At 69.6% G+C, this 57671-nt stretch carries 52 protein-coding genes (1 of these 52 running past the window's edge); 17 read left to right on the top strand and 35 right to left on the bottom strand.

The features are described from left to right. The 6 genes in view from ABZ382_RS25590 to ABZ382_RS25565 are tightly spaced (at most 41 nt apart) and all read right to left on the bottom strand, a layout consistent with a single transcriptional unit that may run on beyond the window. Nucleotides 1-1089 carry the 5' portion of a cytochrome P450 gene (locus ABZ382_RS25590; protein WP_357093524.1) on the bottom strand. The gene continues 129 nt to the left of window position 1, outside the view, so only the first 1089 of its 1218 coding nucleotides appear in the window; the start codon lies at nt 1087-1089; its stop codon lies beyond the left edge, outside the window. Further along, entirely contained in the window at nt 1086-2711 is a 1626-nt protein-coding gene (locus ABZ382_RS25585) for an AMP-binding protein (RefSeq protein ID WP_357093521.1), read from the bottom strand. Before ABZ382_RS25585 ends, ABZ382_RS25590 begins: the two co-directional genes overlap by 4 nt. Further along, nucleotides 2708-3121: an OB-fold domain-containing protein gene (locus ABZ382_RS25580; RefSeq protein ID WP_357093518.1), complete on the bottom strand. Its 414-nt coding sequence runs from the start codon at nt 3119-3121 to the stop codon at nt 2708-2710. The genes ABZ382_RS25585 and ABZ382_RS25580 overlap by 4 nt, the downstream gene beginning before the upstream one ends. Beyond that, entirely contained in the window at nt 3118-4278 is a 1161-nt protein-coding gene (locus tag ABZ382_RS25575; protein ID WP_357093516.1) for a thiolase family protein, read from the bottom strand. The genes ABZ382_RS25580 and ABZ382_RS25575 overlap by 4 nt, the downstream gene beginning before the upstream one ends. After that, on the bottom strand, nt 4278-5072 hold the full coding sequence (locus tag ABZ382_RS25570; RefSeq protein WP_357093513.1) for a crotonase/enoyl-CoA hydratase family protein: 795 nt from the start codon (nt 5070-5072) through the stop codon (nt 4278-4280). The genes ABZ382_RS25575 and ABZ382_RS25570 overlap by 1 nt, the downstream gene beginning before the upstream one ends. 41 nt (nt 5073-5113) lie before the next feature. Next, nucleotides 5114-5851 carry a glucose 1-dehydrogenase gene (locus tag ABZ382_RS25565; RefSeq protein WP_357094084.1) on the bottom strand — a complete coding sequence of 246 codons (738 nt, stop codon included), beginning with the start codon at nt 5849-5851 and terminating at the stop codon, nt 5114-5116. A gap of 124 nt (nt 5852-5975) precedes the next feature. On the opposite strand from ABZ382_RS25565, the gene ABZ382_RS25560 reads away from it, so the two are divergent. Then, nucleotides 5976-7580, top strand: a complete 1605-nt coding sequence (locus ABZ382_RS25560; protein ID WP_357093510.1) for a 4Fe-4S binding protein — start codon at nt 5976-5978, stop codon at nt 7578-7580. Nucleotides 7581-7655: 75 nt separating this feature from the next. On the opposite strand, the gene ABZ382_RS25555 is transcribed toward ABZ382_RS25560, so the two are convergent. The 3 genes from ABZ382_RS25555 to ABZ382_RS25545 all read right to left on the bottom strand — a co-directional run bounded on the left by ABZ382_RS25555 (nt 7656) and on the right by ABZ382_RS25545 (nt 11939). Further along, nucleotides 7656-8645 carry a phosphotransferase family protein gene (locus tag ABZ382_RS25555; RefSeq protein WP_357094082.1) on the bottom strand — a complete coding sequence of 330 codons (990 nt, stop codon included), beginning with the start codon at nt 8643-8645 and terminating at the stop codon, nt 7656-7658. A 74-nt stretch (nt 8646-8719) separates the two neighbouring features. Further along, on the bottom strand, nt 8720-10366 hold the full coding sequence (locus ABZ382_RS25550) for an AMP-dependent synthetase/ligase (protein ID WP_357093507.1): 1647 nt from the start codon (nt 10364-10366) through the stop codon (nt 8720-8722). A 40-nt stretch (nt 10367-10406) separates the two neighbouring features. Next, nucleotides 10407-11939: an aldehyde dehydrogenase family protein gene (locus tag ABZ382_RS25545; RefSeq protein ID WP_357093504.1), complete on the bottom strand. Its 1533-nt coding sequence runs from the start codon at nt 11937-11939 to the stop codon at nt 10407-10409. Between the two features lie 185 nt (nt 11940-12124). Between ABZ382_RS25545 and ABZ382_RS25540 the strand changes: the two genes are divergently transcribed. Next, nucleotides 12125-12913 carry an enoyl-CoA hydratase-related protein gene (locus tag ABZ382_RS25540; RefSeq protein WP_357093501.1) on the top strand — a complete coding sequence of 263 codons (789 nt, stop codon included), beginning with the start codon at nt 12125-12127 and terminating at the stop codon, nt 12911-12913. A gap of 44 nt (nt 12914-12957) precedes the next feature. Here ABZ382_RS25540 and ABZ382_RS25535 read toward each other — a convergent pair whose 3' ends face one another. From ABZ382_RS25535 to ABZ382_RS25495, 9 genes are all read right to left on the bottom strand, one after another. Next, on the bottom strand, nt 12958-13614 hold the full coding sequence (locus ABZ382_RS25535; RefSeq protein WP_357093499.1) for a TetR/AcrR family transcriptional regulator: 657 nt from the start codon (nt 13612-13614) through the stop codon (nt 12958-12960). Nucleotides 13615-13657: 43 nt separating this feature from the next. Beyond that, nucleotides 13658-15106 carry an aldehyde dehydrogenase gene (locus ABZ382_RS25530; RefSeq protein ID WP_357093496.1) on the bottom strand — a complete coding sequence of 483 codons (1449 nt, stop codon included), beginning with the start codon at nt 15104-15106 and terminating at the stop codon, nt 13658-13660. Next, nucleotides 15103-16209, bottom strand: coding sequence for an NAD(P)-dependent alcohol dehydrogenase (locus ABZ382_RS25525; protein WP_357093493.1), 1107 nt, complete (start codon nt 16207-16209; stop codon nt 15103-15105). Before ABZ382_RS25525 ends, ABZ382_RS25530 begins: the two co-directional genes overlap by 4 nt. Then, nucleotides 16206-16607 (bottom strand): hypothetical protein, encoded by a 402-nt coding sequence (locus tag ABZ382_RS25520; protein WP_357094080.1) that lies wholly within the window; start codon nt 16605-16607, stop codon nt 16206-16208. The genes ABZ382_RS25525 and ABZ382_RS25520 overlap by 4 nt, the downstream gene beginning before the upstream one ends. An 88-nt stretch (nt 16608-16695) precedes the next feature. Further along, nucleotides 16696-17730 (bottom strand): TIGR03857 family LLM class F420-dependent oxidoreductase, encoded by a 1035-nt coding sequence (locus ABZ382_RS25515; RefSeq protein WP_357093490.1) that lies wholly within the window; start codon nt 17728-17730, stop codon nt 16696-16698. Then, nucleotides 17727-18785 (bottom strand): phosphotransferase, encoded by a 1059-nt coding sequence (locus tag ABZ382_RS25510; protein ID WP_357093488.1) that lies wholly within the window; start codon nt 18783-18785, stop codon nt 17727-17729. Before ABZ382_RS25510 ends, ABZ382_RS25515 begins: the two co-directional genes overlap by 4 nt. Further along, complete coding sequence (locus ABZ382_RS25505; RefSeq protein WP_357093485.1) at nt 18779-20002, bottom strand: lipase family protein; 1224 nt, start codon at nt 20000-20002, stop codon at nt 18779-18781. The genes ABZ382_RS25510 and ABZ382_RS25505 overlap by 7 nt, the downstream gene beginning before the upstream one ends. A gap of 47 nt (nt 20003-20049) precedes the next feature. After that, nucleotides 20050-21051 carry a porin PorA family protein gene (locus ABZ382_RS25500; RefSeq protein WP_357093482.1) on the bottom strand — a complete coding sequence of 334 codons (1002 nt, stop codon included), beginning with the start codon at nt 21049-21051 and terminating at the stop codon, nt 20050-20052. Nucleotides 21052-21327: 276 nt separating this feature from the next. After that, nucleotides 21328-23043, bottom strand: a complete 1716-nt coding sequence (locus tag ABZ382_RS25495; RefSeq protein WP_357093480.1) for a GMC family oxidoreductase — start codon at nt 23041-23043, stop codon at nt 21328-21330. 180 nt (nt 23044-23223) lie between these two features. Here ABZ382_RS25495 and ABZ382_RS25490 point away from each other — a divergent pair, with 180 nt between their 5' ends. Further along, the gene (locus ABZ382_RS25490) at nt 23224-23691 is read left to right on the top strand and encodes a DUF3099 domain-containing protein (RefSeq protein ID WP_357093477.1); all 468 of its coding nucleotides are present in this window, start codon (nt 23224-23226) and stop codon (nt 23689-23691) included. On the opposite strand, the gene ABZ382_RS25485 is transcribed toward ABZ382_RS25490, so the two are convergent. Then, complete coding sequence (locus ABZ382_RS25485) at nt 23688-24983, bottom strand: MFS transporter (protein ID WP_357094077.1); 1296 nt, start codon at nt 24981-24983, stop codon at nt 23688-23690. The two genes, ABZ382_RS25490 and ABZ382_RS25485, sit on opposite strands and share 4 nt — an antisense overlap. Nucleotides 24984-25126: 143 nt before the next feature. Between ABZ382_RS25485 and ABZ382_RS25480 the strand changes: the two genes are divergently transcribed. Both ABZ382_RS25480 and ABZ382_RS25475 read left to right on the top strand, forming a co-directional pair. Next, nucleotides 25127-26110, top strand: a complete 984-nt coding sequence (locus ABZ382_RS25480; RefSeq protein WP_357093474.1) for a helix-turn-helix domain-containing protein — start codon at nt 25127-25129, stop codon at nt 26108-26110. Further along, nucleotides 26107-26850: a VOC family protein gene (locus tag ABZ382_RS25475; protein ID WP_357093471.1), complete on the top strand. Its 744-nt coding sequence runs from the start codon at nt 26107-26109 to the stop codon at nt 26848-26850. Before ABZ382_RS25480 ends, ABZ382_RS25475 begins: the two co-directional genes overlap by 4 nt. Before the next feature lie 90 nt (nt 26851-26940). On the opposite strand, the gene ABZ382_RS25470 is transcribed toward ABZ382_RS25475, so the two are convergent. The 7 genes from ABZ382_RS25470 to ABZ382_RS25440 form a co-directional block, all read right to left on the bottom strand. Next, nucleotides 26941-27513 (bottom strand): hypothetical protein, encoded by a 573-nt coding sequence (locus ABZ382_RS25470; RefSeq protein WP_357093468.1) that lies wholly within the window; start codon nt 27511-27513, stop codon nt 26941-26943. Continuing rightward, on the bottom strand, nt 27510-28016 hold the full coding sequence (locus tag ABZ382_RS25465; protein WP_357093465.1) for a F0F1 ATP synthase subunit B: 507 nt from the start codon (nt 28014-28016) through the stop codon (nt 27510-27512). Before ABZ382_RS25465 ends, ABZ382_RS25470 begins: the two co-directional genes overlap by 4 nt. Nucleotides 28017-28024: 8 nt before the next feature. Then, complete coding sequence (locus tag ABZ382_RS25460) at nt 28025-28282, bottom strand: F0F1 ATP synthase subunit C (RefSeq protein WP_040810042.1); 258 nt, start codon at nt 28280-28282, stop codon at nt 28025-28027. Between the two features lie 68 nt (nt 28283-28350). Beyond that, on the bottom strand, nt 28351-29115 hold the full coding sequence (gene atpB, locus ABZ382_RS25455) for a F0F1 ATP synthase subunit A (RefSeq protein ID WP_357093462.1): 765 nt from the start codon (nt 29113-29115) through the stop codon (nt 28351-28353). After that, nucleotides 29112-29381, bottom strand: a complete 270-nt coding sequence (locus tag ABZ382_RS25450) for a hypothetical protein (protein WP_357093459.1) — start codon at nt 29379-29381, stop codon at nt 29112-29114. The genes atpB and ABZ382_RS25450 overlap by 4 nt, the downstream gene beginning before the upstream one ends. Before the next feature lie 274 nt (nt 29382-29655). After that, entirely contained in the window at nt 29656-31284 is a 1629-nt protein-coding gene (locus tag ABZ382_RS25445) for a cation acetate symporter (RefSeq protein WP_357093456.1), read from the bottom strand. Then, on the bottom strand, nt 31281-31619 hold the full coding sequence (locus ABZ382_RS25440; protein ID WP_357093453.1) for a DUF485 domain-containing protein: 339 nt from the start codon (nt 31617-31619) through the stop codon (nt 31281-31283). The genes ABZ382_RS25445 and ABZ382_RS25440 overlap by 4 nt, the downstream gene beginning before the upstream one ends. Nucleotides 31620-31853: 234 nt before the next feature. On the opposite strand from ABZ382_RS25440, the gene ABZ382_RS25435 reads away from it, so the two are divergent. The 3 genes from ABZ382_RS25435 (at nt 31854) to ABZ382_RS25425 (ending at nt 35376) form a co-directional block, all read left to right on the top strand. After that, nucleotides 31854-33371 (top strand): methyltransferase, encoded by a 1518-nt coding sequence (locus ABZ382_RS25435; protein ID WP_357093450.1) that lies wholly within the window; start codon nt 31854-31856, stop codon nt 33369-33371. A gap of 437 nt (nt 33372-33808) precedes the next feature. Then, on the top strand, nt 33809-34777 hold the full coding sequence (locus ABZ382_RS25430; protein ID WP_357093448.1) for a sigma-70 family RNA polymerase sigma factor: 969 nt from the start codon (nt 33809-33811) through the stop codon (nt 34775-34777). Between the two features lie 224 nt (nt 34778-35001). Continuing rightward, complete coding sequence (locus ABZ382_RS25425) at nt 35002-35376, top strand: hypothetical protein (RefSeq protein WP_357093445.1); 375 nt, start codon at nt 35002-35004, stop codon at nt 35374-35376. 1 nt (nt 35377) lies between these two features. Here the strand turns inward: ABZ382_RS25425 and ABZ382_RS25420 are convergent, their stop codons facing one another. Next, nucleotides 35378-36190, bottom strand: a complete 813-nt coding sequence (locus tag ABZ382_RS25420; RefSeq protein WP_357093442.1) for a helix-turn-helix domain-containing protein — start codon at nt 36188-36190, stop codon at nt 35378-35380. A gap of 86 nt (nt 36191-36276) precedes the next feature. On the opposite strand from ABZ382_RS25420, the gene ABZ382_RS25415 reads away from it, so the two are divergent. Next, nucleotides 36277-37128, top strand: coding sequence for an NAD(P)H-binding protein (locus ABZ382_RS25415; RefSeq protein WP_357093439.1), 852 nt, complete (start codon nt 36277-36279; stop codon nt 37126-37128). A 7-nt stretch (nt 37129-37135) separates the two neighbouring features. Here the strand turns inward: ABZ382_RS25415 and ABZ382_RS25410 are convergent, their stop codons facing one another. The 5 genes from ABZ382_RS25410 to ABZ382_RS25390 all read right to left on the bottom strand — a co-directional run bounded on the left by ABZ382_RS25410 (nt 37136) and on the right by ABZ382_RS25390 (nt 45030). Then, entirely contained in the window at nt 37136-37579 is a 444-nt protein-coding gene (locus ABZ382_RS25410; protein ID WP_357093436.1) for an SRPBCC domain-containing protein, read from the bottom strand. Then, complete coding sequence (locus tag ABZ382_RS25405; RefSeq protein WP_357093433.1) at nt 37576-37944, bottom strand: metalloregulator ArsR/SmtB family transcription factor; 369 nt, start codon at nt 37942-37944, stop codon at nt 37576-37578. The genes ABZ382_RS25410 and ABZ382_RS25405 overlap by 4 nt, the downstream gene beginning before the upstream one ends. Nucleotides 37945-38231: 287 nt before the next feature. Continuing rightward, entirely contained in the window at nt 38232-40994 is a 2763-nt protein-coding gene (gene ppc, locus ABZ382_RS25400; RefSeq protein ID WP_357093430.1) for a phosphoenolpyruvate carboxylase, read from the bottom strand. A gap of 30 nt (nt 40995-41024) precedes the next feature. Further along, entirely contained in the window at nt 41025-43676 is a 2652-nt protein-coding gene (locus tag ABZ382_RS25395; protein WP_357094074.1) for a GNAT family N-acetyltransferase, read from the bottom strand. Between the two features lie 97 nt (nt 43677-43773). Beyond that, entirely contained in the window at nt 43774-45030 is a 1257-nt protein-coding gene (locus ABZ382_RS25390) for an acetoin utilization protein AcuC (protein ID WP_357093426.1), read from the bottom strand. Between the two features lie 213 nt (nt 45031-45243). On the opposite strand from ABZ382_RS25390, the gene ABZ382_RS25385 reads away from it, so the two are divergent. Next, nucleotides 45244-45930 (top strand): iron dependent repressor, metal binding and dimerization domain protein, encoded by a 687-nt coding sequence (locus ABZ382_RS25385; RefSeq protein ID WP_357093423.1) that lies wholly within the window; start codon nt 45244-45246, stop codon nt 45928-45930. 3 nt (nt 45931-45933) lie between these two features. Next, complete coding sequence (gene galE / locus ABZ382_RS25380; protein WP_357093421.1) at nt 45934-46914, top strand: UDP-glucose 4-epimerase GalE; 981 nt, start codon at nt 45934-45936, stop codon at nt 46912-46914. Between the two features lie 34 nt (nt 46915-46948). Here galE and ABZ382_RS25375 read toward each other — a convergent pair whose 3' ends face one another. Further along, entirely contained in the window at nt 46949-48202 is a 1254-nt protein-coding gene (locus ABZ382_RS25375; RefSeq protein ID WP_357093418.1) for a DUF4192 domain-containing protein, read from the bottom strand. A gap of 327 nt (nt 48203-48529) precedes the next feature. Continuing rightward, nucleotides 48530-48937: a VOC family protein gene (locus tag ABZ382_RS25370; protein ID WP_357093415.1), complete on the bottom strand. Its 408-nt coding sequence runs from the start codon at nt 48935-48937 to the stop codon at nt 48530-48532. A gap of 94 nt (nt 48938-49031) precedes the next feature. Between ABZ382_RS25370 and ABZ382_RS25365 the strand changes: the two genes are divergently transcribed. Beyond that, nucleotides 49032-49979, top strand: coding sequence for a YafY family protein (locus ABZ382_RS25365; RefSeq protein ID WP_357094072.1), 948 nt, complete (start codon nt 49032-49034; stop codon nt 49977-49979). A gap of 123 nt (nt 49980-50102) precedes the next feature. Then, on the top strand, nt 50103-50672 hold the full coding sequence (locus ABZ382_RS25360) for a hypothetical protein (RefSeq protein ID WP_357093412.1): 570 nt from the start codon (nt 50103-50105) through the stop codon (nt 50670-50672). Between the two features lie 67 nt (nt 50673-50739). Here ABZ382_RS25360 and ABZ382_RS25355 read toward each other — a convergent pair whose 3' ends face one another. Continuing rightward, nucleotides 50740-51411 (bottom strand): sensor domain-containing protein, encoded by a 672-nt coding sequence (locus ABZ382_RS25355; RefSeq protein ID WP_357093410.1) that lies wholly within the window; start codon nt 51409-51411, stop codon nt 50740-50742. A gap of 235 nt (nt 51412-51646) precedes the next feature. Here ABZ382_RS25355 and ABZ382_RS25350 point away from each other — a divergent pair, with 235 nt between their 5' ends. From ABZ382_RS25350 to speD, 4 genes are all read left to right on the top strand, one after another. After that, nucleotides 51647-52600, top strand: a complete 954-nt coding sequence (locus tag ABZ382_RS25350; protein WP_357093407.1) for a PAC2 family protein — start codon at nt 51647-51649, stop codon at nt 52598-52600. A gap of 46 nt (nt 52601-52646) precedes the next feature. After that, entirely contained in the window at nt 52647-55157 is a 2511-nt protein-coding gene (locus ABZ382_RS25345) for a DUF3516 domain-containing protein (RefSeq protein WP_357093404.1), read from the top strand. Nucleotides 55158-55280: 123 nt separating this feature from the next. After that, nucleotides 55281-56381, top strand: coding sequence for a type III PLP-dependent enzyme (locus ABZ382_RS25340; protein ID WP_357094069.1), 1101 nt, complete (start codon nt 55281-55283; stop codon nt 56379-56381). Between the two features lie 12 nt (nt 56382-56393). Beyond that, on the top strand, nt 56394-57608 hold the full coding sequence (gene speD, locus ABZ382_RS25335; protein WP_357094067.1) for an adenosylmethionine decarboxylase: 1215 nt from the start codon (nt 56394-56396) through the stop codon (nt 57606-57608). Nucleotides 57609-57671 lie beyond the last annotated feature (63 nt).

Raw genomic sequence — 57671 nt, 5'->3', positions numbered from 1 at the left:
CAGCCGGGCGACGCCGCTGCCGAGGCAGAAATGGGTGCCGAACCCGAAGGACACGTGCGGATTGTTCTTGCGGGTGATGTCGAAGACATCCGGGTTCTCGAAGACGTCCTCGTCGCGATTGGCGGCGGCGTAGGACAGCACCACCTTGTCCCCGGCCTTGATCCGCTGCCCACCGACTTCGGTGTCCTGCACGCAGGTGCGTCGGAATTGCAGGATCGGCGGGAACATGCGCAGGATCTCCTCGACGGCCTGCGGCATCAGGCTCGAATCCGCACGCAGCAGCCGGAATTGGCCGGGATTCTCCGACAGCAGCAGGATCGCGCCGTTGAGCATATTGCGGGTGGTCTCGTTGCCCGCGATGACCAGCAGCTGGAAGAAGCGGTCGAGTTCGTCGTCGGTGAGGCGGCGGCCGTCGACCTCGGCATTGACCACCAGGCTCCACACGTCGTCGGTCGGTTCGGCGCGCTTGGCGGCGGTCTGGGCGCGGGCGTAGGCGAACAACTCCAGGAACGCGGAGACATAGGACTTCTTGTCCACGGCCTCCGGATCGTCGAAGCCGATCATCCGATTGGTCCAGTCGAACAGCAGGTGCCGTTCCTCGGTGGGCACGCCGAGGATGTCGGCCAGCACCAGCACCGGCATCTCGGAGGACACCTGCTGGACCCAGTCGATGTCGCCGCCGTCGCCGAGCCGCTCCACGATCGAATCGGCGTGCACGCCGATGGATTCCATCATGCCGTTGACCACGCGCGGCGTGAACGCCTTGCTGATGATCTTGCGCATCTGGGTGTGCATGGGCGGGTCGATGTTCAGCATCGCCTGACGCTGGATCTCCAGTTCGGCCGGGGTCACCTCGCGCACCCAGGTGCCGCCCGCGTAGGAGCTGAACACCTCGGGGCGCTTGCCCGCCGCCATCACGTCGGCGTGCTTGGTGAAGTACCAGAACCCGGGCCCGCCCGGGAAGTCGCCCGCGGCGGGTTCGGGCACCCACACCACCGGCGACTCGCGGCGCAGCGCGGCGACCTCGGCGTAGGGGAACCCGGATAGATAGGTGTCGGGATTGCCGAGATCGGGGACGGTGGTGATCATGCGTGCTCCTGTGGGGTGGCTGAGTTCTCTTCACGAACGGCGGCGGCCTTGGCCCACGCGTAGTCGGCTTTGCCGTTGGCGTGCCGGCCGACCCGGTCGACGCGAAGGAACAGCTTGGGAATCTTGTAGCCCGCCAGGGCTTCCCGGCAGCCGTCGCGCAACTGCTCGACGGTGACGGTCGGGTCGGCGAGCTGGTAGAGCGCGACCACCTCCTGCCCCCAACGCTCGCTGGGGCGACCGACCACCACGGCGTCGGCGACGCCGGGCAGGGCCCGCACCACCTGTTCGACCTCTTCGGCGAAGACCTTCTCGCCGCCGGTATTGATGGTGGTGGCCTCGCGGCCGAGGAACTCGAATTCGCCGCTCGCGGTGAGGCGGGCGCGGTCGCCGGGCACCGAGTAGCGGCGACCGGCGACGGTGACGAAGGTGGCGGCGGTCTTGTCCGGATCGCCGAGGTAGCCCATGGGGATGCAGCCGCCCTGAGCCAGCCAGCCGATCTCGTCGCTGCCGGGTTCGATGGTGCGGGTGCGGATTTCGTCGATCAGCGCGGTATTGCCGCGGGCGGCGAAGGTACTGGAGCCGGAGCCGCGTTTGGCGTGCAGACCCGTCTCCGACGAGCCGAGCATATCGCTGACGCGCAGGCCTGGAATCAGCTCGCGCAGCCGGTCCTTCAGGGCGTCACGCAGCGCGGCGCCGCTGTTCACGATGAGCCGCAGCGCGGGCAGTGCGCGGGGGCGGGCCTCCAGCTCGGCGACCAGCGGCGCGCCGAACGCGTCGCCGACGATGGCCATGGAGGTGACGCCGTGCTGCTCGCAGGTATCGAGCAGGGTGGCGGCGTCGAACCGGTGCGGGTGCGGCTGGAACACGACGGTCGCGCCGGACAGCCAGCCGCCCAAGGCGATTCCGGTGCCCGCGCCGTGCATGAGCGGCGGTGCGGGCAGCACCCGACCGCGAATCCGCAGGGCGCGCTGGACCACGTCGTCCACGGATTCGGCCTTGCGGACGCCCATCGGCCCGGCCACCAGATCCCCGACCCGCCAGATGACGCCCTTGGGCATGCCGGTCGTGCCGCCGGTGTAGAGCAGATGCCGGTCGTCGGGGTCGGATGCGGGCGCACCCTGTGCGGGATCGGCTGCGGCCAGCGCGGTTTCGTAGTCCAGCGCACCGTCGAGCAGCGGCGCACCACTGCCGTCGTCCACCTGGATCAGCAGGGGACGCCGGTCGAGTTCCGCGAGCGCCGCCGCCAGGGTGGCGGCGAAGTGGCCGCCGAACAGCACCGCCGCGGCATCCGCGTCGCGCAGCAGGTACGCCAGCTCGCCCGGCGTGTATCGGTAGTTGATATTGAACGGTGCGACCGACGCCTTGTGCGCGCCGAGTACGCCTTCGAGGTATTCCGCCCCGTTGTGCAGGTAGATGCCGAGGTGGTCCTGCCCTGTCTCCCAGGCATGGCCGACGGGTTCGCGCCCGCCGAGGCCGTGGGCCCGCAGCAACGCGGCGAGCCGGCGAGTGCGGTCGGTGGTCTCGTGCCAGCTGAAAGTGCGGTCCGCCGTGATCACGCACGGCTCCTCGGCCAGCGCCGCGGCGATCGCCTCGTGCAGGGTGGCCAGATCGAATTCGGTCATGCTGGATCTCCGTTCTCCACGACCCACACCGGGTAGCTCTCGCCCTCGGGCGGGTGGACGAATTCGACGCGCAGCGCGGCTCCCGCACCGGGCTCGCCGAGGATTCCGGCGTACAGCCAAGGCCCCTCGGCCAATTCGACGATGCCGACGGTGTAGGGCACCAGGTCGGTGAAGGCGCGGTTGGGGGCCTTGTGCACCGTCGTCCAGGTGACGAGGGCGCCCGCGCCGGACGCGCTCGCCCAGACGGGATCGCTGCCGCCGCAGTCGGTGCACACCATCGCCTCGGGCGCCAGCGACAGCCCGCAGCCGGTGCACTTCTTGATGGCCAGTTCGCCGCGCCGGGCGGCGTCGAAGAATTCCGCGCTCTTGGCGTCGCGGGTCATGGGCGGCCACGCTGCGTTCTCGCTCATCGTCCGGCCCCGCTCAACACCAGGGTGGCATGGTGTTCGAGGACACCGCCGCTGCCGCTCACCATGATCACGTCCTTCCTGTCGACCTGCCGCGCGCCGGCCTGCCCGCGCGCCTGCACGACCGCCTCCACGATCGGCGTGAACCCGGTGAGGTAGTAGCTCGACAGCTGGCCGCCGCCGGTATTGCAGGGCAGGCTCCCGCCGGGTCCGAGCTTGCCGTCGGAGACGAACGCGCCGCCTTCGCCTTTCGCGCAGAAGCCATAGTCCTCGAGGGTGACCAGCACGGTGAAGGTGTAGCTGTCGTAGAGCTCGAGCAGATCTACGTCGGCGACCGTGACCCCGGCCATGCGCAGCGCGGCCGGTCCGGCGACCGCCGCGCCCGTGCGCAGCCCGAAGTCCGAACCGTGCCGCATCACCTGTCCGGGGTGCGCCTGGGCCCAGCCGAGCACCTCGACGGGCGGTTGGGCCAGCTCACGCGCCCGTTCGGCGGAGGTGACGATCACCGCCGCCCCGCCGTTGGAGACCAGGCAGCAGTCCAGCAGGTGCAGCGGATCGGCGATCAGCGGCGAGGACCGGTGATCCTCGAGCGTGATCGGCGTGGTGAACTGCGCGGCGGGATTGTGCGCCGCCCAGGCCCGCTGGCCGACCGCGATCGCACCGAGCTGCTCGCTGGTGGTGCCGTAGGTCTCGAAGTGGCGTCGAGCGGCCATGGCGTAGAACAGATTCGGGGTGATCGCGCCGATACCGAGGTGGTAGGAGGCGAATCCGCTGGGCAGGCCGCGCTGCGCGCCGAAAGCGTCACGCGCGGAGCCCTTCTCCCGCAGCGGCGCGTCCGCGAACACGCACGCGACCGCGGTCGCCTCGCCACTGGCGATGGCCTGCGCCGCCGCGGCGATCATGGCCGCCGGGCTCGCGCCGAGGGCGTGGATCTCGGCGAGCAGCCGCAGATCCCGCAGCCCCAGCACCTTCTGCAGGGACAACCGCGGCGAGCCCTGGGTGCCGGGGCTGACCAGCAGCCCGTCCAGATCGGTGATCGACAGTCCGGCATCGGCCGCCGCCAGCCGCACCGCTTCGGCGGCGAAATCCGTTGCGCTGCGCCCGTATACCTTGCCGACGTCGGTGAGCCCGAGTCCGGCGATCGCCGCCGTGGCCGCCATTACCGGCCCGCCCAGTTCGGCTTGCGCTTCTCGGCGAAGGCGCGCGGCCCTTCCTTGGCGTCGGCGGTGCGCATGATCACCCGCGCGGCGTCGTCGCTGAGCTTCCACGCCTCGTCCGCCCAATCCGGCAGCGTCGCGGCCTGATACAGCACACGCTTGCTGGCCTGCACGGCCAGCGGCGCGTTACGGGCGATCCGGTTCGCCAGGTCGAGCGCGGTGCCGAGCACCTGTTCGGCGGGGACCACCCGGTTCACCAGACCCCACCGCAGGGCTTCCTCGGGCGGAATCGGCGCACCGGTCATGGCCGCCTCGAGCGCGATCGACAGGGGGATGCGCCGCGACAGCCGCAGCAGCCCGCCCCCGGCGGCGATGATGCCGTGCCGTACCTCGGGCAGCCCGAGGGTGGCGTCGGCGCTCATGACCGCCAGATCGCAGGCGAGCACGAATTCGGTGCCGCCCCCCAGGGCGTACCCGTTGACCGCGGCGATGAGCGGCTTGTCGATGAGGCGCTTCATGATGCCGCCGAACCCGCGCTCGTGCTGATCCGGACCGATCAGCGAGCGCTTGGCGGCTACTTCCTTCAGGTCCGCGCCCGCACAGAACGCCTTGCCCGCGCCCGTGAGAATGCCGACCCGCAGTTCGGGGTCGGCGAGGAATTCGTCCACCGCATCCTGCAGCGCGATCGACATGGCGGCGTTCACCGCGTTCATCGCGTGCGGGCGGTTCATCGTGATGACCGCGACATGTCCGTCCCTGCGGAGGTATGCCGGTCGCTCTTCGTCGGGCTGAACCATGCCATTCAGGCTATGACCGTACGGGCGGTCAGTCAAGCGGTTCAACGAATGCCGCCGTCGAGGCGCAGGATCGAGCCCGTGCAGAACGAGGACGCGTCGGAGGCCAGATACAGGGCCGCGCCGACGATCTCGTCCGGTCGGCCGGGACGGCCCAGCGCGACCGCGGTGGCGAACTGGGCCCGGAACCCCTCCGGCCAAGCCTTGGCGATATCGGTTTCGAACGGTCCGCACTGGATCGCATTGACCCGCACGGTGGGCCCGAAGGCCTGCGCGAAGCCCTCGGTCAGATTGTTGAGCCCGGCCTTGGCCGCCGAATACGGCAGGGCGATGACGTCGGAGCGGGTGGCCGCCACCGAGCTGATATTGATGATGGACCCGCCGCCGGCCGCGGCCATCCGGGTGCCGATCTCGGCACACAGCCGGAACGGTCCCCGGAGATTGACCCCGACCACCTTGTCGAACAGCGACTCCCCCACCGCGTCCAGGCTCGGATACAGCGGCGAGATGCCGGCATTGTTGACCAGAACGTCGACCCGCCCGAACTCGCCGTAGGCGGCCTCGATCAGGGCGTCGCAGTCGGCCCAGTCGCCGACATTGGCCGCGACCGGCAGGGCCCGCACGCCGTATTCGGCCCGCACCTTCTCCGCCACCGCCGTACAGCCGTCGAGCTTGCGCCCGGCGATCACGACGTCCGCGCCCGCCGCCGCGAACCCTTCGACCATCTCCTTACCCAGCCCCCGGCTGCCGCCGGTCACCAAGGCCACCCGGCCCGCCAGCAGGTCGTTCGTCTGCACCGCCACGTCATTTCCTCGTTTCCACTGAGTGCTCGGGTCAATTATGCTGACCGTACGCGCGGTCAGTCAATGGCCGATGCTCACTCCAACCACCCGAGGGAACCCCGTCATGGCCTATGTCATCACGCAGCGCTGCTGCAACGACGCGACCTGCATCGCCGAGTGCCCGGTGGACTGCATCCGGCCCACCCCGGACGACCCGGACTTCGCCGCCGCGGAAATGCTCTACATCGACCCGGACACCTGCATCGACTGCGGGGCCTGCGCGGACTCCTGCCCGGTGCAGGCGATCTTCCCCGAGGACGAGCTGACCGCCCCGCTGGCCCGCTATCGCGACATCAATGCCGAGTACTTCGAGCTCCATCCACTCGAGCCCGACGTGAACCCGCTCGCCGCGGATCTGCGGCCGCCGCGTGGATCGGGAACGCTGCGGGTGGCGATCGTCGGTGCCGGCCCGTCCGCCTGCTACGCCGCGCAGGATCTGTTGGGGCGCGGTGACGTCCACGTGGACATGTTCGACCGGCTGCCCACGCCGTGGGGTCTGGTCCGCGCGGGCGTCGCACCCGACCACGCGGACACGAAGGCCGTCACCGACTCCTTCGCCGCCGCCTTCCGCCGCGACAACTTCCGGTTCCACCTCAATGTCGAAGTGGGCGAGCATATTTCCCACGAGGAACTGCTGGCCCACCATCACGCGGTGATCTACGCCGTCGGCGCGGCCACCGACCGGCGGCTCGGGATTCCCGGCGAGGACCTGCCCGGCAGCCATTCCGCCACCGAGTTCGTCGCCTGGTACAACGGGCACCCGGAGTACGCCGACCGCGAGTTCGACCTGTCCGGCGAGCGCGCCGTGATCATCGGCAACGGCAATGTGGCGCTGGACGTCGCGCGGATCCTCACCGCCGATCCCGAGCGGCTCGCGACCACCGACATCGCCGATCACGCGCTGGAGGCGCTGCGCCACAGCGCCGTTCGCGAGGTCGTCCTGCTCGGCCGCCGGGGTCCGGCCCAGGCCGCGTACACGTCGCCGGAGTTCCTGGCGCTCGGGCACCTGCCGGGTGTGGACGTGGTGATCGACCCCGCGGACCTGGAACCGTCCGTGGCGCTGAAGGTCCGGCTCGCGCACGAGTACGCGCAGCGCCCCGCCACCCCCGGCAACAGGCGCATCGTCTTCCGTTACCTCGCTTCCCCGGTCGCGCTCACCGGCGCCGACCGCGTCGAGGCGCTCGAGGTCACCCGTAATCGGCTGGTTCCCTCCGAAGCCGGTACGGTCGCCGAGCCCACCGGTGCGACCGAGACCCTCGCCACCGGATTCGTGTTGCGTTCCATCGGCTACCGCGGTGAACCGGTCCCGGCCCTGCCCTTCGACGACGAGCGCGGGATCGTCCCCAACGACCGCGGCGGCGTCGCGCCCCGCGTCTACGTGACCGGTTGGATCAAGCGCGGCGCGCGGGGCGTCATCGGCACCAACAAGATCGACGCCAAGGAGACCGTGGATCAGCTCGTCGCCGACTTCATCAGCGGCGCGCTGCCCACGCCACTCCATGACCGCAACGCCCTCACGGAGCTGGTGCGGCAGCGCCGGCCCGAGGTGGTCGATCGCGACGGCTGGACCGCGATCGATACGGCCGAACGTGGTGCGGGCCGGGCCGCGGGACGCCCCCGGGTCAAGTTCACCAGCACCGCCGAGCTGATCCGCACCGCCGAACGCTGAGCGGGACAGCGGAATACCGAGACCGGCCGGTGCGGGGCGCACCGGCCGGTCTGGTTCGCGTCAGGCTCTCGTCGTTCAGTCGATGAGCGCCGCGGCCTCGGTGAACAGCTGCAGGGTGATCGCGTGCAGGTGGTCGCCGACGGACTTCGGGGCCTTGCCCGCGACGGCGCGAGCGTGCGTGCCCTCGAGGATGATGCCGAGCTTGAACCCGGCCAGCACCGTGTACCAGGTGATGGCGCCCAGGTCGCGGTCGGAGAAGCGGGCGTAGTGCTCGATCATCTCCGCCGGAGTCGGAAGACCGCCCGCCGCGGCCAGTTCCGGGGTGACGGCGGCCCCGGCCGCGCCGGCCGGGCTGGTGGCGATCTGCCAGCCCAGATCCAGCAGCGGGTCGCCGATGGTGGACATCTCCCAGTCCACCATGGCGGCCAGCTCGGGGCCGTCGAACCGGAACATCATGTTCGCCAGGTGGCAGTCGCCGTGCATGATGCCGGGCCGCCAGGTCGCGGGACGGTGGGCCTCGAGCCAGGCCGAGACCTGGTCCAGCTCGGGGATTTCCGGCCCGGCGTAGCCGGGGTTGGCCCGATACCCGTCGAGTTCGCGCAGCCAGCGCGGCACCTGGCGCTCCAGGAAGCCTTCGGGTTTGCCGTAATCGGCCAACCCGAGCGCGGTGTGGTCGAGCGCGCCGAGCCGGGCGATGCCCTCGACCGCGGACAGCGCCATGGCGTGCCGGATCCCGGCGTCCCCGGCGTGCAGGTCGGGCAGGTCGGTGCCCGGATTGAAGCCTTCGACAGGTTCCATCAGGTAGAACACCAGGCCGGGCAGCACCGTTTCGCCCACGGACGCCGCGATCACGCGGGGCACTCGAACATCGGTGTCGCGCAGGGCACGCAACAGCCTGGCCTCGCGGCGCAGGACGTCGTTGCTGACCGCGCGGGGATGCCGGGGCGGTCGGCGCAGCACGTAGTCACGCCCGCCGCGGGTGAAGCGCAGCATGATGTTCTGGGTGCCGCCGCCGAGCCGCCGGATATCGGTGATCTCACCCGGCGGCAGGCCCTCGGCGTCCATCCAGGCGCCCACGGCCTCGGGGTCGATGGCCTGCCATGCCTCGGCAGAGGATTCGGTTTCTTTGCTGGACAGTGTCATTCGGAGTACAGCGCTTCGATCTCGGCGGCGTATTTGGCGTTGATGGGCTTGCGCCGCAACTTGCCGGTCGGGGTCAGCTCGTCGCCGCCCTCGGACCAGACGGTCGGCAGCAGCGCGAACTTCTTGACCTGTTCCACCCGGGCCAGCTTCGCATTGCCCGCGTCCACGCCGTGCTGGACGGCCGCGATCACCCGCTCGTCCTTGACCAGCACCGCCGGATCCGGATCCAGCCCGTACTTCTCCGCGAAGGCGGGCACCGCGGCGGCGTCCAGCGTCACCAGCGCGACGTTGTAGGGCCGGCCGTCGCCGATCGCGACCACCGCACCGATGAGCATCGACTCGGTGGAGATGGCGTTCTCGATATTGCTGGGCGACATGTTCTTTCCGCCCGCGTTGATGATGAGTTCCTTCTTGCGGTCGACGATGGTGTAGTAGCCCTCGTCGTCCACGGTCACCACGTCGCCGGTGTGCACCCAGCCGTCGGCGTCCTTGGTCGCGGCCGTCTGCGCCGGGTCGTTGCGATAGCCGCGCATGGTGAAGGGCGCGCGGATCAGCAGTTCCCCGTCGTCGAGCAGCGTGGCTTCGTAGCCGGGCACCAGGGTTCCGATGGTCCCGGGCTTGGCCCGATCCGGCGGTGCCGCGGTGGCCATGCCGATCTCGGACATGCCCCAGATGTCGGTCACCGGAATCCGCAGCTTGCGCAGGAAGGTGAAGACGCCCAGCGGGCAGGGCGCGGCACCGGTCATCGCCCAGTTCACCTGGTCCAGGCCGAGTTTCGCACGCAGTACGTCGATCACGGCGGGATTGTCGGCCGCGAAGCCGGCGGCCACCGCGGGATTCGCCTCGAGCTGGAGTTCGACGGCCGCCTTCAGCTTCTCCCACACCCGCGGCACCGCCTGGAACACGGTGGGCCGCACCGCGGTCAATGCCGCGGGCAGCTGCTTGATATCGCCGACGGTGACGATCTCGGCGCCGTTGGCGATGCCGAAGTAGTACACGATGCACCGGTCGGCCGCGTGCGCCGAGGGCAGGTAGGACAGCACCCGGTCGGTCTTGCCGATCGGGAACGACGAGGTCAATGCCGCTCCCATGGCGAGCACACCGCCGTGGGTGTGCTCGACGCCCTTGGGCGGGCCGGTGGTGCCGGAGGTGTAGATCATGCACAGCACGTCGTCGGGCAGCACGGCGTTCCAGGCCGCCTCGAAGTCGAAGCCGGGCGCGGGCTCGAGCCGGTCCAGGTCGCCGTCCTCGACCACCAGCACGTGCTCGACCGCGGCGCCGGACTCCTCGACCTTGGCCAGATACTGCCGCTCGGTGACGAGCACCTTCGCGCCGGAGTGCTCCAGCAGATAGCGCACCTGCTCGGGTGAGGAAGTGTTGTAGATCGAGAAGGTGGTCGCCCCGAGATGATTGGCGGCCATCTCGCTGAGATTGAACTCGGGCCGGTTGGTGAGCAGCGAGGCGAAGACGTCGCCGCGGCTCAGCCCGAGACCGGCCAGCCCGCCCGCCAGGCGGCGCACCTGCGCGTCGTACTGCGCCCAGGTGTAGCTGAGATCGCCTGCCGCGGAACGCAGAGCGATGATGTCGGGATGGTCGGCCACCTGGCGCTGGAACGCCTGGGGCAGGGTCTGTGGTTCGGCCATGGGTACTCCTGTGTGAATCCTTGCGTGGGGCGCGGGCGGGTCAGCTGGCGGGGGTGCTCAGCAACAGCCCGTAGGGCTTGCCGTCCAGACCGCCCGAGAGGTCGAACGAGACGAACTTCGGTTCGGTGTATTCGTCGAGGGCGTTCGGCCCGGCCTCCCGGCCCAGACCGCTCTGCTTGACGCCGCCGAACGGGTATTCCGGCGGGGCCAGATGCCAGTCGTTGATCCAGACCATGCCCGCCTCGAGCTGTTCGGCGACCTCGAAGGCCAACGCCGGATCGGCGGACCAGACGCCGGCCGAGAGCCCGTAGTCGCTGTCGTTGGCGATGGCCACGGCCTCGGGAATGCTGCGGTAGCGGATCACCGAGACCACCGGCCCGAAAATCTCCTCGCGCGCGATGCGCATGTCATTGGTGACGTCGGTGAAGATGGTCGGCTCCACCCAGAAGCCTTTGTCCAGACCAGGTCCGGTGGGTATGCCGCCGCCGTAGGCCAGGGTCGCGCCCTCCTGCTGCCCGATGCGGATGTAGTCGAGAATCCGATCACGCTGGGCCGCGGAGAAGACCGGTCCCAGATCGGTGTCGTAGTCCATGGGGTCGCCGAAGCGCAGCGTCTTGATCCGCTCGATCATGCGGGCCACGAACTCGTCGTGCAGGGTGTCCGGCAACAGCAGCCGGGTGCCGGACTCACAGCCCTGACCGGAGTGCATGAGGAAGGCGAACAGTGAACCGTCCACGGCCTCTTCGAGATTCGCGTCGGGCAGCACGATGTTCGCGCCCTTGCCGCCCAATTCGAGGGTGAGGCGTTTGACGTTGGAGGCGGCCCTGCGCATGATCTCCTTGCCCACGGCGGTGGACCCGGTGAAACCGATCTTGCGCACATCCGGGTGGTCGGCCAGGCGCGCCCCGACGATCTCTCCCTCTCCCGTTACGACATTGAAGACGCCGGCGGGCAGCCCCGCGGCCTCGAATTCGCGGGCCAGCTCCAACAGGATCAGCGGCGCGTGCTCGTCCGGCTTGAGCACCACGGTGTTACCCGCGCCCAGCGCCGGGAAGACCTTCCACACCGACAGCGGCAGCGGAATGTTCCAGGGCACGATGGCGGCACACACGCCGATCGGCTCCCGCCGGATCTTCCCGGCGGCGAGCACGGGATGCACGGTGGGACCGCCACTTTCGAACTCGTAGCGGGCGGTGAGGTCGGCCAGGTAGTGCATGTGCGGCAGGGCCGCGCCGAAATGGAACGGCTCGGCGACGCGCAGGGTGGCGCCGATCTCCTCGGCGTGCAGGGCGGCCAATTCGTAGGTGCGCTCGGCGAACCGGTCGGCGACGGTGCGCAGCAGCTGGGCGCGCTGGGCCGGCGGGGTCGAGCGCCAGCCGCCGTCCTCGTGCGCGGCCTTGGCCGCCGCCACCGCCCGATCGGCGAACGACAGGTCGCCGCGGGCGACGGTGGCGATCAGGCGTTCGGTGGCCGGGCTGCGGATCTCGTACCGCTCGTCCGTATCGACCCATTCCCCGCCGATGTACATCGCGTAGTGCGGTGCCTCGGGCCGGTCGGCAGTATCGGTACTCATCGTTGGGATCGATCCTTCCCTCGGTGTTGCCTGTATCACTATCTCAACTGACCGTTCGTACAGTCAATGAGTCAGCCGGAATTTCTTTCCGAGCTCGCATGGCAGAGATTTCGGCGCTTGACGTGAGCGCGATCACCTGGCAACACTAAAACTAACCGCACGTACAGTCAATGATGGAGAGAGCGATGTCCGACGGGGTACAGACGCAGGAGAACGTGGTTCGAATCGAGCGGCCCGCGGCTGGGGTCGCGGTGGTGGTGCTGGACCGCCCCTCGCGGCTCAATGCCATGAGCCCTTCGCGCATTCCGCTGGTGACCGAGGCGGTACGCCCGCTCGCCGCCGATCCCCAGACCCGGGTCGTCATCCTGACCGGCGCAGGGCGCGGCTTCTGCACCGGCATGGACCTGAGCAGCCTGGACGAGATGGCGCCGCGCGAGGTGGACGCCACCATCGCCTGGATGCGTGAATTGCACAGCTTCTCACTGGAATTGGCGCGACTCCCCCAGCCCACCATCGCCGCCGTCAACGGCCCGGCCATCGGCGGCGGCCTCGGCATGGCGCTGGGCTGCGATCTGCGCATCGCGGGCCCCGAGGCGAAATTCGGCGCGACCTTCGCCCGGATGGCGCTCGGGCCCGACGCCGGGGTCTCACACAGTCTGCCCGCCGCCATCGGTCACGCTCGCGCGCTGGACCTGCTGCTGAGCTGCGAGCCCATCGGACCCGAGGAAGCGCTACGGGTGGGCCTGGTCAGCCGCGTCACCCATGATGCCCTCGCCGCCGCCGTCGAGCTCGCCGAGCGCTGGGCCCGCATCCCCGCGCACGCCTCACGCGCGATCAAGGCCACCCTGCGGCGCGCCGCCGCGGCCGATATCGACACGACACTGCTCGACATCGAACCCGCCGTACAGGCCGAATTGATCTGCCACCCGGACTTCTTCGCCAACGCTCAGGCGTGGCTCGACAATCACAACTGAACGAACCCGGGCCGGGAAGGACGAGTCCCTCCCGGCCCGGCGAATCAGTCCGCGGCGTAGGCGGCGCGGACGACCTCGACGATGTGGCCCGCCGGATCGGTGAGGGCCGCGAGGCCGAAGCGATCCACCAGCAGGCCGCCGAGGAAGACGTCGGCGAAGGTCGCGGCGATCTCCTCCGGCTTGCGCTGCCCCTCCGGGCGGAACCAGACCCACATCCACTGCATGGAACCCCACAGCTGCAGGGCGACCACCTCGACATCGACCGGGCGGAACACCCCCGCGTCGATGCCGCGCTGGAGCTCGTCCATCGTCATGCGCTGCAGCTCGGCGCGCAGCTTGCGCACCTCCTGCATGGCCGGATCGTCGGAGAGCTGCACCACCTCGCGCTGGCTGGCGATGGTGGCGGCGCGATCGGTCACCTGCAACAGCGTCGAGGCGTAGAAGATCGACGCGATGCGCTCCTGCGGCTTGTCGAGCTGCGCCCACATCCGCCGGACGGCGTCGAGCTGGCGGGTCATGTAGTTCTCTTCGAGCTCGCGCAGCATCTGCGCCTTGGTCCCGAAGTGATGGACGATGGTGCCCTTGGACATCCCGAGCTCGCCCGCGATATCGCCGAGATTGGTCTTCTCGTAGCCCTGTTCAGCGACATGGCGGATGAAGGTGTCGAGAATCTCGGTGCGGCGGCCGGCCGGTCTGGCCACTGGTTCCTCCCGGAGTCGAAATTAACCGTACGAACGGTCCATTCTAACGGGGCAGGTAGATGGATTTGTACTGCTGGTAGGCGGCGAGCCCCTCGGGGCCCAGTTCCCGGCCCAGGCCGCTGTCCTTCACGCCGCCGAAGGGCGCGCCGTGGTCCATGGTGTAGCCGTTCACGCCGATGCTGCCGGTCTGCACGCGGCGGGCCAGGGCGGTGCCGCGGTCCAGGTCAGCGGTCCATACCGTGCCGCCCAGGCCGTAGTCGGAGTCGTTGGCCAGGCGCAGCGCGTCGGCGTCGTCCTCGAACGGGATCACCGCCAGCACCGGGCCGAAGATCTCCTCGCGGGCGATGGTGGCGTTGTTGTCGACGTCGGCGAAGACCGTCGGTTCCAGGTACCAGCCCCGGTCGAACCCGTCCGGCCGCCCGCCGCCGGTGGTGATCCGCCCGCCCTCGGCCCGGCCCTTGGCGATGTAGCCCTCGATGATTTCGCGCTGCCGCGCGCTGGCCACCGGCCCGATGACGGTCGAACGGTCCAGCGGGTCACCGATTTTCAGGCCGCGCACCAGGTCGGTGATGCCGTCCACGATCTCGCCGTAGCGGCTGCGCGGGGCCAGGATGCGGGTGCAGATGTAGCAGCTCTGCCCCTGGTTCATCAGGCTGACCGCGAACAGGCCCGGCAGCGTCGCGGCCAGGTCGGCGTCGTCGAGAATGATGGCGGCCGACTTGCCGCCGAGCTCGAGGGTGACCGGCTTGAGCAGGCGGCCACAGGTTTCGGCGATGGCCCGCCCGGCGTCGGTGGACCCGGTGAAGGCGATCTTGTCCACGCCTGGATGCGACACCAGGTGCGCGCCGGCGGTGCGCCCGGAACCGGGCACGATATTGAGCACGCCCGGCGGAATCTGCGCCGCCGCGGCGGCTTCGGCGACCACCATGGCGTCCAGCACCGTCTCCGAGGACGGCTTGACCACGACGGTGCAGCCCGCGGCCAGCGCGGGCGCGAGCTTGAAGAAGGTGAGCGTCTGCGGGAAGTTCCACGGCACGATCGCGCCGACCACGCCGACCGGTTCCCGGCGCACCTCCGTCGAGCCCGCGACCAGCGACGGCCGCACCTCGAACTCCGCCTGCCGCTGCACCAGATCCGCGTAGTAGCGCAGGATCACGCCCGGCACGGTGCCCTCGACGGCCTTGCCGAAACGCACCGGCATGCCGTTCTGGCTACTGACGTAGCGCACGATATCCGCACTGCGCGATGCCAATTCGACGGCGAAGCGTTCCAGCACGGCGGCGCGGCGCGCCGGTTCCCAGCGCGACCAGCCCTGCGGGTCGTCGAACGCGGCCCGCGCGGCGGCGACCGCGGCGTCGACGTCGGCGGCCTCCCCGGCGGGCACGCTGCCCAGCAGTTCCTCGGTGGCCGCCGAATACGCCTCGATGCGACGCGAACCCGACGGCGCGCGCCACTCGCCTCCGATGTAGAGCGCGTTGAAGTCTGCCGTCATGGCGTGTCCTCTCCGGGAATCAGCACGGGTTTGACGACCGCGCCGGATTTCATGGCCCGCTCGGCCTCGTTGATCGCGTCGAGCGGGAAGGTCTGCACGAGTTCGTCGAACGGGAAGCGGCCCTGCCGCCACAGTTCGATCAGCCTGGGGATCAACAGCTTCGGGACGCTGTCGCCTTCGAGAATGCCCTTGATGGTGCGCCCGAAGGCGAGTTGGTCAGGGCGTACGGTGAGGGGCTTCAACTGCACACCGACGCAGCCGCAGACCCCGCGCAGGCGCAGCACGTCGATGGCGGTCGAGACCACTTCGGGGACGCCGGTGGTGTCGAGGGAGTAGTCCAGCCCACCCGGGACCAGGGCCTTGACGGCGTCACCCAGGTTCTCGGTCGAACCGAGGAAAGTGTGGGTGGCGCCGAGCTTCTCGGCCAGCCGCAAGCGCTCGGGATTGACGTCCACCGCGACGATGACCGCCGCGCCCGCGACCCGGGCCGCCATCACGGCCGAGAGCCCGACGGTGCCCGCGCCGAACACCGCCAGGCTCGACCCGGCTTCCACGCCCAGTGCGGTGAACACCGAACCGGCGCCGGTCAGTACGCCGCACGACAGCGGCCCGAGCAGCTCCAGTGGCAATGCCGGATCGACTTTGACGGCATTGCGCGCCGCTACCACGCTGTAGGCGGCGAAGGAGGACTGACCGAACCAGTTGCCCTTGACCGGATCACCCTGCGCGTCACGCACAGTGGTGGCCCGGCCCGGCCGGAAGCCCGACATATTGCGCGGCCAGAAGGTCTCGCAGTAGGCGGGCTGGGCGTCGAGGCAGTTGCGGCAGGTCCCGCACGAGTCGAAGGACAGCACGACATGGTCGCCGACCGACAGCGCGTCCACCCCCGCGCCGAGCTCCACCACCACGCCCGCGCCTTCGTGCCCGGTGATGATCGGCGGTTTGGCCATGGGCGTGCGCGGCAGGAAATCGCTGTGGCAGACGCCCACACCCGCGATCCGCACCACGATCTGCCCAGGTCCGGGGGCGTCGATTTCGACGTTCTCGATACCGAAGGGACCGTCGGCGGCGCGCAGGACCGCGGCCCGGGTGCGCACTGTCATCGGGCGTCCTTCTGCGCGACCAACTCCTTGTAGAGCGGGAAGACCGGCTTGGCCGCGGGCAGCAGCCGGAGGATCTTGCTGACCGGTCCGCGCGCCTTGGCCTCACCCTTGGCCAGCCCGACCGCCGCGTTGTACTCGCCCCGCCAGAAGCGGTTGCCATTGTCCGCGGACATGCTCATGCGGATATCGGGCACGACGTCGGTGTCCGCGCCCTCGATCACCTCGATGGCCGGTTCGGCGAGCTTGATGGTGAGCGTGGCCTTGGGGTCGGTGTAGTCGATGCGCAGCGTCACCGCCGCCGAGCGCAGTTTGGGCCCGGCCTGCGGGTGCGTGTCGGCGAGGCGGAAGGCGCCGCCGATGTACTGGTAGACCTCTTCGGCACTGGAGAAATAGCCCACGATGCCCACGCCCTTCCCGAGAAAATTCGTTGTGGTGTATCCATCTTAATAGACTGACCGCCCGTACAGTCAACAGTGAGTTGGCGGCCTACCGTGAGGCGGGCTGCCGATAGGCGGCCACCACCGGTGCGAGCTCGGCCGGGGTGGCGCCGTGCAGGATGACGGCGTCCGCGCCCAGATCCAGCTGGCCGCGCACACTGTTCGCGCACTGCGCGGCGCTGCCTCGCGCGGCCGCGCCCAGCCATTCGGGCGGCAGCAGTTCCGACAGGTGCTCGAGTTGGGCATCGGTCGCGACGGCGTCGATCGCTCCACGCATCCCGGCGACCACCGGGTCGGCTCGAAAACGCTCGAGCGCCTCGGGATCCCATCGATTGGTGGCGACCAGGAGGTCACCGTAGACCTGGAGGTAGGTGGCCAGTCGGCCGACGGTGGCGCGCAAGCGGCGGGATTCGGGCAGGTGATCGCCGATGGTCGCGTGACAGGACCACACGCGCACCGAGGCCGGATCCCGCCCGGCGCGTTCGGCCGCCTCCTTGACGATGCGGACCGAACGCACCAGCGTCTCGTCGGTGAAATAGGTGTGCAGGATGACCTCGTCGAACACTCGGCCGCCGAGGGCCAGGGTCTGCGGTCCGAAGGCGACCAGGCCAAGCGGGATCGGCTCGGCGAACTCGGGATCCAGCCGCAGGCGCGGATACCGCCCGGCCGGGCCGTCGTGATCGCGGACGGTCTCACCACGCCACAGGCGGCGCAGGAGTCCGGCGACATCCTCGAGCTGCGCGGTCGTGACCGGCGGCAGCCCCCAGGCGGCGAAGGCCCGCGCGCCGCCGCGCCCCAGCCCGAGCAGGAAGCGGCCCCGGGTGAGCCGGTGCATGGTGGTCGCGTACGCAGCGGTCACCAGAGGATGGCGGGTGTTGTGATTGGTTGCCGCCGTGGCGATCCGGATGTGCTGCGAGACCGCGCCCGCGGCCCCGGAGAGCGTGGCCGCCTCCTTGACATCGAAGCGTTCGGAGAGGAATGCGGTGCCGAGGCCGAGTTGCTCGGCCAGCCGCACCTCGTCGATGATCCGCCGCGGGTCGTCGGCCGCGCCCGCGAGCAGATAGCAGCCCAGTTCCGGATTCATCCGAGCACCTGCGCCGAGTCGAGCTCGAGCACTTGGCGGGCATGGCGTTCGGCCATCGTGAGGAACATGCGATCCCCGCGTTCGGTGCGGCGGGCCAGCATCGACGCGTTGATCACCATGAGCATTCCGTGCCACGCGCCGCGGCGATAGTCGCGCCAGCACTCGGCCCACGAATAGTCCCGAACGCCTTGTTCGAGCAGGCGTCCGTGGTAGCGCCGCACCAGATCTCGTTCCGCGGCGGGGCGCAGTTCCGCGGGCAGGCCGCTGCCCAGGAAGTAGGCCACATCCTCGGGACCGGAACCGATGGCACAGGTCTGCCAGTCGACGACGGTCATCGCGCCCTGCGGGCCGATCAGCACATTGTCGAGCCGGAAATCGCGATGCACCACGGTACGATGCTCGGACTCCCAAGACAGCCAGGCATCGAGGTGGGCGACGAAACGTCCGCCCGCGCATAGGATCTCAGCGCTCAGCAGCCCGTTGTACCGTTCCTGGAAGCCCGCCCACAGGCGGGGGGTCACCGCCGCGATGCCGGGGCGGTCGCGGCGCAGCCACGACACCTCCCCCAGCCGGTGACGCCCCCAGCACGGCGCGTGCAGTCCGGCGATCTCGTCCATCGCCGTGGCGGCCGACGCCACCGTGCATCCCGCCAGCTGATCACCCTGCACGGCCGGAGCCAGGTCCTCGAGCACCAGGACGAATGACCCGGTGCCGGAATCGAACTCCGCCGCGAATGCCTTCGGAGTACGCACCCGGACCCGGGGCGCGAGCTCCCGGTAGAAGCGCACCTCCCGCTCGTACGCGCCGTCCCGACGCACCCGTCGACGATGGTCGGGATCCGGATCCGCGAACTTCACGATGACGCTGCGCGGCGCGGTGGTCGGCCGGTCGTACTCGAGGCGCACTCGTGCGCTCATCGCCACCTGCCCGGTTCCGACCGCCGAACTCGACACCGCCACCACCCGCGCATCGCCCCGCGCCTCGGCCAGCGCGGCGTCCAGCCAATCCGGGGTGAGGCCGTGCGCGGGATCGACTTCCGTCAGGGGCGTCAGCACGTGCTCGGCGCGTCTCGACCGGCGAAGCGGTCGGCGAGGAAGTCGACCGCGCCGTCCGCGCCGAGGGCGCCCTCCACCAGATGCTCACCACCGGGGTCGGCCCGGTGCTCCACGGTGACCCCCGCGGCGCAGAGCCGCTCCACCAGCGCCTTGGCTGGCGGGTAGACGACCAGCTCGTCACCGACCGCGTGGTAGAGGTACATCGGCGACTCCGGCACGCCGGGCTGCGCCAGCGGACTGTTCGACCACAGCAGCGACATCAGCTTCTCGACGCCTTCGGCGTTGAGGCTGTCGCCGAAATCGAGGCCGGGGTTACGCGCCCCGGCGTCGGGAAGGCAGTCGGTCTGGCTCTCGGCGACGATACGACGACCGGTGTCGTTGAGGTAGGACTCGAGCCGGGCCTCGGGAAATCCCCGGGATATCCCGACGAACAGGACCGGCACCGCGCCGCCGAACGGACCACCGTTCGCGGCGTGGTAGACCGCCCGCTCGTCGCCCGGCGCGCCGCCGGCCGCGATTCCCGCGAACGACAGCTCCGGTGCGTAACTCGGTTGGAACTGGGCCGCGACGATGGACGCGAACCCGCCGCCGGAGTAGCCCCACAGCCCGATCGGCGTGTCGGCCGCGAATCCGGCGGGCTCGAAGGCGCGCGCCGCCCGGATGCCGTCGAGGACGCCGTGCGCGGCCATGGGCGCCGATCCGAACGCCGAATCGGGACCTTCCCAATCGGGAACGACTACGCCCCAACCACGTTCGATCAGCTTCGGCAGCTGGACGACGATGTCGGTCAGCGAGCCACCGAGCAGACCGCCGCCGCGCAGGGTGAGCGAGGGAGCGCACCGCAGGCCGACACCGTCCTCGGCCGATTGCAGGGAGACCAGCGGGCGCGGTCCCGGCCCGGTCCAGGGCGCGGTGGGCACGAGCACGGTCGCCACCGTCGCGGTCGGGCGGTCGTGGGTGTCGAGCGTCTTGTACTTCACCTGCCAGGCCCGGGTGGACAACGGGACGGGTCCGGCCGAGGCGCTGATCGGGCGGGAGTCGAGGATCGCGCCGTTGGCCAGCCCGGCCAAGTCGCCGGGCACGGCGTAGAAGGGATCGGCGTCGGGCGCCACGACCCCCGGATTATCCAGCGGCTGTGCGGCGGCGGGCGGGGCGAACGCCACCGACATCGCGGCGCAGGTGATGCCGACCACGGCGCCGATTGTCTTGGGGTACATCAGATTCTCCTCTCGATGGGCGAGCGTGCCGAGGCGTCGACGCCGGTTCACGCGGCGGCCACCGGGCGGCGGCGCACAATGCCGGCCACGATCGCGGCGACGCCGAGGAGCGCGGCGGCCAGCGGGAGGTAGTCGGCCACCAGACGCAGCTTCGAGCTCGCGGACTTCACCTGATCGGCGCTGGCCCGGCTGGACGCGTCGGTGGTCTTGATGTCGAGGGCCATGACCGGCAGCAGATCGATGTGCTGCCCGCCCGCCTCCAGACCGGCCACCACCTGCTGCTGCTGCGTGGCGGTGATGGGCAGGCCGAGTTCGCTGTCCACGGCCACGTTCAGCTGGTTGGACGAGGCGTAGGTCAGCGGCACCGCATCCGGCAGCGTGGGCAACGCGGTCCGCAGGGCGTCCTGGGTGCCGGCGGGCAGCGTCGGGAGCAGTTGTTCGACCAGGGCTTTCGGCAGCTGGGCGGGCAGGGTGCGCAGCGTCGACGGGGACTTCAGCGGACCGTGCGCCGACGCCTCGTAGCGGTGGACGTCGCGACCGTGGACCTTGTCGGACCCCTTGTAGGTCAGCGGAACCGTCGCCTGGATGCCCGAATCCCAGTACCGCTGCGAATCGTCGGCGGGCGGGTTCATCGCCAGCGCGACGGTCAGTCCGGTGTGCGGTTCCACCTCGGCGCCGCCGGGGGCGGGCGCGTCGGTGAGGGTCACCCGGTCGAGCGCGTACACGTGGTTCTGCTCGACCTTGGTGCCGCCCGGCGCGTTGATGGTCGCGTCGTCGTGGACCACGGCGGCGTCGTCGCTGGTGGCGGACACGTAGATGTGCCGGTCGACGGTGATCGGCAGGCCGGTCAGCAGCGCGTGCGCGGTGTCGCCGCTCTGCAGCGCCTTGGCGTTCAGCAGCGTGGCGGTGCCCTCGTAGTGCGCGGTGGTGTCGGTGTCGCCCGGCAGTTTCGACAGCGCGGGCACCACGGCGAAGCGGAGAACACCCGCGACCGCGATCAACACCACTCCGGCGACGATGAGGGCGAGGGAAGAACGGCGAATTGTCATCATTCGGTCCTGGGATCGGGATGGCGACGCATGAGGAGTCCGCGACCGATTCGGGGTCATGCGGAATATGCATCGTTGTGAGTCACGACTCAGAAAGAGCCGGCGACAAGCAGTAAAACATACTGACCGTACGGATGGCCAGTGATTGACGGCCGAATTCAGCAGGGAGCATTCCGGAGGTCAAGAATCCTGAAATATGAACGGGTGCAGCATCTTTCGATGCAGCACCCGTAGCCGGCCACCAGGGCCGGCATGAACACACACTGAGCTATCGGGTCAGATCGGAGTGATGGGTAGACGCAGAGCCGCCGGAGCCTCCACCGGCACCGCCGGGGCGCGAGGCGCGACCGGGCGCACCGGGCGATAGGCGGCGCCGACCGGCGGCCGCGGATCGGCCTCCCCCTTGTTCGGCCACAACGCCACCGCGCGTTCGGCCTGGGCGGCGATGGTCAGCGAGGGATTGGCCCCGAGGTTGGCGGTGATCGCCGAACCGTCGATCACGTGCGCACCCGGGTAGCCGTACAGCCGCTGGTAGGGGTCGATCACACCGGTATCCGCGGAATCCCCGATCGGGCAACCGCCCAGGAAGTGGCCGGTACTGGGGATATTGAACAGGTCGAAGGTCGTCCCCTTGGGCACGCCGTCGATCTTCTCCGCGATCCGGCGATCGACCTCGTGCGCCACCGGGATCCACACCGGCGGAGTGGGACCGGGGCCGGGCCGCGTCGTCATGCGGCGACCGAACAGCCCTCGCCTGGTGTAGGTGATCAGGGAGTTCCCGCCGGTCTGCATGATCAGCAGGCCGACGGTCTGCTGGGACCAGCGGCGCGGATCGTGCATTTTGCCCAGCTTGCGCCAATTGCGTAGCGCGACACCGAGTCCGGAGACGACGCGGGGCCGTCCCGGCTGCGGATCGACCAGCACGGTGGTGGTGAGCCCGAGGAGATTGCTGCCCTTCCCGCCCAGCCGGCCGACCTCGACATGCGTCTCGTCGTCGGGATGGAACGAGGAGGTGATCGCGACGCCCCGGCTGTAGTCCGCGTCCGCGCGCAGCGAGCGCGGATAGAGCACCGCTTCGGAATTGGTGCGCGTCAAGGTCCCGAGGCTGTCGGAGATCTGCGGCATCATGCCGGAGTCCTTGAGCCGGTGCAGCAGTCGCTGCGTGCCCAGCGCAGCGGCCGCGAAGACGACCTGTTCGGCGGTGAACACCCGGCGGGCCTTGCGGATCCAGCGCCCGGTCCGCACGGTCTCGATCCGGAAGCCGCCGCCCGCCAGGGGGCGCACGCCGGTGACGGTGGTCAGTGGATACACCTCGGCGCCGGCCTGCTCGGCCAGATACAGGTAGTTCTTGACGGTCGTGTTCTTCGCATTGTGGCGACAGCCGACGACACATTCCCCGCAGTTCAGACAGGTATTGCGGTCCGGACCGGCCCCGCCGAAGAAGGGGTCCGGCACGGACGCGCCAGGGGCCGCGCCCGGCTCGCCGAAAAACACTCCGACCCGGGTGCGATGGAAAGTGTCGCCCCGGCCCATGTCCTCGGCGACTTCCCGCAACAGTTCGTCCGAGGCGGTGTCGCGTGGCACCTCGGCGACGCCGAGCATGCGCTCGGCCTGGTCGAAGTACGGCGCCAGTTCGGATTTCCAATCGGCGATATGCTCCCACTGCTGATCCCGATAGAAGGCGTCCTGGGGCCGGTAGAGGGTGTTCGCATACACCAGTGATCCCCCACCGACACCCGCGCCCGCCGTCAGGAATGTGTTCCGCAGCAGCGTCATTCGCGTGATCCCGTAGCAGCCGAGCCGCGGCGCCCATACGTATTTGCGCAACCGCCACGAGGTCTCGGCGAACTCGTGATCCGCGAACCGGCGACCGGCCTCCAGAACCGCTACGCGGTAACCCTTTTCCGTGAGACGCAGCGCGCTGACACTGCCCCCGAACCCGGAACCGATGACGATCACGTCGTAGTCGAAGGCCTTACCGTCCGCCGTCATTGCATCTCCTTCGGGCCAACCGGTGTGACCTGAGCAACAACATTGACACTGACCGCTCGTACAGTCAATACCGATTGGGTGAGTCGCACACCGACCGCGCCGACAGCGCGACCAACCACTCGCCCTGCGACGGGCCGGGCGGCGTGTGCATCCGACGCGCTGTAGTGGAAGACTCGGGGTATGCAGCGTGACGGCGAATCCCAGGCCGACGGCAGTAGCGGCGCGGGTCGCCCGGACGTCGAGTTCCACCCCGCCGGTTCGATCCCTAAACCGCCCCCGCCCTCCCAGGGGTACTTCCCGGGTGAGGGGAAGCAGCATCCTGCGCTGATCACCGAGGCGCAGACCTCGCTCGAACAGCAGCATCGGGACCGGGTGCGGCGGTACATCACCATCATGGCGTTCCGCATCCCCTGCCTGATCGGCGCGGCGGCCGCCTACGGGCTGTGGCACAGCTGGTGGGTGTCGCTGCTGATCATCGGCGTCTCGGTGCCGCTGCCGTGGATCGCGGTCCTCATCGCCAACGACCGCCCGCCCCGCACCAGCGACGAACCGAGCCGCTGGGACGGGCGACGGAATCAGACCGCGTTGGAATCGGGAACGCACAAGTCCGTCGAAGGCTGGCCCAACTCCCAGGGCTCGCAGGGTTAGCTCCCCGCGATCGCTCCGGCCTTCCGGTCGGCGGGGATAGCCGCGGACAACAGGGCCGCGAGACCGCACAGGGCGCCGGCGACGAACCAGGCCGTCGTGTAGCTGCCCTGCACGTCGCGGATCACGCCCGCCCCGAAAGCGGCCAGCGCCGAACCGATCTGGTGTGAGGCGAACACCCAGCCGAACGCGACCGGACCGTCCTCGCCGAAGTGCTTGCGGCACAGCGCGACCGTCGGCGGCACGGTGGCGATCCAGTCCAGGCCGTAGAAGATGATGAACGCCCACATGCTCGGTTGCACGTCCGGACCGAACAGCACCGGCAGGAACAGCAGCGACACCCCGCGCAGCGTGTAGTAGGCGACCAGCAGGTAGCGCGAGTCCAGGCGGTCGGTGAGCCAGCCCGAGGCGATGGTGCCCGCGACATCGAACGCGCCCACCACTGCCAGCAGCCCGGCGGCGGTGGTCGCGGGCATGCCGTGATCGTGGGCGGCGCTCACGAAATGCGTGCCGATCAGGCCGTTGGTCGAGGCCCCGCAAATGGCGAACCCGCCCGCCAGCATCCAGAACACGGGCTTGCGGACGATGGCCGCCAGCACCGTGAGCGCCCGCGCCGCGCCACCGGGAGCCGTGGTCCGCACCCCGACATCGCTGCCCGGCTCGGCGCCGTAGGCGCGCACCCCGACATCGCTGGGGAAGTCGCGAATGAACAGCAGCACCAGCGGAACCACCGCCAAGGCCGCCACCGACACCACGATCGACGGCGTGCGCCAGCCGTGATCACGGGCCAGGCTCGCGATCAAGGGCAGGAAGATCAGCTGCCCGGTCGCTCCCGCCGCGGTCAGCACACCGGTGACCAGGCCGCGCTGCTTGACGAACCAGCGGCCGGTGATGGTGGCCACGAACGGCATGGACATCGACCCGACCCCGACGCCCACCAGCAGACCCCAGGTCGCCATGAGCTGCCACGGGCGGGTCATGAACACCGTCAGCCCCGCCCCGGCCGCGATCAGCACCAGCGCGCACGCCACCACCCGGCGGATGCCGAACCGGTCCATGAGCGCCGCCGCGAACGGCGAGATCAGGCCGTACAGCAGCACATTCACCGAGACCGCGGCCCCGATCGTGCCGTGCGACCAGCCGAATTCCTGATGCAGCGGATCCATGAGCACGCCGGGCACCGAGCGGAAACCGGCCGCGCCCAGCAACGCCACGAACCCGACCGCGGCCACGATCCACGCCGGATGCGGGCCCCGCCGGGCCCGCCCCCGCAGAGCTGCCGACACGCCGTTCAACGAGCTTGTGCCCGACGGCGATTCCACGTCGAAGCGGTCCCTGAGTTCACTCACCGATCGAGCGTGACCGAAATCCCCTACCGGCACGAGTGGCCTGAATGCCACAATGCGTCAAGATCAAGCCAACCGTGAGGGGAGACACCGTGCAGGCACCCCAGCTCGTCGCCGTCCTGGTCCTGGAACCCACCGTCGGCTTCGACATGACCATTCCGTCCACGGTGCTCGGCGCGGCCACCGGCGAGGACGGCGAACCGCTCTACGACGTGCGCATCTGCGGCCTCGGCGACGGCGGCGTCGCGGCGGTCGGCGGGTACACGGTCATCCCGGAGCACGGCCCGGAACTGCTCGCGTCGGCCGACACCGTGATCGTGCCCGGCACCCGCATCCCCGGGCCTCGCCAGGACGGCACGCTGCCGCCCGCGCTCGCCGACGCCCTCGCCACCATCCGCCCCGACGCGCGCATCGTGTCCATCTGCACGGGAGCGTTCGTGCTGGGCGCGGCCGGACTGCTCGACGGCCACCGCGCCACCACGCACTGGCGCTTCGCCGACCAGTTCCGCGCCCTGTATCCGCGCGTCGTCCTCGACGAGAACCAGTTGTTCGTGCAGGACGGAAACCTCTGGTCCTCCGCCGGACTGGCGGCCGGAATCGACCTGTGCCTGCACCTGATCCGCACCGACCACGGCACCGCCGCCGCCAATCGCGCGGCCCGCTACTGCGTGGTGCCGCCGTGGCGTGAAGGCGGCCAATCGCAGTTCATCGAGCGGCAGGTTCCCGACGCCGGCAGCGACGGCACCGCGCCCACCCGCCGCTGGGCGCTGCACCACCTCGACGACGAACTGGACCTGAACGCCCTTGCCGCGCACGCGCATATGAGCGTGCGCACCTTCACCCGCCGCTTCAAGGCCGAGACCGGCATGGCGCCGGGCGCGTGGATCCTGCAGCAGCGCGTCCGCCACGCCCGGCACCTGCTAGAGACCACCGACCTGCCCGTCGATGAGGTGGCGCGCGGCGCGGGCCTGGGCACCTCCGCCTCACTGCGCCATCACATGCGTTCCGAGCTGGGCGTGCCGCCGTTGACCTACCGTAAGACCTTCCGCAAGCGCGAAACTCTGGAGACAGCATGACCATTCGCTGGGTATGGGCCTTTCTCGACCGGCCCGCCGCGGAATTCGACGACTGCGCCGAATTCTGGACCCGAGTCACCGCCACCACCCGGTCGGCGCCGCGCGGTGAACACGACGAATTCCTCACGCTGCTCCCGGATGCCGGCGCGCCCACGCTCAAGATGCAGTCCACCGGCGGGCCCGGCCGCATCCACCTCGACCTCGACGTCGACAATGTCGTGGCCGCCACCGAACGCGCCGAACAGCTCGGCGCCACCCTCGACGGCGACTACATCCTCACCGAACGCATCGGCTACGCCGTGCTGCGCTCCCCCGCCGGAATGCCGTTCTGCTTCACGCCGTTCCGCGACACCACCGGCCCGCTCACGCCCACCGTCACCGGGCCGTCCGGAGACCGCAGCCGACTCGATCAGATCTGCCTCGACATCGGGGCGAGCGACTACGACACCGAATCCCGCTTCTGGACCGAACTGACCGGATGGGCCTGGAAACCGGCCAGCCTGCCCGAGTTCTCCCGCCTCTCGGCCCGCCCCGGCCTCCCCCTCGACTTCCTGCTGCAGCGTCTCGGCGAGGACCGCCCCACCTCCGCGCACCCCGATATTGCCTGCACCGATATCGAAGCCACCGCCACCTGGCACGAGGAACTCGGCGCGCGCCGCGTCGAGCAGGGCAAGCACTGGCTGGTCATGGCTGACCCGTCGGGCTCGGCGTACTGCCTGACCAGTCGCCACCCGGCATGAACGAGCCCGGCACCCCGGATCTGATCCGGGGTGCCGGGCTCGAGCTCGGGCAGGGTTCGGGAATCCCCGAGAGCCCCACCGAGAGTTGGGTTACTTCCGCTCGGTCTGCGGCTGACGCCGCGCCTCACCGGAATTGGCCAGCGCCTCCAGATCCTCGAGGAACCTCTCGATGCTGTCGGCACGGGACTGCGGTGATCCGATCTGCTCGCGCACCTTCTCCTCGGTGAGCGCGAGCATGGCGGCCGCCAGATCCTGTTCCAGATCCCGGATCATCTGCCTGCGGTACTGCAGGATCTGATCGCGGCCCTGCTTGCGGACCCGTTCCACCTCGGCCGCCGCGGCCTCGCGCATCTGGAGAATGATGCGGTCGGCGTCGGCGCGGGCCTCCTCGCGCATGCGCTCGAGTTCGGCCTGGGCCTCGGCGACGGCATTGTCGTAGGCGGCTTTGGCGGTGGCCAGCCGATCGGCCGCCGCCTCGCTCTCCTCGAGTTGCCGGCGGATCTGGTCCTGAGCGTTGTTCATGATCTTTTTCACCGGTGGCACAACGTATTTCATGATGAACCACACGATGACGGCGAAGCCGAACAGCTGGCTGAGGAAGACGGGCCAATCGAAGGTGATGTTGTAAATACCCTCGGCGAGATGGGTATCGGTGAGGATCATGCAGACCCCCGTCCTCTCTGCTGGCCCGCACTGGTCCGGGCACGATCGTTCCCGCCCAGGACCCGGCCGGCCAGGTCCTGAGCGAGTGGTTCGACGGCTTCGCGTAGTTCGGCGGCGACCTGGTCGGCCTCGGCGCGCAGGTGCGCCGTGGACTCGGCCACGATCTGGTCGGCCTCTTTCTGGGCCTCGCCGCGCATTCCCTCGAGGATTGCCCGCCCCTCGGCCCGGGCCTGGTTGCGGATGTCGGCCGCTTCCAGTCGGGCCTTCTCGAGGGCTGCCTCGTAGCGCGCTTCGGCTTCGGCGAAGGTTTCGCTGGCTTCCTTGGCGGTCGCCGTCGTGACCTCGACACGTGCCTCCCGTTCCGCCAGTACCTTTCGGATCGGCGGAACCACGAAGAACCAGATGACTGCGAGCACGATCAGGAAGATCAATAACTCGGCCACGAAGGTGCCGTTGGGAACCAGGAAGTTCCCCGCGGCCTCCACATCCGTTCTGGGAGACATGATGACGTCTACTTACCGGGAGTAGCGAATACGAACAGTGCCATGAACGCTAGATTGATGAAGTAGGCCGCTTCGACCAGACCGACGGTCAGGAAGAAGTTCACGCGCAGGCGGCCTTCCGCCTCCGGCTGCCGGGTGACGCCGTTGATCAACGCCGCGCCGGCCAGACCGTCACCGATGCCCGCACCGATGGCACCGCCCGCCAGAATGATGCCGCCGCCGATGAGGGCGCCTTGAACGATACTCGCGGTTGCTGGGTCTGCCATTGTTCACTTCCTTGTTTTGAAAAATAGCTGCAGCCCAAATGGGTGCAACGCCGAACAGCCGAAGCCGCTCAGTGGTTTTCACTCTCCAGCGACATCGACTGGCTGAAGTAGAGAATGGTCAGCAGGGCGAAAATGAACGCCTGAATCGCCCCGACGAACAGGTCGAAGAGTTTCCAGACGGCATTCGGTCCCCAGCTGATCCAGAACGGGAACAACGTGATCACCGAAACCATGACGCCGCCCGCGAACATGTTGCCGAAAAGTCGCAAGGACAGCGACAACGGCTTCGCGATTTCCTCGACCACATTGATGAAAACCATGGGACCCCAGCCGGTGTGGCCCTTCAGCAACTGTTTCGCGTGCCCGCCCGGCCCACGCCGCCACGCGCCCGCCGCGTGGTAGAGCAGGAACACGAACAGCGCGAGCGCCAGCGTGAAGTTGAAGTCCGACGCCGGCGGCGCGATCAATTCACCCGAACCGTACTGAACGGGCAAAACCGACAACCAGTTCGACAGCAGGATGAACGTGAACAGCGTGACCGCCAGCGGCAGCACGAACGGCGCGACCTTCATCCCGATGGCGGTCTCCACCTGGGAGCGCATCTGGACGGTGATGGTCTCGAAGAACAGCTGCACCCCGTTGGGCACGCCCGAGGTGATCTTCACCCGCAGGTAGAAGGCCAGCCCCAGCACGATCAGCGCGGCCACCGCGGTGGACACGATGGTGTCGACATTGAAGGTCATGCCCAGCAGGTGCGCCTGGGCGTGATCGCCGACGTGGATCTTGGCCTCCCCCGAGGATTCCTCGGCGGCCAGTATCGCGTAGATGCTCATGACTGCTGTCGAAGTCCTTTCACCTCGGGCAGAGCCGTATGGAGAACCAGAATCAACTGAAAGACCGCCAGCCCGAAGAAGATTCCGACGCCGTAGGGACGGGTCAGGAATGCCACCAGAATCGACAGCCCGGTCAGGATGATCAATCGAGACGCCGAGGACAGCGCCAATTTCTGTTTGCTGGGAGTTTCCGCATCAGTGATGCGCACGATGGACATCCACGTGAGCCGGGCATTAACCCAGCCGAGCGTCAGACCGGTAGCCATGAAAACACCCAGCAACAATCGATCCAACGCACCTGTGACCATCAATGCCAGTACACCGAAAGCGATTGCAATTGCAGTCGCTCTCCGCATCCGGAGCCTGTTGAGGTCCAATACGACACCGCCTCGCCGTCATCCCACCTCGTAGTGGGGCCGTGCATGATCAATAGCATACACAGCCCAACCTCGTTGCGGGGCAGTATTTTTGATCTTCAAATTGTTGATCTTGAAATTCTGAAACGCTTTTCAGCGAACTTTCCGCCAATTAATTCGGACATCAGTGTTGCACAGCCTTTTCCGCTCCGACGCCGGTCAGCGACCGCACCTGCATCTCGGCGTACTTGCCGTCGTCGTGTTCCTTGGACAGCACGGTTCCCAGCCAGCCCAGAGCGAACGAAACCGGGATGGACACCAGGCCCGGGTTGGCGAGCGGGAACCAGTGGAAGTCATGGGATTTGATCATGGCGGTGGGCGCTCCGGAGACCGCCGGGGAGAACACGATCAACACGATGGTGACGGCCAGTCCGCCGTAGATGCTCCACAGCGCGCCGGCGGTATTGAAGCGCCGCCAGAACAGTGAATACAAAATGGTCGGTAGGTTTGCTGAGGCGGCCACCGCGAAGGCCAGCGCCACCAGGAACGCCACATTCTGATTCTTGGCCAGAATGCCGCCCACGATCGCCAGCGCGCCGATCACCACCGCGGTGATCCGGGCAACCCGCACCTCGATGTTCCTGTCCTCCCCCGCATCGCCGTCACCACGGCCCCGCCTGATCACATTGGCGTACACGTCGTGCGCGAACGACGCCGACGCGGTGATGGTCAGCCCCGCGACCACCGCCAGGATCGTCGCGAACGCCACGGCCGCAACGAATCCCAGCAGCACCGGCCCGCCCAGCTCCAACGCCAGCAGCGGCGCGGCGGCATTCTCCTTGCCCGGCGCCTTGGCGATCTTCTCCGGCCCCACCAGCGCGCCCGCACCGTAGCCGAGCACCAGCGTGAACAGATAGAAGACACCGATCAGCCCGATCGCCCACACCACCGAGCGGCGCGCCTCCTTGGCCGTCGGCACCGTGTAGAACCGCATCAGCACATGCGGCAGCCCGGCGGTGCCCAGCACCAGAGCCAGTGCGAGGGAGAGGAAGTCGAGCTTGCTGGTGCCGGTCTTGCCGTACTTCGCGCCCGGCTCCAGCAGCTTCGCGCCGGTCTTGCCACCGTGGTTCACCGCGTCCTGCAACAAGCCGGAGAAGTTGAAGTCGTAGCGGCCCAGCACCCACACGGTCATGGCTGCGGCCGCGCCGATGAGCAGCACCGCCTTCACGATCTGCACCCAGGTGGTGCCCTTCATACCGCCGACGAGCACGTAGACGATCATGATCGCGCCGACCACGGCGATCACGAGATTCTGTCCCGCCGAACCGGATACGCCCAGCAGCAGCGAGATCAGCACACCCGCGCCCGCCATCTGCGCGAGCAGATAGAACAGACTCACCGCCAGCGTCGAAGTGGCCGCGGCGGCCCGCACCGGGCGCTGCCGCATCCGGAAGGCCAGCACGTCACCGAGCGTGAATTTGCCTGTGTTGCGCAGCAACTCGGCCACCAGCAGCAACGCCACCAGCCAGGCCACCAGGAAGCCGATGGAATAGAGGAACCCGTCGTAGCCGTACAGCGCGATCGCCCCGGCGATGCCGAGGAAGCTGGCGGCCGACAGGTAGTCGCCGGAGATGGCGATGCCGTTCTGCGGACCGGAGAAGGCGCGCCCCGCGGCGTAATAGTCTGCGGCCGTGCGGTTGTCGCGGCTGGCCCACACCACGATGCCCAGGGTGATGGCCACGAAGATCGCGAAGATGGTGATGTTGAGGCCGGGACGGCTGCCCTCGACGGCGGCGGCCAGATAGGTGGTCATCGGGTCGGCCCTTCCAGTTCGGCGCGGATCCCCTCGGCGATCGGGTCGAGGGTGCGGTCGGCGTAGCGGACGTAGAGGCCGGTGATGACGAAGGTCGAGACGAACTGCAGCAGGCCGAAGATGAGGCCGACGGTGATATTGCCGCCCACCTTGTGCGACATGAAGCCGTGCGCGTAGTCGGCGAGCAGCACGTAGAGCGCGTACCAGGCCAGGAACAGGGCGGTCATGGGGAAGACGAAGCGGCGGAAGCGACGCCGCAGGCTCTGGAACTCGGGGCTGTCGAAGACCTGGGGCCAGTCGGGATCCGGTCCGCCGGTCTGGGTTTCAGTTGTCAACTGCGATACCTCCTGGTGATGCCGGTCACAGTAGCAACGAAAGTGGTTGTAACAAGGGCGAATAACCGCAGGTGAGATCATGAATTCATCGGCAAGTGAGCCGGGATTCGGCAGGTTCGGCAGCCAGCAACCAACCGGTTTCCTTGGGTCCGAGCGACCCGATCCCCCGGCCCGCATGCCCACAACCGGCCCCACTGCCGGATGCCCACAGGTAGCGGTGGCAGAGTTCCGGTCATGCCGACGAACCAGACGACCACATCGTCCCTGCTCGCCGACCTCGCGCCCGATCTACGCGCGGCGCTGACCCGCGTCCGCTACAACGCGGACACCCTGCTCGAGGCGCTGGGCGACACCGCCCACGCCGCCCTCGGCCGCGGCGAACCCGTCCCGGTCCGCCGGGCCGCCGCCGACCTCGGCGAGCTCGGCACCCTGGTGCGGCTGCTGCTGCTCGGCGATCCGGTCCCCGAACGCGAAGCGGCAGCGGCCCTTTCGCCGGTCGACCTGGACCGCGCCGTCGCCGCCGGGCTGATCGAGCGCGACGGCGGCGAGATCCGCGCCGCCCTGGACCTGCGTCCCCTCGACCTCGGCCACGGCACCCGCTGGGTGCTGTCGGACCTCGACGACTCCATGCGGCGGCGGGCCCTCGACGCCGACCACGTGCTCGGCGTGGGCCAGGCCTCGCTGTCGCTGCTGCGCGCCACCCCGACCGCCGCCACCGGCACCGTCCTCGACCTCGGCACCGGCTGCGGCGTCCAGGCCGTGCACGCCGCCTCCTACGGCCGCCGAGTCACCGGCACCGACGTGAACAAGCGGGCCATCTGGCTGGCCGAGGCCACCGCCGCGCTCAACGACCTCGATATCGAGCTGCTGGAAGGCTCCTGGTTCGAGCCGGTCGCGGGCCGCCGCTTCGACCAGGTGGTGGCCAATCCCCCGTTCGTGGTGGGCCCGGCCCGGGTCGAGCACACCTACCGCGACTCCGGCCTCGCCCTCGACGGCGCCAGCGAACTCGTCATCTCCGGCATCCCGGAGCTGCTCAACCCCGGCGGCACCGCCGCACTGCTGGCGTCCTGGGTCCATCGGGAAGGCCAGGACTGGCGCGGCCGGGTCGCGAGCTGGCTGCCCGACCAGGGCATCGACGCCTGGATCGTGCAGCGCGATATCGCCGACCCCGCCCTCTATGTCGGGACCTGGCTGCGCGATGCCGGACTGGACCCGCGCGAGCCCGCCGCCCAGGCCCGCGCCGAGCGCTGGCTCGACGCCTTCCGGGAATCGGAGGTGGAGGGTATCGGCTTCGGCTTCGTCTATCTCCGCGCCATCGACGGTCCCACCGAACTGCTCGCCGAGGACCTCACCCACGGCTTCGACGACCCGCTCGGGCCCGAGTCGCTGGCCTACTTCGAGCGCTCGGCCTGGCTGCGCGCCGCGGCCGCCGACCCGGACCTGATCCTCGACGCGCGCTACCGGGTCGATCCGGCCACCGCGCTCGAACGCGTCTATCTCCCCGGCGACGAGGGCTGGGCGCAGGCCGTGGCCCGGCTGCACCGCGGCGACGGGCCGCGCTGGCAGCACGAGGTCGACGACACCACGGCCGCCCTGCTGGCCGGGATGCGGCCCGACGGGCTCCCGCTGCGGGAACTGATCGACCTGCTGGCCTTCGGCGAGACCGGCGACGCGGCGATCCCGGAATTCGAGACCGCCGCCATGACCGTGGTCGCCGGGCTGGTCCGGCACGGGCTCGTGCATCCGAGCTGAACCCTGCGATCCACCCCCGCGACGGCCGCCGGACTCCCCGGCGGCCGTCGGCGTTTCCGCAGGAAACCCGCGCTGACCGGCGGTGAGGTCGGTCACGATCGAATGTCGCGCGGATACCGATCCGGTCGGGGCGGGGAATGCGCTCGAACCCCGTTTCGTTCTAACGCGTACTCGCTTCACGACGTCCCCGGCAAGGGCCGTTCACACGTATTCGATTGCGGCATCGCGAAGTTCGGGTCCGGCGGCGGCAACCACCCGGTCACCGAGGGCCTGTCCGCCGGCGGGCCGGTTCCCGGCGATCCTCGCTTCTCAGGAACTTCTCAGCCGTGCACCGTAAAAACCGCAGCTCAGGTGCGGTTTACACGGGCTCCGGCGGGGAACTTTCCTGAAGTCGGGCCCGTTGTACGGAGCGAGACACCACCGACAGGAGGCAAGTCATGACAAGCCCCGCCACCACTGACGTGCGCACCAGCGAACAAGACCTCGACGCCGCCAGCCCCGCCGCCGACCTGGTACGTGTGTACCTGAATGGGATCGGCAAGACGGCGCTGCTCACGGCGGCCGACGAGGTCGAGCTGGCCAAGCGCATCGAGGCGGGCCTCTACGCTCAGCACCTGCTGGAGACGAGCAAGCGTCTGTCCGCCGCGAAGAAGAAGGATCTGGCGATCCTGGTTCGCGAAGGTCAGGCCGCCCGCCAGCACCTGCTGGAAGCCAACCTGCGCCTCGTGGTCTCGCTGGCCAAGCGCTACACCGGTCGTGGCATGCCGCTGCTGGACCTCATCCAGGAAGGCAACCTGGGTCTGATCCGCGCGATGGAGAAGTTCGACTACACCAAGGGCTTCAAGTTCTCGACCTACGCGACCTGGTGGATCCGGCAGGCCATCACCCGCGGCATGGCGGATCAGTCCCGCACCATCCGCCTCCCCGTCCACCTGGTCGAACAGGTGAACAAGCTGGCCCGCATCAAGCGTGAGCTGCACCAGCAGCTGGGCCGCGAGGCGACCGACGCGGAACTCTCGCGCGAATCCGGCATTCCGGTCGACAAGATCGCCGATCTGCTCGACCACAGCCGCGACCCGGTATCGCTGGACATGCCGGTCGGCAATGACGAAGAGGCGCCGCTGGGCGACTTCATCGAGGACTCCGAGGCCACCTCCGCCGAGAGCGCGGTCATCGCCGGTCTGCTGCACCGCGACGTGCGCGTCGTGCTCGCCACCCTGGACGAGCGGGAACAGCAGGTCATCCGGCTGCGCTACGGCCTCGACGACGGCCAGCCGCGCACCCTCGACCAGATCGGCAAGCTCTTCGGGCTCTCCCGCGAGCGGGTCCGCCAGATCGAGCGTGAGGTCATGTCCAAGCTCCGCAAGGGCGAGCGCGCCGACCGCCTGCGCGCCTACGCCAGCTAGTCCCGCGGTCCCGACCTCGTGGAGCCGGTCCCCCTGCCCGGCTCCACACCGGTCATCGGGCCGTCTCGAGGCGCCGGCCCGATTTCGCCGGCCGATTCGCTCCCCTGTACGTCCCCCTCCGGGCGAGCCGAGTCGGCCGGCGTTTCCGTGTCCGGACCCCCGTCGACACGCGGGGCGAGTGGGATTGCGGGGCACCGGCTCTCGGGGATGGGAATCTGTCGCCCGTGACCGATTCGCTGACGATGATTGCCATCGACATCCTGTCGCAGCAGGTGAACGCCTATGCGAGCCAGGTCGCCGGTGAGCCGCTCCCGCCGGTGAGCTGGATGTGGGACTGCCGCGCGCGGCTGGACCCCACCGGCGCGGAGGCCGAGTTCTTCGGCACCGTCCACCCGGATCTGCCCGCCGCCGAATCGAATATCCAGCTGGTCACCTGGGCGCGGGCGCTCGCCCTGTCCGACGCCACCGAGATGCGCGACGCCGCCGCGGGCCGCCGCGTCTTCACCGGCAGCCTCGGCAACTCCCGCATCCGGCTGACCGCGTTCATCGAAATGCCGTGGTCCGCAACCGAAACCCAGCCGCTGATCCCCCTGCGATGAGCTAGCGCCGGGTCAGCGCCTGGCACGGCGTCGGGGCCGGGATGTCGCCGCGGAAGTAGGCGGTCGGCGCGACACCCATGAGCAAGCGGAAATCGGCGCTCAGGTGGGACTGGTCGTAGTAGCCCGAGGAGTGGGCCAGATCCGACCACGGGGTATTGCCGCGCGCCGCAATCACCTGCCGCAGCCGGGTGATGCGCGCGTAGTGCTTGGGAGACACGCCGATTCCGGCGGTGAACAGGTTGCGGAGCTGGCGCTCGGAGACCGCCAGACCGGTCGCGAGCTCACCGACCGGTGCGGTGGTGTCCATGGCGGTCACCGCCGAAGTCAGGAGCCGGCGGTGGTCACGGCGCACCGGATCCTCGGTGACCCGGTGCGGGAGTTCGGCTTCCAGGAAGGCCGTCACCTCGTCCGGGTCGAGCTCCAGCAGCACATCGGCCAGCTCGGCCGCCGGACCGGGCAACGCCGACAGCAGGGTGACCCGATCGGTCAGCTCGGCCGCCGGGACCCCGAGCAGCGGCTGGGCGGCGCCGGGGGCCAGCCGGATGCGGGTGCAGCCCGCGGGCCGCTCCGGGTGGGCGTAGCTGGCACGGGTGCGCGGGCCCAGCACCCAGGCGTCGCGGCGACCGGATGCCTCACGGCGCAACACGATCGAGGTGGCGGCCAGCGGCAGGTGGCTGAAGGCGACCGGTCCGGGATCGGTGGTCGGGATGTGGGCGATCTCGGCGATCCAGGGGCGCAGACCGGCGGGCGGCGTGGTGCGGCGCTCGAGGTCCTCGGCGGACACGACGGAGGCCAGGGTTTGCGCGGTGGTCACCGAATCCACTCTAGGCAGCCTCGGCCGATCCGGCTGTGCCGGTTTTTCCTATCTCACGGGCCGGGCCCGACGGCAGGGTGATGGACATGATCGTCATCACCGGTGCCACGGGCACCATCGGCAGTGAAGTCGTCCGGTTGTTGGCCGAGCGGGACGTGAAAGTTCGTGCGGTGACCCGGAATCCGGAGCAGGCGCGGGTTCCGGCGGGAGTGGAGGTGGTGCGCGGCGACTACGCCGACACCGAGTCCATGGCCGCCGCCTTCTCCGGCGCGGAGGCGGCGTTCCTGGTCGGGCTGCTCGGCCCCGACTACGTGGAACTGGATCGGGCGCTGGTCGCGGCGGCGCGCGCGGCCGGGGTGCGCCGCCTGGTGAAGCTGTCCGCGATCGGCACCGGAGATCCGGAGCTGGGGCGGGTCGGCACCTGGCACCTGCCCGGCGAGCAGGCGGTGCGCGAGAGCGGGGTGGACTGGACCATCCTGCGGCCCAGCAGTTTCGCCTCCAACACCCGCAGCTGGGTCGCCCCGATCCAGGCCGGTCAGCCGGTCCCGAACATGACCGGCGCCGGCGCGCAGGGCGTGGTCGATCCGCGCGACGTCGCGGCGGTGGCGGCCGAAGCCCTGCTCTCCGACGACCATGCGGGACGGATCTACACCCTCACCGGTCCCGCGGCGCTGACCACCCATGATCAGGCCGCCGTGCTGGCGGCGGCGCTCGGCCGTTCCGTCGACGTCACCGACATCCCTCTGGATGTGGCCCGCGGGTTCATGCTCGAGTCGGGCATGTCCGAGGAGTACGCGGACGGTGCGCTGGCCGGTCAGGCGTTCGTCCGCGACGGCGGGAACGCGATCGTCACCGGCGATATCGAGCAGGTCCTCGGCCGGGCGCCGCACACCTACGCGGACTGGGTGCGCGACCACCGCACCGAGTTCGGGGCCTGAGCCGGGGTCAGGCGGCCGTCAGGACCGAGCCGAGCCGGTCGTGCATGCCCTGCCAGCCGCCGCCCATGATGCCGCGGGCGCGCTGCATGACCGGATCCTCGGGGTCGAAGCCGCTGTGGCTGAACAGGACCCGGGTGCCGTGCCCCTCGGGACGCAGGGTCCAGCTGATGACCCAGCCCGTCTCCCGCTCGGCCTCGGCGTCGTTCCAGGTGAGGGTGAGCAATTCCGGCTCGACGACCTCGAGCACCCGGCCGCGGATCTCGCCGGAGAAGTTCTGGCCGGGCATCGGCTGGGTCGTCATCTCGAAGACCGTGCCCACCACCGGCTCGAACCCGACGGGCCGCATCATCCACTGCCCCATGAGTTCCGGGGTGGTGAGCGCCCGCCACACCTTGGCGGGCGGGTGCGGATAGAACCGGTCGAGTTCGATTCTGGTGGTGTCGTCGGTCATCGTCGGTCCTTCTCGTCGGGCTGGTCGGGGTCGTCGGGCATGGCGTCGAGCACCGCGCCCAGGTCACGCAGCCGGGCCCGCCAGAACCGTTCGAACGGATCGAGCCAGGACTGCACGTCGTGCAAGGGGTCCGGTTCGACGCGGTAGAACCGTTGCCGCCCGCGCTTGTCCTCGGCCACCAGGCCCGCGTCCCGCAGCACCTTCAGGTGCTCCGACACGCTGGGCCGGGCCATGTCGAAGCGCTCGGCGATCACCTGCACCGACTGCTCACCCTCGAGCAGCAGCTCGAGGATGTCGCGCCGGGTCGGGTTGGCCAGCGCGCCGAACACGCGGTCGGCGTCTCCGGACTTCAAGCGGTAGGGCACACGACCACAATAGGTAGGAAATTACCTACGCGTCAAACCCCGCGCAAATCCCCGAGAAGGCAACGATCACAACCCGAAGCTCCTGGTACCGATGCTTCCGGCGCCGTCTCAGCCGTAGGTACCGGGATCGGGGTGGGCGTGCCGGGCGGAGCGGCGGCGACCGTGACGGTCTGCGACGCGGACTGCGGCCCCTGGGTCACGGTGATCGTGTGGGAGCCCGCGGTGGTCGGGATCCAGGTGGTGTAGAAGCCGGTCATGAAACCCTGGAACCCCGAGCACTGAATCGGTTAGCCGGAGTTGCGCAGGGCGGTGGCGAGGCCGTTCATGGTGAGCAGGATGCCGCGCTCGACGAGTTCGGAGGTGTCCCCCGCACGACGGCGGCGGAGTAGCTCGACCTGGAGTTGGTTGAGCGGTTCCAGGTACGGGAAGCGGTTGTGGATGGACTCGGCCAGGGCCGGGTTGTCGGCGAGCAGTTCGTCGGCGCCGGTGATGGCGGCGTGCATGCGCGCGGTGCGGGTGAACTCGTCGCAGATCATGCGGAAGACGGTGTCGCGCAAGGCTTCGTCCGGCACCAGGTCCGCGTAGCGGGCGGCGATGTCCATGTCCGCCTTCGCCATCACCTGAGCCAGGTTGGACATGACCGTGTTGAAGAACGGCCAGCGGCGGTACAGGTCCGACAGGGTGGCCAGGCGCTCGGGGTCGTCGCCGATCCACTGCTCGAACGCGGTCCCGGTGCCGTACCAGCCGGGCAGCATGACCCGCGACTGGCTCCAGGCCATGACCCACGGAATGGCGCGCAGGTCGTAGACGGAGTCGGTGGGTTTGCGCGAGGCGGGGCGGCTGCCCAGGTTCAGATCCGCGACCTCGGCCACCGGGGTGGAGGCCCGGAAGTACTCGACGAAGCCCGGGGTCTCGTGCACCAGTTTCGAGTACGCGATGCGCGCGGATTCGGCCAGCTCGTCGAGGATTTCGTAGGCGGGCTCGGCCTCCGCGCCCAGCCCCTCCACATCCAGCAGGGTGGATTCCAGGGTGCCCGCGACCAGCGCCTCCAGATTGCGGTACGCGGTGCCGGAATCGGCGTACTTGGTGGAGATGACCTCGCCCTGCTCGGTCAGCCGCAGCGCGCCGCGCACCGCCCCGGCCGGCTGGGCCAGGATGGCGTCGTAGCTGCGGCCGCCGCCGCGGCCGACGGTGCCGCCGCGACCGTGGAAGAGCCGCAATCGGATTCCGGTCTTGCGGGCCACGTCCACCAGGTTCTGCTCGGCGCGGTACAGCGCCCAGTTGGCGGCCAGGTAGCCGCCATCCTTGTTGGAGTCGGAGTACCCGAGCATGACCTCCTGCTGCATGCCGCGCGCGGCCACCAGGCGGTGATAGGCGGGCACTTCCAGTGCGGCCGAGAGGATGTCGGCGCCGTGGCGCAGGTCGTCGATCGTCTCGAACAGCGGCACCACCCCGATCGGGCTGGACGGCGCGGTGTCCGCGTCGCCCGGATCGAGAATGCCCGCCTCCTTCAGCAGCAGCGCGGCCTCGAGCATGTCGCTGACCGAGGTGCACATGCTGATGATGTAGTTGGGCACGGTGTCCGGGCCCAGATCGTCGAGCGCGGTCCTGGCGGCGCGCACCACCGCGAGCTCCTTGGCGGCCAGGTCGCTCAGCCGCGCGGCGGACCCGATCAGCGGTCGGCGCGTGGTCAATTCGGCCGACAGCAGCGCCACGCGCTGGTCCTCGTCGAGCGAGGCGTAGTCGGGATGCACTCCGGCCCAGGCGAACAGCTCCGCCACCACCTGCTCGTGGGTCTCGGAGTTCTGGCGCATGTCCAGGCCCTGGAGGTGAAACCCGAAGGTCTCCACGGCCGATCGCACCGAGGCCAGCTGGTCGTCGGCCAGCAGTCCGTCCCCGGACGCCCGCATGGACGCGTCGACCACGCCCAGATCGGTCAGCAATTCCCCCGGCCCGTCGTAGGGCACCGCCCCGGCGTCGATGCCGTCCACGGGAAGCTCGCCCAGCGCCCGGATCGCGGTGGCACTGAGCCGGGCCCGGATCGCGCGCACGGCCCGGCGATACGGCTCGTCGGCCCGCTGCGGCGACTCGTCGAAGCCGGCGTCGGCCAGCGCCGCCAGTTCCGGCGTCACCGGTACCAGCCGCGCCGACTGCGACAGGGTCTTCTCCAGCTCGACCAGCGCGCTCAGGTACCGCTCGAACGCGACCGTGCCCGCGCGGTGGGTGGCGCGGTGCACCACGTCGGCGGTCACATTGGGATTGCCGTCGCGGTCGCCGCCGATCCACGAGCCGGGCCGCAGGATCGGCCGCGCCAGCAGGTCGTGCCCCGGCCAGCGGGACCGCAGCGCGGCCCGCACCTGGTCGTTGATGCGCGGGATGACGTCGAACAGCGTGAGGTCGTAGTACCGCAGCCCCACGTCGATCTCGTCCTGGATCCGCAAGCGCGCCAACCGGATCAGCGCCGCCCGCCACAGCTGCAGCACCTGGCGGCGGATGTCGACCTCGAGTTCGGCGAACTCCGGCTCGTATTTGTTGTAGCGCTGCCGCTGCCGCATCAGGTCGGTGATCTTGCCCTGCACGTCGAAGATGGTGCGCCGCCGCGTCTCGGTCGGATGCGCGGTGATGACCGGCGACACCAGCGCGTCCGACAGCAGGTCGGCGACCACCGCCCCGTCGGGCCCGGAGGCGTCGAGTTTCTGGTAGGTGGCGGCCAGGCTGGAGTCCTGCGGCGGCTCCCCGGCCGCGACGTGCACCGCGCGCCGGCGATCGCGCTGCAGGTCCTCGGCCAGATTGGCCAGCAGCAGGAAGTGACTGAAGGCGCGGATCACCGGGATGGCGGTGCGGATGTCGACATCGCGCAGCATGTCCGCGACCGCGCTGCGCTCCACCTCCGAGCGGCGGATCCGGAACGCCTCCACCCGGACCCGTTCGATCAGGTCGAAGATCTCCGGGCCCTCGTGGTCGCGAATGGTGTCCCCGAGAATGCCGCCGAGGAACCGGATGTCGTCGCGCAACGGCGCGGTCGCCGTCTCGATCTGATTCGCCTGCACTACGTTCACCTCTCCGAGTTCGGCTTCTGCTCAACCCATCCGGCGCGGCCCGATGTCGAACCGGTTGGGTTCCGGCCCGATTCGCACCCGCGCGTACAGCACCGCCGCGCCGTCCGGCGAGGCCAGCACCGGTTCGCACTGCAACTCTCGCACCTCCGGCAGGTCGTCGCAGAGCGCCGAGATCCGTTGCGCCAGTTCGGCCAGCGCGCCCTTGTCGACCGGCTTGCCGAGATCGCGCCCGCCGACGGTGCCCGACAGCAGCGGGGCCGCCCGGGGCGCGTCGATCAGCTCGGCCGACTCCGCCTCGGTCAGCGGCAGCGCCCGGTACACCCGGTCGCCGAGCAGGTCGATGATGGTGCCCGACAGGCCGAAACTGATGACCGAACCGAACGACGGGTCGTCCTGCACCCGGAAGGTGCAGCCCACACCCTTGGTGGCCATCCGCTGAATGTGCACCGGATTACCGGAGATCTCCGCCAGATCGGTGAACGCCCGCCGCACGGCGTCGGGCCGCCACAGGTCCAGGCGCACCCCGGTGAGGTCGGGCCGGTTGCGCCAGATCTCGCCGGTGGCCTTGGCCGCCACCGGGAATCCCAGTTCGTCGGCGGCCGCCACCGCGGCGTCGGCGTCGCGGACCTCCCGGAACTCGACCACGTCGATCCCGTAGCAGCCCAGCAGTTCCGCGGCCTGCAGATCGGTGAGCCACGCGGTCGTGTCCTCGGACATCCACCGCGCCACCAGCTCCCGCGCCCGCGCGGTGTCGGCGCCGCCCGGTCGGGCGATCGGCGACAGCGGCCGGGTGCGCCACTCGGCGTAGCGCCGCGCCCGCCCCAGCGCGCGGGCGGCCCGCTCCGGATCGCCGTAGGAGGGAATGGAACCGCGTTCGAGGATGCCGCCCAGCCCGCGGGTGGCGAGCAGGTTGGGCATACCCTGATCGGCGACGAAGGTGGTGAGCACCGGGGTCGCCGGATCCGATTGCGCGCCCGAGCGAATCGCCTCGGCGAAGGAGGCCACGGCGGCGGGCACCGGCGGCGAGTAGATGACGATCACCGCGTCGACAGTCGGGTCGCTGGTCGCGGCGGCCACCGCGGTCAGGTAGTCCGCCGGACCGGCCTGCGGCCCGAGGTCGGTGGGCTCGTCCACGGTCAGGCCCTCACCGCGCGCCGCGTCGACCGCCAGCCAGCTCAGCGCGGCGCTGTTGCCGATCACCGCCAGCCGCGGCCCGGCGGGCAGCGGCTGATAGGCCAGCAGCATGGCGCAGTCGAACAGCTCGGTGATGGAATCGACCTGGATGATCCCGGCCTGCGCGAACAGGTTGCGCACCAGCGAGCGATCCAGATCCTGATCCCCGTCCACCCGCGCCGCGTTGCGGCCGCTGTTCACGGCCACAATGGGTTTGGTGTGCGCCACCCGGCGCGCGATGCGGGAGAACTTGCGCGGATTGCCGAAGGTCTCCAGATACAGCAGCACCACATCGGTGTCCGGGTCGCTGTCCCAGTACTGCAGCAGGTCGTTGCCGGAGACGTCGGCGCGGTTACCGGCGGAGACGAAGGTCGACAGCCCCAGCTGCCGGGCCGCGGCCTCGCCCAGGATGGCCGCGCCCAATGGGCCCGACTGGCAGAAGAATCCGATCCGCCCACGCCCGGGCAGCACCGGAGCGAGGGTGGCGTTCAACGCGATCGCCGGATCGGTGTTGGCGATGCCGAGCGCGCTCGGACCCACCACCCGCATGCCGTGCGCCCGCGCGGCGTCGACCAGATCGCGTTCGGCCTGATAACCGTGCGGACCGGTCTCGGAGAATCCGGCGGTCAGTACCACCAGACCCTTGACGCCCTTGGCCATACAGTCGTCGAGCACCGATCCGATCTCGGTGGCCGGCACCGCGATCACGGCCAGATCGACCTCGTCGGGGATGTCACGCACCGTCGGATACGCGCGCACTCCGCGCACCGCGGTGCGGTTGCGGTTCACCGGGAACACCGGCCCCTGGTAGGCCCCCGAGAGCAGGTTGGCCAGCACCGCGCCACCCACCCGGCTGGTCGACGGGGTCGCCCCGATCACCGCGATGGACTTGGGCGACAACAGGTTTCCGACGCTGCGCGCCTCCGAGGCCCGCTCGCGCGAATCCCGCACCGACAGCAGCGCTTCGGTGGGGTCGATGGCGAACTCCAGGTGCAGCACCGACCCGTCGCGACTGCGCTGCACCTGATAACCGGCGTCGCGGAACACCTGCACCATGGCGTTGTTCTCGGCGAGCACCTCGGCCACGAAGGTCTCGATGTCGTTCTCCGCGGCCGCGCCCGCCAGGTGTTCGAGCAGGATCGAGCCGAGCCCGCGGCCCTGATGCTCGTCGGCGACCACGAACGCCACCTCGGCCGCGCGCGGTCCCGGCCGGTCGGCCAGGTACTCGTAGCGGCCCACCGCGATGATCTCGTCGCCGAGTTCGGTCACCAGCCCGACCCGGTCGCGGTAGTCCACGTGCGTGGTCCGGTAGAGGTCCTTGGGCGTCATCCGCGGGTACGGCCCGAAGTAGCGCAGGTAGCGGGTGCGGTCGGAGAGCGCGGTGTGGAAGCGCTCCAGCGCTGCGGCGTCGTCGGGGGTGATGGGCCGCAGCCCGACCACGCCGCCATCGGAGGCCAGCACGTCGGCGAACCAATGCTCCGGCGGCGGAGGCGGATTCACCGGGGTGCCGGGGGTGTCCGGCGGCAGCGGCGGGCCCGGTGCCGGAGGCACGCTGCCGTTGCCGGACACGGCGGCCGGGTCGGCGGAGTGGGACGGGTCAGTCACGGGGATCCTCCGGATCCAGGCCGAGCAGGCCGAAGCTCGCCCGGCGCGTTGCCAATACGGATGTGTCGAGGGCCCGGCGGGCGCGGTCCACGCGCTCGTCGCCGGTGTCGCGGCCGCCGCCGGGGCCGTCCCAGCGCGCGAACGAAGTGTCGCCCCCGTCGCCCATGGTCTCGGGCACCGCCACCATGGGCGCGTAGCGGCCGACCAGTTCACGCCATTCGGGCGGGGTGGCGGTCGCGGGGTCGATGGTGCGATCCAACGCCGTGGCCAGCAGGTGGGTCCAGGCCCGCGGCACCACCCGGATCAGGCCGTACCCGCCGCCGCCCACCGCCAGCCAGCGGCCCTCGGCGTACCGGTCGGCGAGCTCGCGCATGGCCAGGAAGGCGGCGCGCTGACCGTCGATGCTGAGTTCCAGATCGGCCAGGGGATCCTCGCGGTGGGTGTCGACGCCGCACTGGCTGATCACGATCTGCGGCCGGAACGCCGCCAGCGCGCCCGGCACCACGGCGTGGAACCCGCGCAGCCACAGCGAATCCCGGGTGCCGGGCATGATCGGCAGATTGATGGCGGTGCCCTCGGCCGCTCCCATGCCGGTCTCCTCCGGCCAGCCGGTATTGGGCCACAGGGTCGCCGGGTGCTGGTGGATGGACACCGTCAGCACCCGCGGGTCCCCGTAGAACACCCGCTGCACCCCGTCACCGTGGTGCACGTCCACATCGAGATAGGCGATGCGGTCGAAACCGTTGTCGAGCAACCACGAAATCGCCACCGCTACATCGTTGTACACACAGAACCCCGCTGCCGAGGCCGGCATGGCGTGATGCATACCACCACCGATGCTCACCGCCCGGCGGGTGTGCCCGGCCGCGATCGCCTGCGCGGCGGCCAACGTTCCGCCCACGATCACCGACGCCGCCTCGTGCATGTGCGGGAAGACCGGGTTGTCGGCGGAGCCGAGCCCGTAGGGCGGGGCGGTGGGCACCGAGCCCAGCGGTGGCCGCGCATGCTTGACGGCCTCGATGTAGTCGTGGGTGTGGACGCGCAGCAGCTCTGATTCACCCGCGGCGTCCGGTGTGAGTTGTTCCACGCCGTCGAGCAGGCCCAGTCCCTCGGCCAGCGCCATGGTGAACTGCAGGCGCACCGGTCGCATGGGGTGCTCGGGGGTCCAGGTGTAGTCGAGGAATCGATCGGTCCATACGACCGTTCCATCCACTGCGAGGTTCGGTTCACCACCAGCTCGGCCAGGCATACCTGCCACGCTAATGCGTCGCGCCGGTTCGTAGGCTTGGCACACCGCGGTGCCCGCCGGGCTGTCGTACCGGGATGGCAGGCTGCCACCGAGCAAACCTGCTGGGAACACGCTGCCCGTCCTGGCTGTTGACCGTGCGTTCGCGAAATAAGCTGTCGCCCGGTGCAGCCGCCGTGCATGGGTAGAATTCGTGCCGACGAAGGGGTTTAACAGGTGAAGGATCTGGTCGACACCACGGAGATGTACCTCCGTACCATCTACGACCTCGAGGAGGAGGGCGTCACGCCGCTGCGTGCGCGCATCGCCGAACGCCTCGAGCAGAGCGGCCCGACGGTGAGCCAGACGGTCGCGCGGATGGAGCGCGACGGTCTGCTGAACGTCGCCGGTGATCGCCACCTCGAACTGACCGAGAAGGGCCGCGCCATGGCGGTGGCGGTGATGCGCAAGCACCGGCTGGCCGAGCGGCTGCTGGTCGACATCATCGGTCTCGAGTGGGAGAACGTCCACGCCGAGGCCTGCCGCTGGGAGCACGTGATGAGCGAGGAGGTCGAGCGCCGCCTGGTCGAGGTGCTCAACCACCCCACCACCTCCCCCTACGGCAATCCGATTCCGGGCCTGGACGAACTGGGCATCGATCCCGCCGCCGGGTCCGAGGAGAAGCTGGTCCGGCTCAGCGACCTGCCCGCCGGGCAGGCCCAGGCCGTGGTGGTGCGCCGGCTGTCCGAGCACATCCAGACCGACCCGGAGACCATCAACCAGCTCCGGCAGGCCGGTGTGGTGCCCGACGCCCGCGTCACCGTGGAGAACAAGCCGGGCGCCGTGGTCATCTCGGTGCCCGGGCACGAGGGATTCGAACTGTCCGACGAGATGGCGCATGCCGTCCAGGTGAAGTTGGTCTGATCCGTGAAGCTTCTGGTAACTGGCGGCGCCGGCTACGTGGGCGGCGTGTGCGCGCAGGTTCTGCTCGAGGACGGCCACGAGGTCGTGGTCGTCGATGATCTGTCCACCGGCAACGCCGACGGCGTCCCGGCCGGGGCCAAGTTCGTCGAGGGCGATATCGCCACCGTCGGCACCGAACTGATCGCCTCCGAATCCTTCGACGGGGTGCTGCATTTCGCGGCCCAGTCGCTGGTCGGCGAATCGGTGGTGGCGCCGGAGAAGTACTGGCACGGCAATGTGGTCAAGACCCTGGCCCTGCTCGAGGCCATGCGGGCGGCGGGCACGCCGAAGCTGGTGTTCTCCTCCACCGCGGCGGTGTACGGCGAACCGGAGCAGGTGCCGATCGTCGAGGACGCCCCGAAGGCGCCGACGAATCCCTATGGCGCGTCGAAGCTGTCCATCGACTACGCGATCACCTCGTACGCGGCCGCGCACGGCCTGGCCGCGACCAGCCTGCGCTACTTCAACGTGGCCGGCGCCTACGCCGGGCTCGGCGAGAACCGTGTGGTGGAAACCCATCTCATCCCCCTCGTCTTGCAGACCGCGCTGGGTCATCGTGAATCGATCTCGGTATTCGGCACCGACTACCCGACGCCGGACGGCACCGCGGTGCGCGACTACATCCACATCCGCGATCTGGCGCAGGCGCATCTGAAGGCGCTCGAACAGTCGCAGCCGGGTGCACATCGCATCTTCAATCTGGGCAGCGGCACCGGTTTCTCGGTGCGCGAGGTCATCTCGGCCTGCGCGCGGGTGACCGGGCTGCCGATCAACGCGGTCGACGCCCCGCGCCGCGCGGGCGACCCGGCCGTGCTGATCGCCTCCAGCGCCAAGGCCATCGCCGAACTCGGCTGGACGCCCGAGCACACCGATCTCGACGAGATCGTCTCCGACGCCTGGGAATTCCTGCGCTCCCTCGGCGACCGCGCGCACAGCGCCCGCTGAGCCCTTCCGGACCGGCCCGGGGTCCGCGGTGTGATCACCGCGGCTCCGGCCCGAGGCGCACGCCCAGATCGGCGGCGGTCTCGCGGCCGGAGTCCGCGAGCCGCAGCAATCGCTCCGGCGGCATGCCGGTCTGCAAACCCAGTTCCAGCAGGGTGGCCATGCGGTGCCGCGGATCCGCGGTCAGCGCGGCGTCCAGCGCCACACCGGCCAAAGGACCGTCACCCCGCGTGTACGCGCAATAGCCCAGCAGCGCTGCCGCTTCGGCGCGATCCGGATCGGGCAGCGCCCGGGTCAGCTGGGTCCACAGTGCTTCCGCGCCGTCGGCGTGCGGGCCAGGGGCCAGCCCGAACATGATGTCGCGCAGCGCCGGATCCCGGAGCGCCACGGCCAGATCCGCCAGCTCGGCCGGGGTGAGCCGCATCCCGGCCTCGACCCGCTCGAGACTGCCCAGCACTCGGCACAGTTCGAGCCGCAGTCGCACCCGCGGATCACCGTGCCGCGCCAGTCCGGCCGGCCGCCGGGCCGTGGCGGCGGCCGCGATCTCCAGGGCGGCGGCGGTCGCGTCCCGCGCTATGGGGTCGACCGCGAGCAGGTCGGTCAGCTCCCGACGGGACCCGCGCAGCGGGCGGCCGTCGAGGACGTGGCGCAGGGTCACCATCGAGGTCGCCGGATCGTGCTGGAGCCCGCGCGACCACGGTCCCGACAGCGTCCACCATGGCAGTTCCGGCCCGATGGCCTGGACCGCCCAGGCTCCGGCCAGCGGCACCTCGTCCGCGTCGAGCCGATGTTCCAGGGCGGCAACGAGATCACCGTGCTTGCGCGCCCGCACCCCCGCGTGCCGCCCGGTGGGTTCGGTCGCGCGGTCGTCGATCACCAGGGCCAGCGCCGCGACGGCCCGGTGCCGCACACAGATTCCCGCGACCCGCTCGACCAGCAGGCCGGTCGCGGATCGGCCCCGATTGTCCAGATCCATGCGGGTGACCACCTCGACCGCCGCGGCCTCCGGCGCCTCCGGGTCCGCCCGCAGCACGGCAACCACGAGTGACCGCGCGGGCATGAAACCGAGCATCGCGGGGACGGCGGCGATCAGGTCACCGGGTTCGCGCAGCCTCGGCCCGCACTCCCCCGGATCCTCGAACGGCGGGTCGGCCGCGGTGTCGGGGCGATCGGACAGCCCGGGCGCCGGGCGCGGCCCGGGCTCGGCGAGCGGAGCCGGCTCGACGGGCGGGGTGGGCTCGACGGGCGGGGTGGGCTCGATGGACGGCGTGCGCTCGATGGGTGCGTTCATGCCGTCGAGCGTGCGCCCGGCCGCCACCCGCCCCTGATCGTCGACCTCGGGTTTCGCTGGGGCTGTGGATGATTCATCGCGTCGATCGCGCGTCGTGGAGTGCTCGGCGTGGCCAGGGAGCCGCAACCCGAACTGTGTCGGTGCCCGTTGTTATCGTGCGCCCGCCCGCGCGGCCGCCGTGTCCTGGGCCCCGCGCCGAGCCCTCGGGACACAAACCTGAAATGCAATCATTTCATTTTCCCTGCCCGGCCGCGTTTCCGCTGCTAGTGTCCGCCTGGCACTGCCCCGCGGCAGCGCCGGAAGGAGACCGTGCGCAACGAAAGACGCCTAGGCGCGCCGGGACTCGGCCAGGATCGCCAGGTAGTGCGGATTGGACATGATCCCCAGGACATTGCCGAACGGGTCCACCACCGAGGCCGTCACGAAACCGGTGCCCTCGCCGCGCTCGATGATCGGCTCGTGCACGGTCGCTCCCATGCCGAGCAGCCGCTCGAAGGTGGCCGCGACATCGTCGACGTGCCAGTTCACGATCTGACCGCCCGGGACATCCGGGTGCGAGGGCGCGAACTTGCCCGCGATGATGCCCAGTTCGGCCTGGTAGTCACCGATGCGGAACTCGTAGTACCCGCCCGGCACGGCGAAATACGGCTGCACGCCGAGCAGTTCGCTGTACCAGTCCTTGGCCGCCTCGAGATCGTCGGCGAAGTAGTTGACGGTGGCCATTCCACGCAGCATGGCGGTTCTCCTCGGTTGGTTCAGCTGGTTACCACACCATCGTCGCGCACAAAGTGCTCACCGAATGAGCACTTTTCCGGGCAGAATTCCGGATATGCGCGCGGATCGATTGGTAGCGACCCTGCTGTTCATGCAGACCCGGGGCCGGGTGACCGCGGCCCAGGTGGCGGCCGAACTCGAGGTGTCGGTGGCGACCGCCCGCCGGGACCTGGAAGCCCTGTCGACGGCCGGTGTCCCGGTCTACCCGCAGCCCGGACGCGGCGGCGGCTGGGCGCTGGTCGGCGGCGCGCGCACGGACCTGAGCGGTCTCACCGGCCCCGAGGCCCAGGCGTTGTTCCTGCTGCTGGGCCCGGTGGCCACGGCGAGCCCGGCTACCAAGTCCGCGCTGCGGAAGCTGTTGCGCGCCTTGCCGCCCACCTTCCGCGACACCGCGGAGGCGGCGGCGGGCGCGATCGTGGTGGACCCGGCCCGCTGGGGCGAATCCGACGACCGGCCCCCGGCCCTGGTGGACGAGCTGCAGCGGGCGGTGGTGCGTCGCAGCCGGATCCGGCTGCGCTACGACCGCGCCGGGCAGCGGACCGAGCGGCAGGTCGATCCGTGGGGCCTGGTCGACAAGGACGGCATCTGGTACCTGGTCGCCGGAACCGAGCGCGGGCAGCGAACCTTCCGCGTGGACCGTATCGCGAGTGCCGAGCCGACCGGCGAGATCGCTTCCCGGCCGGAGGATTTCGACCTGCCGACCGCCTGGTCGGAGGTGGTCGAGGAGGTCGAACGGCAGCGCTCCTCGCTCGCGGCGACGGTGCTGATCACCGCCGAGCTGGCGCCAGTGCTGCGCAAACAGCAAGGGCGGCACTGTGTTCTGGACGGCCCCACCGCCGACGGGCGAGTCCGGGCCACGGTCACCGCGCCGACGGCGCTCATGATCGCCCAGCAGCTGGCGGGCTGGGGCGCGGCCGTGGAGGTGGTGGAGCCGGAATCGGTGCGCGCGGAGCTCGCGCGCCTGGGCGCGGAGCTGCTCGCCCGCTACCGTACCAGCGAGTAACCGCTTCCCTGTTATGCGATAACCGAATGATGTTGCAGCAGTGGCGATTTCGTGAACTTTCACAGTCCGCCACTGTTACAGTCCGCCCGGCGCGACCCCTTCAACGCGCCGAAAGGATTCTCCGTGAGTAAACAGCTCTACCCAGATCTACGACGGCCCGCCGCCGGTGCGACGGCGGCCGTCGCGCTCGCCGTGGTGGCCGGTTCCATGCTCGCCGCTCCGGCCAACGCCTCCATCGATGGCGTCCAGGTCGCCGGCCTCACCAGCGACAAGCCGTGCAGCGTCGCCGACGGTTGTGTCATCCAGGCCGCGCTGGGCGGCGCCGACCAGCTGACCCCGGTCGACTTCCTGGTGAACGGCGCGGTCATCGGCACCCTCACCCCCGTCTCCTACGGCGCCGGCGCGGCCGCGAACCTGGCCTGGCACCCGGCCAATGACGGCACCTACACCGTGGGCGTCCGACAGGGGCTGAGCACGGTCCAGACCGTCTACATCGTCGGCAAGGGCGGAACCTGCCCGCCGATCTCCTCGCTGATCCCGGGCTCGTCGGGTGGTTCGGCGGGCACCGGTTCGGGCGGCAGCGGTTCGGCGGGCAGCGGCTCGGCCACCGGCTCGGGCGACAGCGGCTCGGGCACCGGCTCGGGCGGCAGCGGTTCCAACTCGGGTTCGAACCAGCCGCTTCCCGCCTGCTGATGGGGTCCGGGAGCCGAGCAGGCAGGGTCGGCTCCCCTTCCCGCGGCTTCCCGGTCCCCGGGGACGCTCAGCCCTTGCGCACCTTGCGGACGGCCGCGGTGAACAGGGTGTCGAGCGCCTCGGTATCGGAGGTGGACCCGGAAGTCATGTACGTCACAGCGACCCGCACCTCGCCGACCTGACCGATGAGCGTCTGCATGCTGCGGGTTAGGCCGTCGCGGTTCTCCGGACCGCCCGGCCGATTCTCCGGTCCGACCGTGCGCCGCAGGGCGAGCGAGTCGTCGGCGATGACCGGTGGCGGCGGATCGAGCTGTGTGGTCACCACCGAGGTCACCCCCGTGTGCCCGACCTTCACGGTCCCGCACTGCCGCAACTGATCTCGCAGGGTCGACAGCGGCTTGCCCGGCCGGGTCAGCACCACCGTGAGCGTCGCCTGACCGTGGTCGTCGGTCCCGACCGACACGGCCGGACCGGTCTTCGGCGCGACCGGCGCGCACGCGCTCGGATCCACCTGCGCCCCCGGCAGATACCCCTCGAGGTCGTAGGCGGCCTGGGCCGCGGTCTCCGGCGACAGCACGACCGCGGTGTAGCGCGACGGGAACTTCGACGGATCGGGCAGCATCGCGGTGAGCGTCTGGTCGGCGGTGGCGACCGGCGCCGGGTTGCGCACGGCGGTCGGATGCCCGGTGACCGTGGTCCCGCACGCCGCCAGCACCGTGCCCAGCGTGACGATTCCCACCGTCCGCGCGGTCCTGCGGGTGCTGCGTACGGGGGGTGCGGAGGGCTGGGTCACTCGGCCCACTATGCCGAAAAACGGCTGTTCACACCGAATGCCACGCCGCGCGCCGGGACCGCGGGAATGCGGGTCCGGGTTCGGCGTGTTGCACAGCGGGTGCGGGTGCTGCGCACCTGTCACGGGCATGAGGGACAATGGGGTTGGTCGCGAAAGTGGGCCACGCAGGAAGGAGTACGCGATGGACTACGAGTCGCGAATGTACGAGCTGGAATTCCCGGCTCCGCAGCTGTCCTCTCCCGACGGCTCGGGCCCGGTCCTGGTGCACGGCCTCGAGGGTTTCACCGACGCCGGACACGCGGTACGCCTGGCCACCTCGCATCTGAAGGACAGCCTCGAGCACGAACTGGTCGCCTCGTTCGACATGGACGAGCTGCTCGACTACCGCTCGCGGCGGCCGCTCATGACCTTCAAGACCGATCACTTCTCCGACTACACCGAGCCGGAACTGAGCCTGTGGGCCCTCAAGGACACCGCGGGCACGCCGTTCCTGCTGCTGGCCGGGCTGGAACCAGATCTGCGCTGGGAACGGTTCGTCACCGCGGTGCGCCTGCTGGCCGAACAGTTGGGCGTGCGCCGCACCATCGGGCTGAGCGCGATCCCCATGGCCATTCCGCACACCCGCCCGCTGGGCGTCACCGCTCACGCCTCGGACTCCGACCTGGTCGGCGAGCATCAGCGCTGGCCCGGTGAGCTGCAGGTGCCCGGTAGCGCGTCCTCGCTGCTGGAATTCCGGATGTCCCAGCACGGACACGAGTCGGTCGGCTTCTCGGTGCACGTGCCGCACTATCTGACCCAGACCGCCTACCCGGAGGCTGCGCAGACGCTGCTGGAGAACGTGGCCGAGAACGCGGGCCTGGAACTGCCGCTGGCCGCGCTCACCGACGCCGCCGCGCGGGTGCGCGAACAGGTCAACGAGCAGATCGCGGGCAATTCCGAGGTGGAGACCGTGGTCGCCGCGCTCGAGCGGCAGTACGACAGCTTCGTCACCGCCCAGGAACGCCAGTCCAGCCTGCTGGCCAGTGAGAACGATCTGCCCACCGGCGACGAGCTGGGCGCGGAGTTCGAGCGCTTCCTGGCCGAGCAGGCCGGGTTCGCCGACGGCGACGGACCGGAGAACCCGCCGCTGCGGTAGTGGTCGTTGCGGGATTACAGGGCGCCGACCGGTAACGTCTGTCGGCGTGCAGCTGTCCGAATTGGTTCCCGACCGTGCCGTCTCCGACGTGGACCCGGACTGGTTGTACGAGACCTTCGCCGACTGGGCGGGCTCGGAGGGCCTGAACCTGTACCCGGCGCAGGAAGAGGCGCTGCTGGAACTGGTGACCGGGTCCAACGTCATCCTCAACACCCCGACCGGGTCGGGTAAGTCGCTGGTCGCGATCGGCGCGCACTTCGCCGCGCTCAACAAGGGCGAGCGCAGCTACTACACCGCGCCGATCAAGGCGCTGGTGAGCGAGAAGTTCTTCGCGCTGTGCGAGGTGTTCGGCGCCGACCGGGTCGGCATGGTGACCGGTGACGCGGCGGTGAACCCGGACGCGCCCATCATCTGCGCGACCGCGGAGATCCTGGCCAATCTGGCGCTGCGCGAGGGCGCGGCGGCCGATGTCGGCCAGGTCATCATGGACGAGTTCCACTACTACGCCGATCCCGATCGCGGCTGGGCGTGGCAGGTGCCGCTGATCGAGCTGCCCAAGGCGCAGTTCCTGCTCATGTCGGCCACCCTCGGCGAGGTCGACTTCTTCGCCGAGGACCTGACCCGGCGCACCGGCCGCGAGACCGCCATCGTGTCCGGTTCGGAACGGCCGGTGCCGCTGAGCTTCTCGTACGTGCGCACCCCCATCACCGAGACGCTCGAGGATCTGGTGACCACCAGCCTCGCGCCGGTGTACGTCGTGCACTTCACCCAGGCCGCGGCCATGGAGCGGGCGCAGGCGCTGATGAGCGTGAACATGTCCTCCAAGGCGGAGAAGGACGCCATCGCCACGGCCATCGGCGAATTCCGTTTCGCCACCGGCTTCGGCAAGACGCTGTCGCGGTTCATCCGCCACGGCGTGGGCGTGCACCACGCGGGCATGCTGCCCAAGTACCGCCGCCTGGTCGAGAAGCTGGCGCAGGACGGGCTGCTGAAGGTGGTGTGCGGCACCGACACCCTCGGCGTCGGCATCAATGTCCCGATCCGCACGGTCATGCTGACCGGGCTCACCAAGTACGACGGCGTGCGCACCCGGCGGCTCAATGCCCGCGAGTTCCACCAGATCGCGGGCCGCGCCGGGCGCGCGGGCTACGACACCCTGGGCACCGTGGTGGTGCAGGCCCCCGAGCACGAGGTGGAGAACGCGCGCCTGATCGCCAAGGCCGGCGACGACCCCAAGAAGCTCAAGAAGGTCCAGAAGAAGAAGCCGCCGGAGGGTTTCGTGTCCTGGTCGGAGGAGACCTTCGACCGGCTGGTGGCGGCCTCGCCCGAACCCATGGTGTCGCGGTTCAACGTGACCAACTCGATGCTGCTGAACGTGATTGCGCGCAAGGGCAATTGCTTCTACGCCATGCGGCACCTGCTGGAGGAGAACCACGAGCCGCGCGCGGCGCAGCGCCGGCACATCCTCAAGGCGATCCGGCTGTACCGGGCGCTGCGCGACGCGGGGGTGGTGCAGCAGCTCGACGAACCCGACGCCGACGGCCGGCACGCCCGGCTGATGGTGGATCTGCAGCGCGACTTCGCGCTCGATCAGCCGCTCTCGCCGTTCGCGCTGGCGGCGCTGGAACTGCTGGACAAGGAGTCGCCGACCTACACCCTCGACGTGATCTCGCTCATCGAGTCCACCCTCGAAGATCCACGCCAGCTGCTGATGGCCCAGCAGCACAAGGCGCGCGGCGAGGCGGTCGCGGAGATGAAGGCCGACGGGATCGAATACGAGGAGCGCATGGAGCTCCTCGAAGAGGTCACCTGGCCCAAGCCACTGGCCGCCGAACTCATCGAGCCCGCGTTCGAGACCTACAAGGCCGGGCATCCGTGGGTGTCGGAGTTCGAGCCCTCCCCCAAGGCCGTGGTGCGCGAGATGGTCGAGCGGTCCATGACCTTCGCCGAACTGGTGTCGGGCTACGAGCTGGCCCGCTCCGAGGGCGTGGTGCTGCGGTACCTGGCCGACGCCTACCGGGCGCTGCGGCGGACCGTGCCCGAGCAGGCCCGCACCGAGGAACTCGACGACATCACCGAATGGCTGGGCGAGCTGATCCGGCAGGTCGACTCCAGCCTGCTCGACGAATGGGAGCAGCTCACCAATCCCGGCGCCGAGGGCGACGAGCAGCAGGTGGCGTTCGGGGCGGAGACGGTGCGTCCGATCTCGGCCAACGAGCGCGCCTTCCGGGTCCTGGTGCGCAATGCCATGTTCCGCCGGGTCGACCTGGCGGCGCTGCAACGCTGGGCAGCACTCGAGGAGCTGGGCGACGACCTGGACTGGGAGGCCGAATTGGGCCCCTATTTCGACGAGTACGCCACCATCGGGACCGGGCCGAACGCCCGGGGCCCGAAACTGTTCCAGGTGGAACAGCGGCCCGGCTTCTGGCATGTGCGCCAGGTGCTCGACGACCCGGCCGGCGATCACGGATGGTCGCTGGACGCCGTCGTGGATCTGGCGGAATCGGACGCAGCGGGCGAAGTGGTCTTCGACGAGGTGTCGATCAGCGCGGGGTGAGTGCAACCCCCGTCACACCGGTTCGTTTTTCGAGGCCGAACGCTGCTATTCTCGCGCACTGTTGCCGTTTTCCGGCCGGCCCACCGAACCACGGAGAGTTCCCTTAGATTGACCGATCGAAACCTGCCCGAGTCACCCTGTCTGGTCGTCGACCTGAACCGGGTGCGCGCGAACTACCGCGCACTGCATGCCGCTCTACCCGCGGCGCGAATTCGCTTCGCCGTCAAGGCGAGTCCGCTACCGGAGATCATCCGGCTGCTGAATGACGAGGGCGCCGAGTTCGACGTCGCCAGCGTCGGCGAGATCGAACTCTGCCTCGCGCAGGGCGTCGATCCGGCCGTCATGTGCTACGGCAACCCGATCAAGAAGGCCTCGCAGATCGCCACCGCCTACGCGGCGGGTGTGCGGCGCTACGCCTTCGACACCGAGGACGACCTGGAACGCATCGCCGAGCATGCGCCGGGCTCGGAGGTCGAGTGCCGGTTCCTGTCGTCGGCGCCGCAGTCGCAGACGCCGTTCGGCACCAAGTTCGGCTGCGCGCCGGGCGAGGCCGCGCGGCTGCTGGTGCGGGCGCACGACCTCGGGCTGAAGGTGGTCGGTCCCTACTTCCACGTCGGCTCCCAGCAGCTGGATCCGAAGGCGTGGGGCATCGGCATCGAGCAGGCCGGAGCCATCGCGGAAGCGCTGGCCGTCAAGGATATTCCGGTCACTGCGGTGAATATCGGTGGGGGACTGCCGATTTCGTATGTCGATCCGGCTCCGGGGGTCTCGGAGCTGGGTGCGGCGATCGCCGATGCGGCGGCCCGCTATCTCCCGGAACACACCGCCCTGGTGGTGGAGCCCGGTCGCGCCCTCGTGGGCAACACCGGCGTGATCCACGCCGAAGTGGTGAATGTTCGCCGAGCGCCGGACGGGCGGCGCTGGATATACCTCGACATCGGCCGCTACAACGGCATGGCCGAAACCGAGAACGAGTACATCGCCTACCGATTCGAAACCGATCGGGACTCGGATCCGAAGGACGAGGCGGTAGTCGCCGGTCCTACGTGTGATGGCGACGATGTACTCTATCAACGCACGCGTGTCCTCCTTCCGACCACGTTGCGAGCCGGTGATCCCGTTCGGATCCTCGAGACCGGCGCCTATACGGCGAGCTATTCGTCGGTGTCCTTCAACGGTTTTCCGCCACTGACAGTCCATGTCACTGGCGCTGAGCGAGAGTGAGTTTTAGCCATGATCACGGCAGAATTCACCGGCTGGCACGTGCTGGCCGAGTTCGGTGGTGTCGACGCTGGCCTCTGCGACGACCTGGAACGACTCGAAACCGCGCTTCGAAAATCGTTGGTCGCCGCGGGGGTGACCATCTGCGATGTCGTGCGCAAGAAGTTCGAGCCGCAGGGTGTCACCATCCTGGCCCTGCTCGCCGAGTCGCACGCCTCGATCCACACCTACCCTGAGTCCGGCGACATCTTCGTCGACGTATTCACTTGCGGCAGCATCGGTTCCGGCGCCACCAAGGCCGTCGAACTGCTGCAGCAGGAGCTGTCCCCGGGGTCGGTCAACATCGAGGTCATCCAGCGCGGCCACACCGCCCGCCGGATCCACGAGCCGGTCGGCGAGGGTCTGACCCGGGTGTGGAACACGACGGAAACCATCGTCGACACCAACACCCCGTACCAGCACATGGTCATCGCCAAGACCGAGCAGGGCATCTCCCTGTTCTCCGACGACGACCGTCAGTCCACCGAGTTCTCGCAGCTCACCTACCACGAGGCCATGCTGGTCCCGGGGTACGCGCTGGCCGCGAAGCTGGACAAGGTGCTGATCATCGGTTCCGGTGAGGGTGTCGCCTCGCAGATGTCGGTGGCCGCGGGCGCCTCGCTCGTCGACCACGTCGACATCGACCAGCTGGAGGTGGAGCTGTGCGCGAAGCACCTCCCCTACGGCTACTCCGAGGCCGACCTGGCCGAGGCGGTCGCGCAGACCGGCCCGATCAAGATGCACTACGCCGACGGCTGGGACTTCCTGGCCAAGGCCGAGGCCGCGGGCGTGCGCTACGACATGATCTGCATCGACCTGCCGGACGAGCGGGTCGAGGACGCGCAGCACAACCGCCTCTACGAGGACGACTTCCTCAACCGCTGTAAGGCGCTGCTGGCTGAGGGCGGCGTGCTCGCCGCGCAGGCCGGCTGTCAGACCATGTGGCGCAACGAGACCCTGAAGCGTTCGTGGAGCCGGTTCCACAACCTGTTCGAGACCGTCGTTCCGTACGTCAGCGACGAGCACGAGTGGACGTTCATCTTCGGCACCCCGGCCGCCGTCGCCGATCCGGTCGCGAAGATGACCGAGACGCTGTCGACCCTGCCCTACAAGGCCGAGACCATCGACGAGCGGGCCCTGGTCCGCGGCGCGATCGAGCCGCACGCGCTGCGTGCGAGCGTGACCGTCTAGTCGATCAGCTCCGAAACGAATCGGCGCGCCCACCCCGGCGGTGGGGGGGGCGGGGGTTTTTTT

Origin of the sequence: Nocardia sp. NPDC005825 (genome assembly GCF_040630175.1) — a bacterium.
Classification (GTDB): Bacteria; Actinomycetota; Actinomycetes; order Mycobacteriales; family Mycobacteriaceae; genus Nocardia.
This window is presented reverse-complemented; position numbering and strand designations above follow the sequence as displayed.

Excerpts from the sequence above, each read along its gene's own strand:
- ABZ382_RS25505 (WP_357093485.1), bottom strand. The coding sequence starts at position 20,002 with ATGTACCCCAAGACAATCGGCGCCGTGGTCGGCATCACCTGCGCCGCG.
- ABZ382_RS25495 (WP_357093480.1), bottom strand. The coding sequence starts at position 23,043 with ATGACGGCGGACGGTAAGGCCTTCGACTACGACGTGATCGTCATCGGT.
- ABZ382_RS25390 (WP_357093426.1), bottom strand. The coding sequence starts at position 45,030 with ATGCCTGGCCGAGCTGGTGGTGAACCGAACCTCGCAGTGGATGGAACG.
- ABZ382_RS25490 (WP_357093477.1), top strand. The coding sequence starts at position 23,224 with ATGCAGCGTGACGGCGAATCCCAGGCCGACGGCAGTAGCGGCGCGGGT.
- ABZ382_RS25450 (WP_357093459.1), bottom strand. The coding sequence starts at position 29,381 with ATGGCTACCGGTCTGACGCTCGGCTGGGTTAATGCCCGGCTCACGTGG.
- ABZ382_RS25530 (WP_357093496.1), bottom strand. The coding sequence starts at position 15,106 with ATGACGGCAGACTTCAACGCGCTCTACATCGGAGGCGAGTGGCGCGCG.
- ABZ382_RS25515 (WP_357093490.1), bottom strand. The coding sequence starts at position 17,730 with ATGAATCCGGAACTGGGCTGCTATCTGCTCGCGGGCGCGGCCGACGAC.
- ABZ382_RS25580 (WP_357093518.1), bottom strand. The coding sequence starts at position 3,121 with ATGAGCGAGAACGCAGCGTGGCCGCCCATGACCCGCGACGCCAAGAGC.
- ABZ382_RS25570 (WP_357093513.1), bottom strand. The coding sequence starts at position 5,072 with ATGGTTCAGCCCGACGAAGAGCGACCGGCATACCTCCGCAGGGACGGA.
- ABZ382_RS25460 (WP_040810042.1), bottom strand. The coding sequence starts at position 28,282 with ATGGCAGACCCAGCAACCGCGAGTATCGTTCAAGGCGCCCTCATCGGC.
- ABZ382_RS25550 (WP_357093507.1), bottom strand. The coding sequence starts at position 10,366 with ATGGCCGAACCACAGACCCTGCCCCAGGCGTTCCAGCGCCAGGTGGCC.
- ABZ382_RS25470 (WP_357093468.1), bottom strand. The coding sequence starts at position 27,513 with ATGATCCTCACCGATACCCATCTCGCCGAGGGTATTTACAACATCACC.
- ABZ382_RS25475 (WP_357093471.1), top strand. The coding sequence starts at position 26,107 with ATGACCATTCGCTGGGTATGGGCCTTTCTCGACCGGCCCGCCGCGGAA.
- ABZ382_RS25370 (WP_357093415.1), bottom strand. The coding sequence starts at position 48,937 with ATGCTGCGTGGAATGGCCACCGTCAACTACTTCGCCGACGATCTCGAG.
- ABZ382_RS25540 (WP_357093501.1), top strand. The coding sequence starts at position 12,125 with ATGTCCGACGGGGTACAGACGCAGGAGAACGTGGTTCGAATCGAGCGG.
- ABZ382_RS25560 (WP_357093510.1), top strand. The coding sequence starts at position 5,976 with ATGGCCTATGTCATCACGCAGCGCTGCTGCAACGACGCGACCTGCATC.
- ABZ382_RS25445 (WP_357093456.1), bottom strand. The coding sequence starts at position 31,284 with ATGACCACCTATCTGGCCGCCGCCGTCGAGGGCAGCCGTCCCGGCCTC.
- ABZ382_RS25435 (WP_357093450.1), top strand. The coding sequence starts at position 31,854 with ATGCCGACGAACCAGACGACCACATCGTCCCTGCTCGCCGACCTCGCG.
- ABZ382_RS25585 (WP_357093521.1), bottom strand. The coding sequence starts at position 2,711 with ATGACCGAATTCGATCTGGCCACCCTGCACGAGGCGATCGCCGCGGCG.
- ABZ382_RS25415 (WP_357093439.1), top strand. The coding sequence starts at position 36,277 with ATGATCGTCATCACCGGTGCCACGGGCACCATCGGCAGTGAAGTCGTC.
- ABZ382_RS25410 (WP_357093436.1), bottom strand. The coding sequence starts at position 37,579 with ATGACCGACGACACCACCAGAATCGAACTCGACCGGTTCTATCCGCAC.
- ABZ382_RS25500 (WP_357093482.1), bottom strand. The coding sequence starts at position 21,051 with ATGACAATTCGCCGTTCTTCCCTCGCCCTCATCGTCGCCGGAGTGGTG.
- atpB (WP_357093462.1), bottom strand. The coding sequence starts at position 29,115 with ATGAGCATCTACGCGATACTGGCCGCCGAGGAATCCTCGGGGGAGGCC.
- ABZ382_RS25545 (WP_357093504.1), bottom strand. The coding sequence starts at position 11,939 with ATGAGTACCGATACTGCCGACCGGCCCGAGGCACCGCACTACGCGATG.
- ABZ382_RS25430 (WP_357093448.1), top strand. The coding sequence starts at position 33,809 with ATGACAAGCCCCGCCACCACTGACGTGCGCACCAGCGAACAAGACCTC.
- ABZ382_RS25465 (WP_357093465.1), bottom strand. The coding sequence starts at position 28,016 with ATGTCTCCCAGAACGGATGTGGAGGCCGCGGGGAACTTCCTGGTTCCC.
- ABZ382_RS25375 (WP_357093418.1), bottom strand. The coding sequence starts at position 48,202 with ATGAACGCACCCATCGAGCGCACGCCGTCCATCGAGCCCACCCCGCCC.
- ABZ382_RS25525 (WP_357093493.1), bottom strand. The coding sequence starts at position 16,209 with ATGACAGTGCGCACCCGGGCCGCGGTCCTGCGCGCCGCCGACGGTCCC.
- ABZ382_RS25350 (WP_357093407.1), top strand. The coding sequence starts at position 51,647 with ATGGACTACGAGTCGCGAATGTACGAGCTGGAATTCCCGGCTCCGCAG.
- ABZ382_RS25555 (WP_357094082.1), bottom strand. The coding sequence starts at position 8,645 with ATGGACGCCGAGGGCCTGCCGCCGGGTGAGATCACCGATATCCGGCGG.
- ABZ382_RS25575 (WP_357093516.1), bottom strand. The coding sequence starts at position 4,278 with ATGGCGGCCACGGCGGCGATCGCCGGACTCGGGCTCACCGACGTCGGC.
- ABZ382_RS25365 (WP_357094072.1), top strand. The coding sequence starts at position 49,032 with ATGCGCGCGGATCGATTGGTAGCGACCCTGCTGTTCATGCAGACCCGG.